Raw genomic sequence first — 57,671 nt, 5'->3', positions numbered from 1 at the left:
AAAGCAATATCTTGAGGGACAAATCCTACAATTCTGCGAAGCTGTTTTCGATTTTTTCCGTATGTCCATTCACCTAAACGTATACTGCCTGAATTTGCTTTTGAAATTGTTGCTAAAATACGGAGCAGAGAGGACTTTCCCGCGCCATTTTCTCCAACCAAACCGATGATTTCGCCGGATTCTACCTGGAAGGATACATTTTCAAGCACCTTCTTTTTTCCGAATGATTTAGATACTTTTTCAATTTCCAGCTGCATTGCCAAAAACTCCTTTCACATACCAGACGATGAGACAAATTGGTGCAATAAATGTCCAGCCGCTCCATATCTCTTCATAAACAATCTGTCTTAACGGGTTTGCATATGCAACCCAAGGGAAATGTTTATAAACCCCATCCATGGGTAATATAATTCCGCTGATGATTATCGTTACTAAAATAATCAAAACAGCAGTTATATAATAGGGGAGCAGCTTTTTAAAAGCTAATCCTGTCAAAAAAACAAGCATACAAACCGTTACACGAAAACTGACTAGATAAACTAATTGCGATATACTAAAGCCTTCGTCATATAAAATATGGAAAATGCCCCATGTCAGCATATCTAATACAAATAACCCCATACTGTAAAGAAGGAGGTTGGACAGCAAATAGGTTGGAAAAGAAAAACGATTAAATATGAAACGGATGCGGGTTGTTGCATTTTTTTCTTTTATCAGCCAATCAAATAAAAAGAAGGTAGATAAAAGTGAAAAAACGGACCATAAGCCCCATGGGTTTTGGAATAAAGAAAACCCTTCATCGGTTTCAGTGTCTTCTCCAAGCAAAGTGAAATTAGTGAAAATCAGATTCTCACTTTCTTCAATAGAATAAATTTCATTCATTATTTCATCAAAAGAGAGAATGGATGAACTGTTTAAAGCCTCCCCTAAATCCATAATGGTATATGCTGTTTTGGCTTTTCCGCTATCCTCTTGAACAAAGGAAGCAATCATTTCTACAACCGGTGTATAACCCATAGATAAATCTGTCTGGTAACTTGTAATCAGCCGGTTGCGCTGACCAGCCTGAATAGCATCTTCATATCCTTCTTCAATAATAAATGCACTATCCAGCTCATGCGTCGCTACCATTTGTCTTGCTTCTGTTTCATTCTCTATGTCTACTACACGAATGAGATCGGAGGAATCGAGCTTTTCTCTTAACTGCATTGCCATCTCTGTTTCTTCCTCCAGTATAACTCCAACTGGAATCGAGCTTTGGTTTTGAATAAGCTCTGTACCAGAAAGAAGCAGCCAGGTGAAAAGGATAGGTGAGATTGCCCAAAATAATATAGATACAAGCTGCTTTTTCAAATGCAGCCAACGTGTCGTCAGAATATCCATCATATGCTTCTGCGCTCCTTCCAGCTTAAAAGTCCCAGCAGTATAAATAATAAAACTCCAATTAGCAGAAGGCTGGAAGTATATTCGGCATAATGTCTCCCGTTAAGTACAATTTCCTGAAGCCAGTAAAGACTGTTATAAGCATAAGAGTAGGGAAGATAATCCTGAACTCCTAATGGAAAGTATAGCGTCGGAATCAGTGCGCCGCTAAATATTATCAAAATGGATGTAAATAATATCTGTGTGAGCAGTCTTAATTTTAAAGAAGAAATAAGCACTTCAAAAATGGCCAAACAGATAATAAACCCAACTTGATACAAAATAATAAGTATGAAAGAGCGAACAATATTTTCTTGATTCAGCTCTATATTTAAAAAAGAAAGTAATGCCCAAAAGGACAGACAGGCTAACATAAGGGAGAGTACGAGCGTAACCATTATCTTAGCGAGCATTTGCCTGAGCTGTGTAGCTCCATACAAACGAATACGCTGACTAATCAATGCCGGATTTTCTTTTGTGAAAAAATAATATAACGAAAAGAGCCAGAGACTGCTGATAATAAACCAGCCTCCCAAGCTAAAATAAGCAACAGGGGAGGAACTTGCCTGATTGGACAAGGTTCGTTCCCTTATGACCTGGTCTCTGCCGACAGTATACATTAAAAACTCTTGGAACTGCTCGAAAACAAAGTCATTTCTTTCTTCATCGTCCATTTCAAATTGTTTTGCATAATAATTGATTGCCAGAATATTAGCTTGCGAGGAACGAATGTGACGGACAACGCTCTGCAGCGTTTCATTCATCATGTAGCTTTCCAGCAGCTGTTTTTTATTGCCGACGATGGGAACTTCCACAGAGTATCCTTGATATAAATCCTGAATAAAGCCTTCCGGAAAAGCGATATATGTACTTAAATTGTTTAATTCAATCTGTTCAATAGCTTCTTCCTCGGATAATTGATTGACTTCTAAAAAATCAATAAAGCCTGAGGACTGTTCTAATAATTGCACCATCATTTCTGTTTCTGTTGAATTATCTAAATCAACTAAACCTAATTGGATGGCTTCATTTTCATCCTGGGAAAAAAAACTGACAACAATCACCATCATAAGCCCCGCCAACGCAAGCGGAAATATGAAAAGAAGAGGAAGTGAATACCACTTCCTCTTAAGCTGCCGTATATGATTTTTGATAAAAAGCCCAGTTTGCTTTAGAAAAATCATGATCATGCACACTCTTTTCTTTCTAATTCAGTCTTTCAAATGCTGGCTTAGAGGCCAAACTGCATTAACCATTGTTCAAGCTGACTGCTGAAGTCACCTTCGAAGTATTGCTGCAGTTCTTCGGCAGACATGGCGCCGAGGTCAACGACATTTGATGTATCAACACCTTCTACCGCATCGATAACTGCACCTTCAGAATTAATGTCCATGGAAACATTTTCAACATATCCAGGGAAATCTAATGCAATATTATTGTTTGAGCTCATTTGGTCGCCATCGTAGGTAGAGTCACCAGTCCAGCCAAGATTTATTGTTTCATTTTCTACTGTGAATTGCAGTTGACGGTCAAAATCACGAGTAGACCCATCTAACGATTCATCGCCAGTATACGTACCAGCGAATTCAACTGGCATGTAGCCATCGTCAAATGAAAAGCTAAAGTTAGCATTATCTGTTACAGAGTCTCCAGTTCCTTGGAAATCTCCATTGAACGCCATCGTTACATCTTCAGATCCATCGCCCATTGTTAATGTATGGTCAAAATAAATCTGATCATCATTAAATAATTGGCCGCCGGATAAATTGAAAGTAACAGGATCTTCGTTTTCAGGTGCTAGACTGATAGAGAAGTCGCGTTGGACAACTTTATCATCAGATACCCAAAGTGTAGATTGGACGCCATCAGGGAATTGGAAGTTTTCTACTGCTTCAATGCCTTGATCCATGGCGCTGTCAAATTCTCCTAATACTTCATCAATCTGCTGTTGGAAGACTTCGGGGTCTTCTAATGGAGTGCTTCCAGCTCTTTCAAGCTGATTGCTTAAAATTTCCTGAAACTGTTCGTCACCTTTCATTTTTTCTAAAACAGAAGTGATTAGAGATTTAAATTGATCTTCAGAAAGATTCATCGTGATTTTCTCAGCGCTGATTGAATCACCATTTACTTCTACGTCTTCATTTTCACTTTCAAATGCATCGTCTGGAAGCTCATCATAAATGAACATGACATATTCATCCTGAAGGTATTCTTTCTCTTCATCTGTTAATAGCTGACCATCATTTTCAAACATCAGCTCTTCAATTCCTAGTTGCTCATTGCCTGTGAATGTGTAAGGATCTATTTCAGCCAATACACTGCCGATATCCTCATCAGAAATCTTAAGTACTTCTTCCAGGAAAGGAAGTTCTGCATACACATCAGAGCCTTCTACATAACCTGCCAGCCCATCGAAGTTCATGCCAGCAACATTTACGGATAATTCCGTAGAAGCCTGATTGTTTTCCATATCTGTCTCTGAATGGAATGCAAGCTCAGCGTTTGAAAGCATCGCTGCAATTTGCGGGTCTATATAGCCTTGATTTTCAAGTCCTTCCAGGTTTAAACCGAGGCTCACGTTTTGGGAAACAGGATTTTCCATGGATTGTTCATACCAATTATATTCATCCTCATATCGTGTTTCCATAAAATCTTGCAGTTGTTCAATTGAATTTTTCTCAGCTTGGAAATAGGTTGCTTTAGGTGTAGATGTTGTTAGGAAAAATGCAGCTGCACCACCGCCGGCGAGGACGATTACAGCAATAATAATAGCAATAATTCCTTTTGAAATTCCTTTTTTCTTTGGTTGTTCCTCATTATTTTCTACCAAAGTTCATGCTCCTTTCTTGAAACTATATTTGCGCAATTTGCACAATTTAGAATGGTCAATAAAAGCTCAGCGTATGTAGTTTTGCCAGGCTACTGTATCTTTTTCATACTATAAATTATATTCATCAGCTGAGAATTAGAATCAAAAATTTATACGATGAAAAATGACCCTAACCTGTTATAACATTAAAGAAATAAGTAGTCAATCGGTTTCAAGCCTTGGTTCTTAAGACTAAATATCGACTGAGCTTGATTTCCTATTCCCTAAATAGGATAAAAATAAACAGGCTGGAAGCAGTTTTTGTCAAAACATGCTGTCTTTTATTCTACTATTTTCTACGGAACGAAACAGGAAAAGGTTTCAAAGTTTGCTAAATTTGTCGAATTATATGTTTTAAAAATCAAGTGGTGTTCTTGTTTTTTCTCGAAAAAACAAGAAAGTATATAAAAAATGCTGAATATATCCGCTCCAATGGGTTTCATTGAGGGAGTAATCTTCAATGTTGTCAGGTTCATGCGACCGCTGCGACGGGTTATGGTGGGGTGAGTAATCGCAACCCCAGAAAAACACTACGCTTTCCATAGGCCCCGAGCTCATCTCCTTTAAAGAAGACTTGCTGATTGGCAAGCCGACAGGCGCAGACAGAAGCAAAGTCGCACTTAAGCCCTGCGGGTAGAAAAAAAGAAGTACGCTTTTTTTCTGCGGGGTCTTCCCACTGGGACTGCGATTACTCGCCCCATCAAAACCGTCACTAGAATTTGCGTTATTTCCTTGTAAAATAGCAAATAAAATATAATTCCACTTAGATGGGAGCGGATGTTGTCGACTCCTGCGTGAAAAGCAACAGGTAGACCTGAGCAGGAAGCGGTTTTCTTACCGTGCGGCTGAACGTTGCCCGCGGAAATCGACTTCCCGCAGCGGACATCTCTTTGGCAAGAACACCGATATTTTAAAGACCAAGCGGTATTATTGGTTTTTCTTAATGGATTAAAATTTTTGAAACATCCTAAAAAGCATGCCGGCTTCTCATTCAGAGAGCGGCATGCTTTTTAGGATGACATAATAAAGATATAACTGATGTCAATTAGGATAAATCGCTTTGAATTCCATCCTCTAAGGAAGATATCATTTCCTGTTTTTTACTTTCATCTGAATGATTCCAAATCAATTCAAAAAGAACCCCGAGACCAGGAAGCATTTTTTCTTCTCCATTATTAATGGCATCCACAATGGTTGCTTCTAATTGTTCTTGATTATTATTTGATATGTTAGCGTAAATTGCTTTACGGATATTTAAATCCATTCCTGTTCACTCCTTTAATTGTGATATTAAAAGTAGTTTGACCATAAGTTGTGAATTTATGTATGATGTAGTTAGAATTTAAAATTGGATAGGATGAATAAAGTGATTACATCTGTGAAGAATGAGAAAATAAAGGGTTTAAAAAAGCTGCACCAAAGAAAATATAGAAAGCAAATGAATGCATTCTTGGTTGAAGGGGAGCATTTAATAGAAGAAGCGCTGACGAGCGATTGGGAAGTAAAGGAGCTTATTGTTTCCGAAGAGGTTGCTGTGCCGGATATGGCAAAGCATCTTCCTGTTACTGAGGTCACCAAACAGGTGTTTAAAGAACTTTCTTTTACTGCTTCGCCTCAAGGGATGATGGCTGTCGTTGAAATAAAGAAAGAAGAAGCAGTGAACGGAGAGGTAGTTGTTTTATTGGATGCCGTCCAAGACCCGGGGAATGCAGGGACAATCATACGTACTGCGGACGCTGCGGGTGCAGATGGAATTATCCTTGGCAGCGGTTGTGTCGATTTGTATAATGATAAAGTGATTCGTGCCACACAAGGGTCCATTTTCCATTTACCAATTATACATGCTGATCTGGAAGAGAAGCTGTTGCGGCTGAAAGAAGCTGATTACCGTGTTTGGGCTACAGCATTAGAAAAAGCGGAGAATTACAAAGATCTCCCAATCCCGCAAAAAATAGCGCTTATTTTTGGGAATGAAGGAGCCGGCGTAAAGGAATCCTTGTTGGAAAAAGCGGATGAACGGGTAACCATTCCCATCCTCGGAAAGGCAGAATCATTAAATGTCAGCATCGCAGCAGGCGTGTTGCTATATTATTTAAAGAATTAACCTTGCAATGCAGCGATAATTTTTCTATAATAACTGTAATACATCATAAAGTAAATGATACGTTCTTTTGTTATGAAAAGAACAAACAACTAAACGCAATGAAAGAGCAAGTAACTGCCTGTATAAATGATTTAGGGAGGAGATGCCTTGACTGGAAGCATTTCTATCATGTCGGCAATTACGTTTCACTCTGGAGCGGACACTTGGACCATACCAAAATGTAAAGGTGATTCGGACGCCATCCGTTATGAGGCAAGAGTTGGATTGGATAGGTTTATCCAGTCAACAAGGGTGGTACCGCGACCATATAGCTTCGTCCCTTTTTGGGAGACGGGGCTTTTTTATGTTTAAAAAAGTCCATCAAACACAGGAAATGATTAAAAGGAGGTATTTCGGACGATGAAAGAAGAATTGCAGGCGATAGAGCAGGAGGCTCTCGCAGCTATTGAAAAGGCAGAAAACAGCCAGGCTGTACAGGAGATGAAAGTGAAATACTTAGGAAAAAAAGGTTCTCTGACGACCGTTCTTCGCGGTATGGGAAAGTTATCAAAGGAAGAACGCCCGGTTATCGGCGAGCTTGCTAATAATGTTCGGGAATCCATTACAGAGGCATTGGAAGCTAAAACAGAAAAATTAGAAAGAGAAGCTTTAAATGAGCAGCTGGAAACAGAAACCATCGATGTGACACTGCCTGGAAATCCGGTTCATGTCGGCGGCAGACATTTATTAACAAGCATTATGGAAGAAATTGAGGATTTGTTTATCGGCATGGGCTATGAAGTGAAAGAAGGGCCCGAGGTAGAAACAGATTATTACAATTTTGAGAAATTAAATTTACCGAAAAACCATCCGGCGCGGGATATGCAGGACACCTTCTTTATTACAAATGAATTGCTTTTGCGTACACAGACCTCACCTGTGCAGGCACGTACGATGGAAGCATATCAAGGAAAGCGCCCAATCAAGATGATTTGCCCGGGCAAGGTGTATCGCCGGGATACTGATGATGCGACACATTCTCATCAATTCAGACAAATCGAAGGGTTAGTAGTAGATAAAAATATTACCTTGAGTGATTTAAAAGGTACATTAGATGTGTTTGCGAAAAAAATGTTCGGGAAAGACCGCGAAATCCGTTTGCGTCCATCTTTCTTCCCATTTACAGAGCCCTCTGTTGAAATGGATGTATCCTGTAAGGTTTGTAATGGAAAAGGGTGCTCGGTTTGTAAGCATACCGGCTGGATTGAAATCCTGGGCGGCGGAATGGTCCATCCACGTGTATTGGAAATGAGCGGTTATGATTCCACTGTTTACAGCGGGTTTGCATTCGGAATGGGACAGGAGCGCATTGCGATGTTGAAATATGGTGTGAACGATATTCGTCATTTTTACACCAATGATGTCCGTTTCTTATCACAATATCATCAAGCGTAAGAGAAGAAGGAGGAGAGTACATGCTTGTTTCATATAATTGGTTACGAAACTATGTCAATTTAGATCATGTAACACCAGAAGAATTAGCAGAAAAAATAACACGATCCGGGATTGAAGTAGAGGGAGTGGAATATCTGGCCCCTGCTGTAGAAAATATTGTCGTGGGATATGTGAAATCCTGTGAGAAGCATCCGGATGCAGATAAATTAAATCTTTGTCAAGTAGACGTCGGGGAAGAATCCCTGCAAATCGTCTGCGGGGCGCCGAATGTTGGAGAGGGTCAGAAGGTTGCTGTTGCAAAACCTGGGACTAAGCTTCCAAATGGGATGAAAATCAAAAAAGTTAAGCTGCGCGGAGTGGAATCAAATGGGATGATTTGTTCCCTGCAGGAGCTCGGATTGGATGAAAAATACATTCCTACCGACGTCGCAGAAGGGATTTTTGTTTTTCCAGAAGATGCAGAGGTTGGTACACCTGTACAGGAGCTGTTAAATCTAGATGATGCGGTGTTAGATTTAGATGTTTTAGCGAACCGTCCAGATGCATTAAGCATGCTTGGTGTAGCGTATGATGTAGCAGCTGTTTTAGATCAGCCAATCCATTTACCAGATGAAAACCTGAATGCAGATGAATCTATCCAGGCTGAGGATTATATTGATGTGAAAATTGATTCCATTGAAAATAACCCATATTACGGAGCATTTGTTATAAGAGATGTGGAAATTAAGCCGGCGCCACTATGGATGCGGAATTATTTAATGGCATCTGGTATCCGTCCGATCAACAATGTTGTAGATATTACTAACTTTGTATTATTAGAGTACGGACAGCCGTTACACGCGTTTGACTATGACCGGTTTGGCTCCAAAGAGGTCGTTATCCGACAAGGAAAAGAAAACGAGACAATGATTACCTTAGATGATCAGGAACGTCAATTAAATGAGAAGAATCTTGTTATTACGAATGGCAAAGAGCCGGTTGCTTTAGCCGGGGTCATGGGTGGCGCAGATTCTGAGGTGACCGATGAAACCACGAATATCCTGCTGGAGGCTGCTTATTTTGATGCCGCTTCTGTTCGCCATACGGTCAAACAGACCGGCCTGCGCAGTGAATCCAGCACGCGTTTTGAAAAAGGGGTTGACCCAAATCGCGTGAAACGCGCCGGTATCCGGGCATGCAGTCTGCTTCAAAAATATGCTGGCGGAAAAGTAGCAGCTGGTGTTGTAGAAGTAGATGAATTGGATAAATCGGAGAAGTCTGTGACCATTACAACTTCGAAAGTGAACCAGCGATTAGGAATGGAGTTAGATGAAAAAGACGTGACCTCTGTCCTCGCACGGCTGCAATTTGAATTCAGTAAAAATGGAGAAGAAATTGTTGTTCAAGTTCCAACGCGCCGTCTGGATATATCTATTTTTGAAGATATTTTAGAAGAAGTTATTCGTATTTATGGTTATGATCATCTGCCATATACGATTCCGCAAGGCTGGGTACAGGCAGGAGGATTAACAGATGTCCAATTGCTGCAGCGGGAAATCAAAAATTACTTATCCAGCGCCGGATTGATGGAAACATTAACCTACTCCTTAACAAATAAACAGGATGCATCGCGATTCCTGACACCTGATATGGAGGAAGGGACTGCTAATACAGTCGGTTTAGCAATGCCGATGAGTGAGGAGCACAGCCATCTCCGCTTAAGTCTTATTCCAGAGATGCTTCGCGTACTCCAGCATAATGTAGCGAGAACACAAACAGATTTAGCGTATTATGAAATTGGAAAAGTATTCATTTCTGAAGAAGAGCAGATAACCAAACAGCCGATTGAGAATTTGCATGTTGCCGGCGCGTTAACTGGTTTATGGCATAATCACCCATGGCAGCAAGAGAAGAAGCCGGTTGATTTTTATGTAGCAAAAGGAATCGTGGAAGGCTTATTCGCACATTTAGAATTAGATGTTACCTTTGTACAGACTAAAATGGAAGATATGCACCCGGGACGTTGTGCAGAAATCAGATTAAATGGCAAAGGAATCGGCTATGTCGGCCAAATTCATCCGCTTGTTGCCAAAGATTTTGATGTAAAGGAAACCTATGTTTTTGAAATAAATCTGGAATCTGTATTTTCTGTACATCAAGCAACACCTTCCTTTACGGATATTCCGCGTTATCCATCTGTAACAAGAGATATCGCCTTTATCCTGGATAATGATGTTCCTGCTGGAGAGGTTCAGGCAGTGATTAAGGAAACAGGAGCTCCGTTAGTAAAAGAAGTCTCTATATTTGATGTATATCAGGGAGAGCATATGGAAGAGGGCAAAAAATCTGTAGCTTATCGTCTTCTGTATCAGGACCCAAGCCGTACGTTGAAAGATGATGAAGTGGAGACATCTTATCAGGCGGTTGTTGAAAAAGTAAATAATCAATTTGGATCGTATGTCCGTTCCTGATCAAGATATAAAAAGCCGCTGGCACAGATTTTGAAGCTGTGCCAGCGGCTTTTAGCGTAAATAGACTTGATTTATTTATCAGGATTTACCGTCAAAGAAAGCTGCCAATTAACAGGAGTCAGATTTTCCTGCTTTAAAATAGCGTTTGTTTTTGAAAAGTGACGGCACCCGAAGAAACCCCGGTGTGCAGATAAAGGGCTTGGATGTGGCGCTTTTAAAATATAATGCTTATCGGTATCGATCAACTCTATCTTCTTCTGTGCTGCTGCGCCCCATAATAAGAAGACAACCGGGTGATCCTTCTGATTTAAAGCATCAATTACTTGATTCGTGAACCGCTCCCAGCCTTGATTTTTATGAGAATGTGCTTGATGTGCCCGGACAGTCAAAACATTGTTAAGCAAGAGCACCCCTTGATCAGCCCATTCTTTCAGATAACCATGGGAGGGAATCTTGAAATCAACATCAGCTGCCAGCTCCTGATACATATTTTTTAAGGAAGGAGGCACTGGCACACCAGGCTGTACGGAAAAGCTCAGGCCATGTGCCTGATTAGGGCCGTGATAAGGATCCTGACCTAAAATGACGACCTTCACTTCCTGGAAATCTGTAAAGCGAAGAGCATTAAAAATATCGTACATATCCGGATATATCGTGTGAGAACCGTATTCTGTTTTTAGAAATTCCCGCAAGTGTTTATAGTAGTCTTTTTCAAATTCTTGCTCTAAAACTTGTCCCCAATCGTTTTTTAAAGGTATATTCATTGTAGCACCTCATTTAGTGTAAATATTTCTTTGCTTTATTTGTATTGGCAAAATGAAGCTTAGCAACATGTCCCAGCTGCTGTTCGCCATGAGCTTTTATATAATTGGCTGCTGCCTTATCCACTTTACCGGACGCACCTTTTGGTAAGGTAATGCCTGCTTCTTGGGATAATTTATCCATTGCTGTTACGAACCGGGCTCTGGCTAAAATAGAAGCAGCAGCAACATTAATTGAATGGCTTTCTGCTTTTGTAATAAAAGTAGTTTTTTCATGAAGCTTTAATGCTTCTGATTGCAGATAGCGTTTGTAAACGGCAGGCTCACAAAATTGATCAATGACGATTCCATCATAATCTGTACCATCTAATTTTTTAATTAATTTGTCAATGGCATGATGATGCAGCATTGCTTTCATCTTCCCCTGCGACCAGCCTTTAAGCTGCAGGCGATTATATTTCTCATTCTCCAGTTTAAGGATGGTATATGAAATAGGAAGCTGTATGATCTCTTGTGCAATACGGTGGATGGCGTCATCTTTTAAGTGTTTGGAGTCTTCCACACCCAGCTGCTTTAATTGAACTTGCTGCGCTTTGTCTGCAAAAACAGCCGCAACGGTTATCGGTCCAAAATAGTCGCCGGTTCCTGACTCATCGGAACCTATATGACTTTTTTGAAAAATAGCTGTGTCCACACTTGAAGAGGGCTTCGCTTTAGCTGCTTGTGTCGAAGCAGATGCATCCTTCCATTGGGTGCTCTCCTTCTCTGGCTGGCTGCCCTGAAAGAGAACCTTCCCAGAATGATATGCTGTGATGACAGCATAAGGTGTTTTTGCCCGGAAAACAGCCCCCTGCGGTGTTTTTTGTAAGTAAGTATGATAATGCTTTTTCATTTGTTTGATTTTATCAGCAGATGTTGTTAATACTTCTTGGCCCAAAGCTTCATTCCTCCAATCATCGGATACCTAAGACTATAGCAAATATAACGGGATTTTGAAATACTTCTTTTTCCGCAAAGTTCATGTTAATATATACTAGAATCAACGTTACACAGGAGGAAGTTAAAATGACAGACAATGAAAAACAGCGCGTAACAGTTGAAATATACAATCGGACATACCATGTTATCGGAACGGAATCAGAACGCCATGTTCAGCTAGTGGCTAATTTAGTTGATCAAAAAATGAATGAAATTCATGATGCCAATAAACAATTAGATACAGCCAGCTTAGCAGTATTAACGGCTGTGAATACAATGAACGATTATTTAAAACTAAAAGAGGATTATGCAACACTTTTAGGTTCATTACGAAAGAAAGAGGACTAACAAACATGATTAACTTAATTATAATTATTCTTCTATTATTTGGGATTATGATGGGATTAAAAAGAGGATTTGTTCTTCAGCTATTTCATTTAACAGGGTTTATTGTTGCTTTTATTGTAGCAGTAATGTACTATAACCCGGTTGCAGAAAGACTTTCCTTATATATTCCTTATCCAGACCTCTCAGGTGATGGAGCCTGGTCAGCGTTTTTAGAAAACCTGCCAGTCGAATCGGCATTTTATAATGCGATTTCCTTTGCGCTTATCTTTTTTGCGGTGAAATTTATTCTGCAGATTATTGCTTCTATGCTGGATTTTGTGGCGGCAATACCCATCATCAGCTTTATCAATAAAATTTTAGGAGCCGCGCTGGGGTTTGTTGAGATATATCTCATCAGCTTCATTATTTTATATATCCTGGCGTTAACGCCTGTCGGCGGAGTGCAGGAAGCAATCCAAGGTTCTTCTCTGGCAATGCGGATTATTGAACAGACACCATATTTCTCAGATCGTATTTTTGAATTATGGTTTAACTTGACAGAATCTCTGACCAAATAATATAACAGGTCATTAGCAAGTATAGAAAGCAAAACTGACTCAAACTAACATGGATAGCTTGAGTCAGTTTTATCACGGCATGAGTGTCCGTAATTCGCCCTAACTATATATGGAACAATTATTTTAATATGTATGGGCGAAAACGGTCACTTCATCTCCTGATTAACTAACCTTCCGTGGAAAAGGAAAAATCTCCACGGAAGGAAGTTTCGTTTTATGTAAATAGTGACAGAATAGGGTGAAAGAAAATGAATAAGAAAGATATCATTCGTTTGCTGGAGAATATAGCTGTTTATATGGAGCTGAAGGGAGAAAATCCATTTAAAATAAGCGCTTATCGAAAGGCTGCGCAAGCGATTGAAACGGATGACCGCAGCTTAAATGAGATAGATGACTTTACAAAGATGAAAGGGATTGGAAAAGGAACTGCAGCAGTAATTACCGAGTTTATCGAAGCTGGACATTCAGAAACCTTAGCGGAATTGGAGAAAGAAGTACCGGCCGGGCTTGTACCGTTATTAGATTTGCCAGGTTTAGGCGGGAAAAAATTATCCAAGCTCTATCAGGAGCTGGGCGTCATAGATGCGGAAACGTTAAAAGAAGCTTGTCTGTCTGGAAAGGTAGAAGAGTTACCTGGATTTGGAAAAAAATCTGTAGAGAAAATCGTTGCAGCAATCGAGGATGCGGGGAAGAGACCGGAACGGCTTCCGGTAGCAATGATGCTTCCGATTGCTGAGAAGATAGAAGCTTACCTGGAGGATATTCCGGGTATTGTCCGTTACTCTCAGGCAGGGAGCATCCGGCGTATGCGTGAAACTGTAAAGGATCTTGATTTTATCATTGCTACGGATGATGCAGGCGAGGTAAAAGAAGCTTTAATCGCACTGCCTTCTGTCAAAAATGTTATTGCAAGCGGAGATACAAAGGTTTCTATCACTTTAGAAGAAGCTTATGATATCAATGTTGATTTTCGTATGGTTTCTGACGGGGAATTTGCTTCTACTTTACATCACTTTACCGGTTCAAAGGATCATAATGTAGCTATGCGGCAATTGGCAAAGTCGCGCGGTGAAAAAATCAGTGAATATGGTGTAGAGGTGGAAGAAACAGGAGAGACGCTCCAGTTTGAAACGGAAGAAGCCTTTTTTAATCATTTTGATCTGCATTTTATTCCTCCGGAGGTTCGTGAAAATACAGGAGAAGTAGACCTGTTTACAGAGGAACAGAAATTAATCCGGCTATCCGATATTCGCGGAGATTTGCATATGCATACCACCTGGAGTGATGGAGCACAGTCTTTAGACGAAATGGCTGAAAAGGTAAAAAGTATGGGCTATTCCTATATGGCGATTACAGACCACTCTAAATACTTGCGCGTAGCAAATGGATTAAATGAAGAACGCCTTCGTAAGCAGCGTCAGGAAATTAATGCATTAAATGAAAAGTACGCTGATTTCCATATCTTTTCGGGTGTGGAAATGGATATCCTGCCAGATGGCAGCTTAGATTTTGAGGACGACTTTCTTAAAGAAATGGACTTTGTTATTGGTGCGATACATTCCAGTTTTCAACAATCGGAAGAGGAAATCATGCACAGGCTGACTAACGCCTTAGAAAATCCATATGTTTCGATTATTGCTCACCCGACAGGAAGACTAATCGGAAGAAGAGATGGATATAAAGTGAACCTGGAAAAATTGATTGAAAAAGCAAAAGAAACAAATACCGCATTAGAAATTAATGCTAATCCCAATCGCTTAGATTTATCCCACGAATGGGCTAAAAAAGCGCAGGAAGCAGGCGTAAATCTTGTCATTGATACTGATGCGCACAACTATCAGATGCTTGAGCATATGCAATATGGCGTAGCTACAGCCCGAAAAGGATGGATCAAACCGTCCACGGTAATCAACACATGGACAAAAGAAGAATTAGCCGCATTCTTTAACCAGGGGAAATAAGTGAGCCAGTGTTCTCATACGGAAACTGGCTCAAAGCATAGATTTTAATTTTTAATAAAAGAGGGGTTAAAATGAACGAACGTGTATTAAAAACGCTTGAATTTCACCGCCTTGTTGAAAAGGTTCGTGATCAAGCAGAAACCTCTATAGGAAAGGATTTAGCATCTAAGATACAACCCAAGTCGACGCTTGATGAAGTGGAGGAACTCCAAGCGCAGACAGACGAAGCCGTTCAAATTTTCCGGCTGAATAAAGTGATTCCTTTAGGTGGTATATCTGATATACGACCGAGTGTGAAACGCAGTGCAATAGGGAGCATTCTTTCGGCGGATGAGGTTTTACGCATTGGGGATACGTTATATGGAGGCAGACAGGCCAAAAGTTTTTTAGAACAGGTCGAGGATGTAGAAATACCAATTCTTCAATCTGCCGCAGCAAATATTATCGCAATCCGGGATTTAGAACAGCATATTAACAGCTGCATCGATGATCATGGCCAGATAATGGATGGTGCTTCATCAGCTTTACGTTCTATCCGCAGCTCTATACGGACATATGAAAGCAGTGTCCGCAGCAAGTTAGAAAGCTATACACGCTCTAACAGTAAAATGCTTTCCGATTCGATTATCACGATTCGGAATGATCGTTATGTTTTGCCGGTAAGACAGGAATACCGTGCTGCCATTGGCGGAATTGTCCATGATCAGTCATCATCCGGTCAGACATTATTTATGGAGCCAAAAGCGGTAGTGGATATGAATAATAAATTACAGGATTTATTTTCTAAAGAAAAACAAGAAATAGAACGGATTTTAAAGGAACTCAGCGGGCACATCGCTTCCTATGAACAAGAGCTTTTAAATAATGTCTATTGGCTTTCGGAAATTGATTTTATCAGCGCCCGGGGAAAACTTGCTCAAAAAATGCATGCGGTAAGACCTAAAATGAATATACATGGTTATATAAAGATGCAGCAGGCAAGACACCCATATATTCCAGATGATCAAGTTGTTCCAAATGATGTGGAAATGGGCCAGGACTATCAGGCAATTGTTATTACAGGACCAAATACAGGCGGAAAGACGGTTACTTTGAAAATGGTTGGGCTTTGTACATTGATGGCTCAATCGGGTTTACAGGTACCCGCACTCGATGGCTGTGAAATGCCGATATTTGATGAGGTTTTCGCTGATATAGGTGATGAACAGTCGATTGAACAAAACCTGAGTACCTTTTCCTCTCATATGACAAACATTGTGGAAATTATGAAGCATGTCACGGATCAGTCGCTGGTTTTATTTGATGAATTAGGCTCTGGTACAGATCCGCAAGAAGGAGCTGCTTTAGCAATGTCGATCCTGGATGAGGTGCTTTCTAAAAATGCAAGTGTTATTGCGACGACCCATTATCCGGAATTAAAAGCTTATGGATATAACCGGACGCAGGTGGTCAATGCTTCTGTAGAATTTAATGTAGAAACATTGCGGCCGACCTACCGGTTACTAATTGGCGTTCCAGGACGAAGCAATGCATTTGACATTTCGAAGCGGCTAGGGCTTGACGGAAATATCATTAATCAAGCGAAGCAGCTGATTGGTGTGGATTCTCATCAAGTAGAAAATATGATTGCTTCCTTAGAACAATCCCATACAGAGGCAGAGCGAGACTATGAAAAAGCGCATCAGGTACTGGAAGAGAGTGAAAAACTGCATCAAGAATTAACAAAAGCAATGAACCGATGGGAAGATAAGAAGCAAAAGATTTATGAAAAAACGGAAGAGAAGGCTGAAAAAGCGTTGCTGAAAGCGCGTCAGGAAGCAGAAGAAATTGTGCAGATGATGCGCAATATGAAAGACCAGTCTGGCATGAAGGAACATGAGTGGATTGAAGCCAGAAAGATGCTTGACGAGGCAATGCCGAATCTAAGCAGGGATAAATCAGCTGTCCAGCCTGAGAAGAAACAAGAGCAGAGCGAGCTGAAGCCGGGAGACGAGATTAAGCTGCTCACCGTAAATCAGCTCGGCGAGGTTGTTGAAAAGGTAAATGACAGGGAATATATGGTGCAGGTCGGCATTATGAAAGTAAAAGTAAAACGGTCTGATTTAGAGCTTGTCAAGAAGAAGAAAAAGAAGCAGGCTGAGCCAGTGGCCACGGTTAGAGGCAATAATCAGCATGTGAAAACAGAATTGGATTTACGCGGCGAACGTTATGAGGACGCGATGCACAAGCTGGAGAAGTATGTGGATGATGTATTGCTATCCGGTTACGCTCAAGCATCTATTATTCATGGGAAAGGGACTGGCGCCTTGCGAAAGGGTGTTCAGGAATTTGTGAAGCGGCATCCGCATATTAAAGGCTCAAGGTCAGGCGAAGCAGGAGAAGGCGGAAGCGGCGTTACAGTTATTCGCTTTGAATAAGTAATCGAATTAAATGTTTTGTAAGATCGGAAAAAGGGATGGATTTAATATTGGTAACAAATCCCTTTTTCCAAATGAAGGAGCGAGAAAAATGGAAGGCTTTTGGGAAAATATTTTAGTAATCACTGCAGCGAGGTATAGTGTATTTATTTTATCCACTCTGCTCTTTTTAGCAATTGCTGAACTGGTAACCTCCTATAAAAACTGGGAGGAAATAAAAAAAGGGAATCTGGCCGTTGCGATGGCTACCGGAGGAAAGCTATTCGGCATAGCCATGATTTTCAGATTCTCCATTGAGCATAACGATAGTTTAATGGTATCGATGGGCTGGGGGATTTTTGGTTTTGTATTATTAATAGCAGGATATTTATTTTTTGAATTTTTAACTCCATTTATGAAAGTGGATGAAGAAATCGGCAACGGCAATAAGGCTGTCGGCTTTATCTCGATGGTCATCTCTGTCGGGTTAGCCTATGTTATCGGAGCAAGCATCGTTGGTTAGGAGGGCAATGAGTGATATTTGAACGTTTAGCAAAAATATTAATGGCAGTTGGAATTATTTTTTTCATCGTAGGATTGGTTTATTTATTTCTCTAAATATTAGATAATATTTTCAAAGTTAGCAATTAACCGTTATAATAGGTATAGACTAAATTGAAGGAGGAATGATTTATGTTGGAAAAAAGGGCTTGGCATGATCGCTACCCTGAGGATTTACCTAAAACACTGGAATATGATAAGTGCGCTCTGTATCAATATTTAATTGATGCGGCGAAGCATCACGGAGAAAAGAAAGCGCTTTATTTCATGGGTAAGGAGATGACTTATAAAGAGCTGTATAAAGAGGCGAAAAAAACAGCGAATTATTTGCAATCTATCGGAATCAGAAAAGGAGACAGGGTTGCTATTTTTTTGCCAAATACTCCTCAATCGGTCATTAGCTACTATGGTATCCTGATGGCAGGAGCAATAGCTGTTCCAACAAATCCGCTTTATACGGAAAGAGAATTGATTTTTCAAATGAATGATGCGCAGGCTAGAGCAATTATTTGTTTAGATATTTTACTTCCGCGTGTAAACAGCGCCCGTTCACATACGACATTAGAGCATGTTATTGTAACCGGCATCAAGGATTATCTTCCTTTCCCTAAAAATATGATTTATCCATTTATACAGAAGCGAGAATACAATTTGGTGGTGAAGGTAGAGCCCAGCAATGATACCCATGTATGGAAAAAGATGATGGAGCACTCGGTTGCTGATTATTTAGAATCCCCTATTAATCCGGAAGAAGACCTTGCACTTTTACAATATACCGGCGGGACAACAGGCAGTCCTAAAGGAGTAATGCTGACGCATTATAATTTAAGTGCCAATGTGCAAATGTGCGAAACATGGCTTTCGCGCAGCGAAGAACAAAAAGGTCAGGATGTAGTTCTAGGTATTCTTCCATTCTTCCATGTATACGGGATGACAGCTGTGATGAACTTTGCGATAAAAAAAGCCTCCAAGATTATTCTGATACCAAAATTTGATGCGGGTGACTTATTAAAAGTAATAGATAAACAGAAACCTAATCTTTTTCCAGGCGCCCCAACGATTTATATCGGTCTGTTAAACCACCCGGAATTAGAGAAATATGATTTATCCTCTATAGATGCGTGTATTAGCGGGTCAGCCCCATTGCCAGTTGAGATTCAGGAGCGCTTTGAAAGAATTACCGGTGGAAAGCTGGTTGAAGGATATGGATTAACAGAAACTTCCCCTGTAACACATGCAAATTTTGTATATGCTGAACGTATTAACGGCAGTATCGGCGTCCCTTGGCCGGATACAGATGCTAAAATTGTTCAAATGGGTGAAGCGGGATTAGAAGAAGTTCCGGTTGGAGAAATCGGCGAAATCGCTGTAAAAGGACCGCAAGTAATGAAAGGGTATTGGAATAATGAAGAAGAGACGGCGAGTACCCTGAAAGATGGCTGGCTTTTGACCGGCGATTTAGGATATGTTGATGAATCCGGGTTTTTCTATGTCGTGGACAGAAAGAAGGATATGATTATTGCAGGCGGTTTTAACATTTATCCAAGAGAAATCGAAGAGGTTTTGTATGAGCATGAAGCTATCCAGGAAGCGGTAGCAGCAGGTATACCGGATCCATACAGAGGAGAGACAGTAAAGGCTTATATTGTGTTGAAAGAGGGAGCGGCTCTTACGGAAGAAGAGTTAAATGAATATGCAAGAAAACATCTCGCAAGCTACAAAGTCCCGAGAATTTATGAATTCCGTGATGAATTGCCAAAAACAGCAGTCGGGAAAATCTTAAGAAGAAAACTGATTGACGAAGAGAAACAGAAACAAGAAGCAGCATCTGTTTGAGCCTCGTGCTCTTTTTTTCTTTTCCAAAGCAGCTTGACAGGTAATTTAATTAAGCAGAGAATCGGAATGTATTTATATTGAAAACGTTTTAAATAAAACAGCTTTTCATTGACATTAAACTTCAAGAATTGTATATTAAAAATATGAATGACCATTCACTCATTTTTAATTATGTAATCAAGGAGTAAATCATGAATAATCAAAAACCAAAATATCATCAAATTATTGAAGCTGCTGTAAAAGTGATTGCCGAAAATGGATACCATGGGTCACAGGTTTCCAAAATAGCAAAGGAAGCGAATGTTGCTGACGGTACCATTTATTTATACTTTAAGAACAAAGAACATATTCTTGTTTCTTTATTCGAAGTGAAAATGGGAGAATTTATCAATCAAATAGCAAAAGCAATCGAAGAAAATGATTCTGCTTCTAATCAGCTGTATACCTTAATAAAAATGCATTTCACGCAGCTGTCTTCAGATTATTATTTAGCTATTGTGACCCAACTGGAGTTAAGACAATCAAATATTTCTTTAAGACTGCAGATTAATCAAGTTTTGAAGCCTTACTTAACCGTGATTGACGGTATTATTCAAAAAGGAATGGAGCAGCAGCATTTTAGAGAGGATTTGAATATTCCTCTGGTCAGGCAAATGATTTTCGGTACACTTGATGAGATTGTTACGAATTGGGTGATGAAGGAACAGAAATATCATCTTGTTGACATGGCGCCTGAGATTCATAGAATGCTCGTCAGTGCTTTAACTTCAAAATAAACAGATAATGAAATATAAAAAAGAGGTGATTGATTTGTCCGTTTTGGAATTAAAAGTAGAGGAGAAGGTTGCTTATTTAACAATCAAAAGCCCTCCTGCTAATGCATTATCTTCTAAGCTGATCGCAAAATTAGATGAACTGTTAACACAGATTGAACAAGAAGGGGAAGCCAAAGTGGTTGTCCTGCAGGGAGAAGGCAAGTTTTTCTCAGCTGGGGCAGATATTAAAGAATTTACCGCTCTTCAAGAGGCATCAGAGTATGAAACTTTAGCTAAGAACGGCCAGAACATTTTTAACAGGATAGAGCATTTTCCGCTTCCTGTTATTGCATCCATACATGGCGCTGCATTAGGCGGAGGATTAGAGCTCGCAATGGCTTGTCATATAAGGTATGCAACGGCTGATGCCAGAATAGGGCTTCCAGAGATGAATTTAGGCATTATTCCTGGTTTTGCCGGTACACAGCGTTTGCCGCGATATATAGGTAATGCCAGAGCATATGAGATGATTTTAACCGGAGAACCGATTTCCGGAAGGCAGGCGGAAGAATGGGGGCTTGTTAACCGGATTGTGGAAGAAGATGAGCTGGAAAATGAAGTTCGTCAATTAGCCGGAAAAATTGCTGCTAAAAGCAAGCCTGGAATCAATCGGATTATGCAATTGATTCCTTATGCAAATACAAGCCAATTTGCAGAAGGAGCTGACAGGGAAGCGGGCTTGTTTGGTGAAATTTTCGGGTCATATGATGCGAAAGAAGGTGTAAGCGCTTTTAAAGAAAAAAGAGCAGCAAACTTTCAGGATAAATAGATTTTCTGGCGGTTCCCAAATTACTCGAATGATAAGAGGATGAAGTATTATTGACTGCTTTTTAAACATACATTCTAGTTTGTGACAAGGAGGAAAAAGAATATGAATATTTATGTATTATTGAAAAAAACGTTTGATACAGAGGAAAAAATTGCTGTTCAAAATGGGAAAATTGAAGATGATGGTGCAGAATTCATCATTAATCCTTATGATGAATATGCAGTAGAGGAAGCGATTGTACAAAGAGATAAGCATGGCGGAGAGGTCACAGTGGTTACCATTGGTGACGAAGACTCTGAGAAGCAGCTTCGGACAGCTCTTGCTATGGGAGCGGACAAAGCAGTTCTAATTAATACAGAAGAAGATTTGGAAGAAGGAGACCAGTTTACAACTGCCAAAATTTTAGAAGCATTTTTTGAAGACAAGGAAGCTGATTTGATTTTGGCAGGGAATGTTGCTATTGATGAAGCAAGCGGTCAGGTCGGTCCGAGACTTGCCGAGCTTTTGGGAATATCCTGCGTTACAACGATAACGAGCCTGTCTATCGATGGGGATACTGCTTCGATAGAAAAAGACGTTGAAGGAGATGTTGAAATCATCGAAACCAGCCTTCCTGTACTAGTTACTTGTCAACAAGGCTTAAATGACCCGCGTTACCCTTCACTGCCGGGAATTATGAAAGCGAAGAAAAAACCGCTTGAAGAATTAGAAATCGATGATCTGGACCTAGATGAGGATGACGTAGAAGCAAAAACGAAAACAATCGATATTTATCTTCCGCCTGAAAAAGAAGCAGGTAAAGTGTTAGAGGGAGAGGTAGCGGATCAGGTGAAGGAATTGGTATCTTTATTGAAAAATGACAAAAAGGTACTTTAAGAGAAAGTTTGTATGATAATGCAGCTGATAGTGAAAGGGGATAATAATAATGAGCGATAAATTACTAGTGATTGGTGAAGTAAGAGATAATGATATAAGAAATGTTTCCTTTGAGGCAATTGCAGCGGCGAAGCAAATTGATGCGGATGCTGAAATTGTGGGTGTTTTATTCAGTGATAGTGATTTAACCAGTGCAGGTGAAGAACTAATTGCTTATGGGGCGGATAGTGTTGTTACAGTCACGCACGACAATTTGAAAACGTATACATCAGAAGGGTATGGACAGGCGGTTTTAGAAATTATCGATGAATTATCTCCAAAAGGAATTGTCATGGGGCATACCTCTATTGGAAAAGACCTGACACCAAAGGTTGCAAGCAGGCTGTCAGCAGGACTTATCTCTGACGTAGTAGACATTGAAAAAAATGGCGATGACAATGTATTTATTCGTCCTATCTATTCTGGAAAAGCATTTGAAAAGAAGACATTTGCAGATGATTTTATATTTGTAACGATTCGCCCGAATAATATAGCTGCTCTTGAAAAAGATGCTTCAAGATCTGGCGAAGTAAATACCAAGGATATAGATATTAAAGATTTACGTACCATTGTGAAGGATGTTGTCCGAAAAACCTCGGAGGGGGTTGACCTCTCAGAAGCAAATGTTATTGTAGCAGGCGGAAGAGGAGTGAAAAGTGCAGAGGGATTTAAACCGCTTTACGAGCTTGCAGATGTACTGGGAGGTGCTGTAGGTGCATCCAGAGGTGCCTGTGATGCTGACTATTGTGATTATGCGCTGCAAATTGGGCAGACCGGAAAAGTGGTAACTCCTGATTTATATATTGCGGTAGGTATTTCCGGTGCAATTCAGCATTTAGCCGGAATGTCTAATTCCAAAGTAATTGTTGCTATAAATAAAGATGCTGAATCAAATATCTTTAATATTGCTGACTATGGAATTGTTGGTGATTTATTTGAAGTCATCCCGCTGCTTATTGAAGAAATTAAAAAAGTAAAGGCATAAAGGAAATAAAAGGTCTGTGAGAAATGCTGAGACACAGGCCTTTTGAAAGTAATTTTAATCAATTCAAGCAAACTATTAGGAAGTATACTTATACGATGATATACTCATACTAAGCTTATGATAAGCTGCATGATGTTTTAAGGAGGTAAAAATAATGGCAATTAAACATGTAACGGATCAAAACTTTACAGACGAGACATCAAAAGGTCTTGTACTTGCAGACTTTTGGGCTCCATGGTGTGGACCTTGTAAAATGATTGCTCCTGTTTTAGAAGAAATTGATGGAGAAATGGAAGAAAAAGTACAGATCGTCAAATTAGATGTGGATGAAAACCAGGAAACAGCTGGGAAATTTGGTGTAATGAGTATACCGACACTTCTTTTATTCAAAGATGGAGAAGTGGTAGACCAGGTTATTGGTTTCCAACCTAAAGAGGCATTAACAGATTTAATTAATAAACATGCCTGATAAAGTCACGTTTTCGTTCTGTGGTGATACCTTATCACAGAACGGATTCTTTGATTTCTATTAGAAAAAAGAGAATCCCTTTGTCATCAAGCAGATGAAAAGGGATTTTCTGATGTATAAAGGGCTGGTTATAGATGAAAGAAGCAATTGAAAAAAAGTTGGCTATTCTTCCAATGCAGCCTGGCTGTTATTTAATGAAGGATAAGCATGGGACAATTATTTATGTAGGAAAATCTAAAAAGTTAAGAAATCGCGTTCGTTCTTATTTTCGCGGGGCGAATGACAGGAAAACGCAGCGTTTAGTCCAGGATATTGCAGATTTTGAATATATGGTTACGTCATCAGAGATTGAAGCACTTATTTTAGAAATGAATTTAATAAAAAAATATGATCCTAAATATAATGTAATGCTGAAGGATGATAAATCGTATCCTTATTTGAAGATTACATCTGAGCGGCACCCGAGGTTAATTGTCACAAGACAGTTAAAAAAAGATAAAGGAAAATATTTTGGTCCTTATCCTAACGTGATTGCGGCAAGGGAAACCAAAAAGCTTTTAGACCGAATCTATCCGCTCAGGAAATGTAATAATCCTCCCGGCAGACCGTGTCTTTATTATCATATGGGGCAATGCTTAGCCTGTGGTAAAAATCCGCCTTCTAAAGAAACGTATCAGCAAATTGTTCAAGAGATAACCTCCTTTTTACATGGTGGGTTTAAGGATATTCGCAACCGTTTGACAAGAGAAATGACAGAAGCAAGTGAAGTGCTGAATTTTGAAAGAGCAAAAGAACTTCGAGACACTATCCAATACATCGATGCAACGATGGAACAGCAAAAAATGGCTGCTAATGATTTAGTGAACAGGGATGTTTTTGGTTACAGCTATGATAAAGGCTGGATGTGTGTACAGGTTTTCTTTATCCGGCAAGGAAAGCTGATAGAACGCGATGTCAGTATATTCCCATTTTATGATAATGCGGAAGAAGCAATCGTCAGTTTTATTGCACGATTTTATTTGCAGGAAAACCATCTGAAGCCAAAGCAGGTATTAGTTCCGATAGGCATTGATGATGAGATATTGGAAAAATTACTTGAAGTCAATGTCCATACACCGCTTCGTGGCAGAAAAAAAGAAATGGTAGAATTAGCTGAAAAAAATGCAAAAATCGCTTTGAACGAGAAATTTCAATTAATTGAGCAGGATGAGGAAAGAACCTACCAAGCAATGGAGGATTTAGGAGATTACTTAAATATAGAGACACCTCGCCGGATTGAAGCGTTTGATAATTCGAATATTCAAGGAACAGATCCTGTATCGGCAATGATTGTTTTTGAGGATGGAAAACCGAATAAAAAAGAATATCGCAAATATAAAATCAAAGATGTCAAGGGACCAGATGATTATGAAACCATGCGGGAAGTAATACGCAGACGTTATACAAGAGTACTTCGCGAGGAGCTTCCTTTACCTGATTTAATTATTGTTGACGGGGGAAAAGGCCAGATGACATCAGCATCAGATGTGCTGGAAAATGAACTTGGTTTAAGTATTCCGCTTGCTGGACTTGCTAAGGATGACCGGCATAAAACCAGCGAATTATTATATGGGGAACCTCCAGAGGTCATTCCGTTAAAACGCCAATCGCAGGCCTTTTATTTAGTGCAGCGGATACAGGATGAGGTGCACCGCTTTGCCATTACCTTCCACAGGCAATTAAGAGGAAAAGGATTGTTTCAATCCGAGCTTGACCGTATCCCGGGGGTTGGAGAGAAGCGGCGCAAGCTTTTATTGACGCATTTTAAATCAGTAGAAGAAATTAAAAATGCCTCTTTAGAAGATATGCGTAAAATTGGCATACCCAAAAATATAGCTACAGAGGTTATCGGACATTTAAAGAAGCAGGAAGCAGAACAAAACGATCGTGAAATCGAATAAGTTTCGCGATCGTTTTGTTCAGTTTTAAAGATTATTAATCCTGTATATAAACCGTAAATTCAACTTGTTTCAGGCGACGGTGAACAGATTCAAGGCATTCACAATCTACGTCTTCCAGCTGCTGCAGCGCCTCTGCTATTATTCCGGCTTCTAAACGGAAATCGGTCTCCATATTTGATTTTAATTTCGCAACAATTGTATCGGATAGAAGGTAAAAGGTTTTTACGTTCTTTTTATCTTTTACTAAATCCAGGGTCCCTAAACCCATTTTTTCAAAAAATAAACTTAAATCTTCCAGACTGCTGAACTCAAATTTCCGTGCCAGATTTCTGCCTAAAAAATAAAGAAGTGTATCTTTTTCTTCCCCAAAAAGCTCCGGCAGACCAATATAGCGTAAAATATCATATCCCGCGCCGTCACTATATAATTGCTCTAACTCAGTTACATCTAATTTTTGATTGCTGCCATACTTTGACACTATTTTCATCCTTTCCTTCACGTCTCGCTCGTGTTACATGTCTATGGTTATTATGTATTGTTGTCTGTTGATTAGCAAGTATAGGAACTAGATAATTTAACTTTACTTGCGTGTTCATACAGGTCTCAGCCTGAGCAGGAAAAGGGGACTCCTTCACCGCCTGTCGTCCGGTCATTCGGTTATTTTTCCTGTCAGCTATATTTCGAGATTTTTGAACACTGCCATTAAATTAATAGATTATCCAAGAGATTAACATCATCTGGAACCGCAAACGAAGTTAAATATCTCTATTATAATAACATTCTCTGCGACTTTTCTAAATCTTTTTCTTGGTTTTCGTATGGTTTTGTTTCATTTTGATGTAAAAACGGCGATTATCTTATAGAATGATGCAATAATATAATTCAATTTCTCATGTAATAGACTCAACTATAGCACCTAAGAATAAGCATATATATCTTGTTGTTTCAGGATTATCAAGTTCTTCTTTATTGTGCTTGCTTTTTAGTTAAATCTGCTTTTTTGAACTAATGATAGTGCATAGCTCCGCTCCGTCCCCATGGAAAACAAAACAGTCCGCCGCAGCGGTATTTTACACTCCACCTTCTATTCTTTGTCAAGGGTGTTTTCGAAGGAACGGCCAACTCCTGTTTCTATGGAAATGAAGTTTCTTTTTAAGGTGCGAAAGTTGAGTAATAGAGATTTTAATAAATACTTTTCATTTTCTTAAAGAAGCCGGTCGGGAATTCTTGACGCTTTACAATGTAAGAAGTACAATAATAGATGTTATTGGCTGTACTATAAAAATAAATATTTACAATTTTGTAAAGCGCTTTATTTTTATAGTATACATATTATAGGGATTACGTTTCAAAAGGGGGGTAAACATGGCAGAACAACGTGAGTTCTTCTTTAGAAGACTACATTCGCTGCTGGGAGTTGTGCCGATTGGTATTTTCCTAGTACAACATTTATTTATCAATCATCTTGCTGTGTATGGAGAAGAAGTATTTAATACAGCAGCTGGTATTATGCACGAATTACCATTTGTATTGCTGCTGGAGACATTAGTAATCTATCTACCAATTTTGTTCCATGCGATTCTGGGTGTTTATATTGTTTTTACATCTAGATACAGTACACGACGTTATGGATTCTTCCGTAACTGGATGTTCGCACTACAGCGGGTTACTGGAATTATCCTTGTTATCTTCATTGCATGGCACGTATTTGAAACACGCGTTCAGCTTGCTTTAGGAAATGTGGATATCAACTATAGCTTGATGGAAGGCATCCTTTCCAGCACGCCGATGTTTTGGTTCTATGTGGTAGGGGTTCTTTCGGCTGTATTCCACTTCGCAAATGGATTGTGGAGCTTCATGGTAACATGGGGTATTACACAAACACCGAAATCACAGCGCATTTCTACGTATGTGTGTCTGATTGTATTTTTAGCAGTCGGCTATCTAGGTATAAGATCATTACTTGCATTCGCATATGGTGTATAAATAGTAATGGAATGAAAGAAGGAGTGAGCTAACGAATGAGTAAAAAAGTTGCTGTAGTCGGCGGCGGTCTGGCCGGTTTGATGGCTACGATCAAAGCCGCTGAAGCAGGAGTAAATGTAGATTTATTTTCTATCGTACCTGTAAAACGTTCTCACTCTGTATGTGCACAGGGCGGTATCAATGGAGCTGTTAATACAAAGGGAGAAGGGGATTCTCCAGATTTGCATTTTGATGATACAGTTTACGGCGGAGACTTTCTCGCCAATCAGCCGCAGGTAAAAGCAATGTGTGATGCTGCACCAGGTATTATACATATGTTTGACCGTATGGGAGTCATGTTTAACCGTACGCCGGAAGGGCTATTAGATTTCCGACGTTTTGGCGGTACGCAGATGCACCGTACAGCATATGCAGGGGCAACGACAGGACAACAATTATTATATGCATTAGATGAGCAGGTTCGCCGTTATGAGGTGGAAGGACTGGTCACTAAATTTGAAGGCTGGGAATTCCTTGAAGCGGTTATTGATGAAAACGGTGTAGGAAAAGGAATTGTGGCTCAAGATGTGAAAACACATGAAATTAGAGCATTTCGTTCAGATGCAACCATCTTTGCAACTGGAGGACCTGGTATCATTTTCGGGAAATCAACAAATTCCATGATCAATACAGGCTCTGCAGCAAGTAAGCTTTATTTGCAAGGTGCAAAATATGCAAATGGAGAATTTATCCAAATCCATCCGACTGCTATTCCGGGAGATGATAAACTAAGATTAATGAGTGAATCAGCTCGTGGGGAAGGCGGACGAGTTTGGACGTATAAAGATGGAGAACCTTGGTACTTCCTTGAAGAAAAATATCCGGCATATGGTAACCTTGTTCCTCGTGATATCGCAACACGTGAAATTTTTGATGTTTGCGTAAACCAAAAACTTGGTATCAATGGGGAAAACATGGTTTACCTTGATTTATCGCATAAAGATCCAAAAGAGCTTGATGTAAAACTCGGCGGAATTATTGAGATTTATGAGAAATTTGTCGGTGAAGATCCTCGTAAAGTGCCGATGAAAATCTTCCCTGCAGTTCACTATTCCATGGGTGGATTATGGGTTGATGAGAAGCAAATGACAAGCATTCCTGGAATTTTTGCTGCTGGTGAATGTGATTATTCACAGCATGGCGGAAATCGCCTGGGTGCGAATTCCCTGTTATCCGCAATCTATGGCGGTATGGTGGCAGGTCCAAATGCTATTGAATATATTGATGGGCTGGAGGAGCATGTGGAAGAGCTTCCGGATGAACTCTATCAATCTCGTGAAGAAGCAGAACAAAGCGATTTTGAAAAGCTGATGAATATGCAGGGAACAGAAAATGCATATCAAATCCATAAAGAGCTTGGAGACTGGATGACAGATAACGTAACAGTGGTACGTGAAAATGAAAAGCTGTTAAAAACGGATGAGAAAATCGTCGAATTGATGGAGCGCTGGGAAAATATCAATATTAATGATACGACCCGCTGGAGCAACCAAGGAGTTATGTTCACCCGTCAATTAAAGCATATGCTTCAATTAGCACGAGTGATTACCATTGGTGCATATAACCGGAACGAAAGCCGCGGAGCACATTATAAACCGGAGTTTCCGGAAAGAAATGATGAGGAATGGTTAAAAACAACTGTTGCTGAATACAATGCGGAAAAGAATGAGCCTGTATTTAGTTATGAAGATGTAGATATTTCCTTGATTCCCCCTCGGAAACGAGATTATACAACAAAACATTAGAAAGGAGTAAACGAAATGGCTGAACAAAGTAAAGTTACCTTTATTATAACTAGACAAGACGGTCCGGACGCTGCTCCTTATGAGGAAACGTTTGAGATACCTTATAGACAGAATATGAATGTTATTTCTGCTTTAATGGAAATCCGAAAAAATCCTGTAAACAGCAAAGGAGAGCAAACCACACCAGTCATGTGGGACATGAACTGCTTAGAGGAGGTTTGCGGCGCTTGTTCAATGGTTATTAATGGAACAGCAAGGCAGTCCTGTGCGGCATTGGTTGATCAGCTGGAGCAGCCTATCCGTTTAGAGCCGATGGCCACATTCGATGTTGTCCGTGACCTTATCGTCGACCGTGATCGCATGTTTGAAGCTTTAAAACAAGTAAAAGCATGGATTCCAATCGACGGTACGCATGATTTAGGTCCTGGACCGCGCATGCCGGAGAATAAACGCCAATGGGCATATGAGCTGTCTAAATGTATGACATGCGGTGTTTGTCTGGAAGCTTGTCCGAACGTAAATGACAGTTCCAATTTCATTGGTCCTGCTGCTATTTCCCAAGCACGTTTATTTAACGCGCATCCAACTGGTGAAATGAATGCCAGTGACCGTTTAAACGGTTTAATGGAAGACGGCGGAATTGACGGCTGCGGAAATTCTCAAAACTGTGTACAAGTTTGTCCAAAAGGAATTCCTCTGACAACTTCTATCGCAGCAATGAACCGCGCGACCAATATCCAAGCATTTAAAAACTTCTTTGGAAGCGACACAGCACTTTAATAGGTGATGGATAACAAGCGAAAAACCCTAACCACTAATCCGGTCAGGGTTTTTCTTCAACTGAAAATGAAAACGTTTTAATTAAAAGATAGAGATTGATATAAAATTGTACAAGAGAGAGGAAAAAGTTGTATGCCCCGTATTCCTTATATTGAAGATTTTTCGGCATGGGAGAAAGATTTTTCTTTCTATATCCCTATATCTGTCCGATTTTCTGAAACAGATATGTATGGTCATGTGAATAATGTTTCCCCATTTATTTATTTTGAAGAAGCGCGTATTGCCTATTTAAACAGTATCGGTTTTTTATCAAAGGATATGCGTCAAAAAGACGGAATTATTGTTGCTGATTTGCAATGTAATTATCTGAAGGAGCTCTATTTTGGCGATGATATTCGTGTTTATGTAAAAACAGCATCTGTCGGCAATACTTCTTTTGATATTCACTATAAGGTGATGAGAGAAGAGGAGGCCATCCTGACAGCTCGAGGAAGGCTAGTTTATATTGATACAGAAAAGAAAGCCCCAAAAAAGCTGTCTGATGCATTAAAGCAGAAGCTGCTGGAGACATGATCTATATTAATCGCGTTCAAACTAGATGGACACGAAGAGAATGAATAGCCAGGCTGAACGTCTAAATAGAAAAAGCTGGATGGATGATAGTTTTTTATCGTCCATCCAGCTTGCGCATTATTTAGCTCTTCTGTTTTCGCTGCTTTCAAAGAGCTTTCTTAGTTTTTAATTCCTTTCTTCTAGTTAGTAGCTAATTTTTTCTAAATGAATTTAAACTACTACTGAAGCAAGAACTTTTTGAATATCATAAATATTAGTGTCTTTCTTAAATGTTTTAGAAACAAGCGGATTGACTCCGCCTGAAATCCATATTTTAAGTTCCGCATCCATATCAAAATGTCCGGCAGTCTCCACGCTGAAATGGGAGATGCTTTTATACAGTATGGAATGATATTCTGTTTTCTTGCCGGTTAAACCTTGTTTGTCAACCAAAATCAGACGTTTATTGGTGAAAATAAATAAATCACGAATAACTTTAAAAGCTGCGCTTACTTCTTCCCCTTCAATAAATAATTGCTCGTATTCTTTCATGATTTCCTTTTCATCTACGTTTGAAGCATTTCCCATTAAACCATCTAAAATTCCCATCATTTCGTCCCCCAGTTTTATAGTTTATTTATTATACTTTTGTTTCTTCATAGCCATATCTGTAATGTATGTAAAATATTTCTCTAATTCTTTCATTTCATCCGGGCCCATTGCCTCCCATCGATCAATCTCGTGGAATCTCGAACACTCCACCCTATATTCTTTAATCAAACGACTGATTTCCGAGATTGGATTGAATTCATTTTCTAAATTTCTATTATCTGTCCTGCCTAGCAGGTAGTCCACACTTACTTCGAAATAGTCAGCTAATTTAACTACTAAATTATAATCTGGTGTTCTTGTTCCTTTTTCATAAGCAGTATATGCAGGGCGAGTGACACCAATAATAATTGATATTTCTTGTTGGGTATTTTTCTTTTCATTCCTTAATGCTGCTAATCTTTGATTAAGCATTTATTTTTATCCTCCCTATAACTATATTTTACAGTAACAATGTGTTACTTGAAATGGAATGTAACAAATAGCGACTATTCATATAAAAATCTATAATCAATTGTAACCTTAATAAGGGAGACGTGAAAAACTAAAAAAGTCAAAATACATTTCTTGAAAGCCTGTAGCAGCAAATTTAGATGTTGGATAGGAATAGAAAAGAAATGGTTTAATAAATAGGTGAGATATTCTCTGGAGCTAAAGAAAAATGAAAAAGAAATGCAGAATAAGGAAAGGATATTCCTATTCATATGTAATTTAATTAATTTAAGAAAATTTTTTAGTTATAAAAAAGATAAATACTATCTATTACTATTTGATTATATATGGTAAAATTTACTTATTACATATACAGGGGTGATCAATATGTCAAAAGAAAGAAAGCGTGTTTTGAAAAAATGGCAGTTTTTTCTAATCGCGATAATCGCAGCCGCAGCAATTTTAAGCGGTTGCGGGGATGAAGGAGAGGCAGCAGAAGAACCGGATCAAGATGAAATGAATAATGAGGAGGAGACTAAAGAAGCAGAGGAAGAAGCTGCCGAGGAGGAAGAGTCTGAAGAAGCAGAAGAACTTGCTGAAGCGGAGGAGCTTGAAGAAACGGAAGAAATAGAGGAAGAAACGGTTGAAGCGGAGGAGCCTGAAGAAGCAGAGGAGAATCCGGCTGAAGTGGAGGAATCCGAAGAGGCAGAAGAGGATCTGGCTGAAGTGATAGAACCGGAAGAAGTTGAAGAAGAACTTGTTGAAGAGGAAGCATCTGGAGAAAGCTTCTCTCAACAAAATGCAGTGAGCGCAGCTGGCGATTATTTAAATTTTACAGCTTTTTCAGAAAGCGGTTTGATAGAACAACTGGAATTTGAAGGATTTACAAATGAAGAAGCTGTTTATGCAGTCAATCAATTGGATGCAGATTGGCAAGAACAAGCAGTTTTATCGGCAGAGGATTATATAGCATTTACTAGCTTTTCAGAAAGCGGCTTGGTAGAACAGCTGGAATTTGAAGGATTCAGCAATGAACATGCGGTGAATGCAGTCAGTCAATTAGATGTAAATTGGCAGGAGCAAGCAGTATTAACAGCAGAAGATTATTTGTCTTATTCCAGTTTTTCCAAAAGCGGCTTGAATGATCAGCTCGTGTTTGAAGGGTTCAGCAATGAGCATGCTACGTATGCTGCAGAGCAAGTAGGCTTTTAAAAAGATAAATAGTATAAAAGTCACCCTGAAAATAGGGTGGCTTTTTCTTATATAAAATCTGAAGGGGCAGATTTATTATGCGGCGAGCATTTGATTGTTAAACCTTTCATTACTTTTAAAAATAAAAAGTCTGAGCTCTTTTTTCAAAGCTCAGACTAAAAAGCACCTTCATATAGCCTTAGTTTATACCTGTAAGGAATGACGATAAAGTATACGATTGTATGGTGAGTCCTGCCTTAGCATCTCACCACTGAATGCATGTATTGATTTGAGTTCAAAACAAAAATAGAATAAAAAAGAAAATAAATGTATTTTGATCTCGAACGACATGCTGGTGTATCATTTTTTCTTTTTTGTGTGTTTACAGTTTTAATTCGCCCATGCGAAGCAATTCAACAACAGCCTGTGAACGGCCTTTTACCCCCAGTTTTTGCATCGCGTTTGAAATGTGGTTCCTCACAGTTTTTTCTGAGATGAATAGCTCTTGGGCAATCTCTTTTGTTGTTTTATCTTGTACCAATAGTTCAAACACTTCTTTCTCGCGTTTGGTCAGCAGCTGCTTCGGTTTATACCCATTATCCTTCAAATGTTACCCCCTCCTTGCTTTATAGAACTGCATCATGAAGGGAAATTATTTAGTCGATATAGCTTATGAAGGCTGAAACAAAAGAGTGCGTACATTTTTAAAGGTATTTGCCTTGGACGGCTTTAAAAAAGTTTTCAAGAAGCGATTTTTAGTTTACTATGTAATACAAGCAGCAAGAAAATGACTTCATAACCATTGCTATTTAATTAGTGTTAAAATACCAGGAGCAATTCTTACTTTTAGGGGGTATCAATGTGGAAAAAAATAAAGAATTGGAAAAGAATAAAGATGTAGAAGCAGTGAATAAAATGGAAAAACAATTAAGGTATATTTCTGGCATGATTAAACAAAATGGCAGGAAAATATTACATCATTATCCGATTACTTCGCCGCAGTTTATTGCCTTGCAGTGGCTGCTGGAAGAAGGAGATTTGACCGTTGGCGAATTGTCGAACCGTATTAGCCATGCATTTAGTACGACGACAGACTTAGTTGACCGTTTAGAGAAAAATGAATTAGTAGAGCGTGTCCGCGATACAAATGACCGGCGCGTGGTGCGCATCCATCTTCTGGAAAAAGGGAAGCATATTATTGAAGAAGTAATCCAAAAACGTCAGGAATATTTGCAGGATGTTTTATCTTCATTTTCAGATGAGCAGAAAGAAACGTTGAATGATTTGTTAGGCTTTTTGCATGATGAAATGAAGCAAGTTAATGAGAAGTAGCAATAGCAAAAAGGGAGAGAGCGCTTTGGAACAGCCAATTGGTGTAATAGATTCAGGAGTGGGCGGGTTAACGGTTGTTCATGAACTAATGAGACAGCTGCCTAAAGAGCCGCTTATTTACTTAGGAGATACAGAAAGATGCCCATACGGACCGAGAACGAAAGAAGAGGTAAAACAATTCACATGGGAAATGGTCCGTTTTTTACTTAAAAAAAATATAAAAATGCTTGTGATTGCTTGTAATACGGCAACCGCATTTACAATAGAAGAGTTACAAGAAAAATTGGATATTCCGGTTATTGGCGTTATCAAGCCTGGCGCGAGGGCTGCAATCAAATCTACGGAGAATAATTATATCGGTGTAATTGGAACAGAAGGAACGGTGCAGAGCGGTGCATATAGTTATGCACTACGTCAAATCAAGTCTGATATTGAGGTTATTTCTTTAGCTTGCCCTGCTTTTGTTCCGATGGTGGAAAAAGGGATCCTGGACGGGCCGGAAGCAAAACAAGTAGTGGAAACAACCCTGGTGCCTATTTTAGAGCATGATCAAATGGATACATTGATTTTAGGCTGTACGCATTATCCACTATTAAAGGATACTATTCAAGCGGTGGCAGGAGAGAAAATTACTGTTATTTCTTCCAGTGAAGAAACGGCAAGAGAGACGAGTACAACATTAGATATTCATCAAATTGCGAATGGCGATGACCCGATGCCGCCCCATGAATTTTATGCGACAGGAGATTTGAATATTTTTATCGAAATCACACAGAAGATTTTTAAAGATAGTAATTTTGGTGTGCTGACAATTAAACATGCAGATTTGCGTCATGTTTAATCTCAGTAGCTTTAACTCCTATGCAGATGAGAGTGAATCTTTGCATAGGAGTTTTTTCTCACAGCTGCATATTAACCTGACAACATTGCTGCGATTATTCGCTCCATCGTAAAGAGCCATGCGTCGAAACCTCCACTGATTAAAGTTTCAGTTTATGTGGTCTTTTTTCAGATATAAAATGAAACTTCCTTTATAAACTATCTAAATCATGGTCTATTTCTCGGGGTGGGCTCGTATGATTAATAGTACAAACCATCTTGGGAGGTAGTTGCATGAGTAAAATGATAATCCGATTAATCGTGGCTTTTGGAATATTAGTCTTGTTGGCAGGATGTTTTAAAGGAGAACAGTCATCAAAAGAGGTGGATCCTCCGCAAAATGCAGAAGCAGTAAATGGGGAAGAAACAGCAGATGATGAAGCAGCAAACGAGGAAGATGCTGCAGCTCCTCCTGAGGAAGCAGAAGATACGGTTTCTAGAGAGTTGTATTTAATTGATTCAAACGGGATGGTTGCCTCACAAATGATTGAGCTTCCAATTCCTGAAACAAATCAAGTGGCGCAGCAAGTTATTGAATATATGGTTAAAGGCGGTCCAATCACTCCAATGCTGCCAAACGGCTTCCAAGCTGTGCTTCCGGAGGATACAGAGGTCCTTGGCATTGATCTTCAAGAAGACGGTACAATTGTCGTAGATTTATCCGGAGAATTTTCCGATTATGAAGCAGCATCTGAGCTTCCTATTTTAGAAGCTGTTACACACACGCTGACACAATTTGAGAATGTTAATAAGGTCAAGCTTCGGGTGGATGGAGTCGATTTAAAGGAAATGCCAGTAAATGGTACACCGATCAATAATGGCTATACACGGGCAAAGGGAATCAATTTGACCAATAATGATACATTAGACTATTTTAACAGTAGTCCAGTTACCATGTTTTATCCGGTAGAACAGGAAAATAACCGTTATTATGTTCCTGTTACACAATATGTCGAGATGGATGATGAAAATGATTTAACAGGCGTTGTGAATGAACTGGTAGACGGTCCAGGCTATCAAAATCATGTTGTGAATGTTTTTAGCCCGGAAGCAGCCTTGACAGCAGATCCGGTTATAGAGGAAGGAGTTGTCCATCTGACATTTAATGAAGGTATCCTGATGGATTCCGAGCAAAATATTATCTCAGATGAAGTGATGGAGACTATGGTCAGAACGTTAACGCAGCGGCCAAACATCGATGCGGTAAATGTTCAGGTTGAAAATGTGGATGAAGTATTTAATGAAAATGGAGAGCCTTATTCTGCACCGGTGTCAGCAGATATATATACACCAAGTGAAGAATTATAAAAGGATTGCAATGTGCGATGAAGCATCTGGAGAGCAGTTTACCTGTTCTTGAGGTGCTTTTTTCTTTGAACGGATAATTTGAAGATACATACTTCTTTTAACAGCATTCTCATGTTTCTTTTTTCGAAAATATGATAAGCTATGTAATGTGAAATAAGGAGGAAAATAGATGGAAAGACAGGATAATCGAAAACCAAATGAATTGCGGCCGATAAAAATAACACCGGGCTATATTACACATCCGGAGGGGTCTGTATTAATTGAAATGGGCCAGACAAAGGTTATTTGTAATGCGAGTATTGAAGATAGAGTGCCGCCATTTATGAGAGGCCAGGGAAAAGGATGGATTACAGCGGAATATGCAATGCTGCCGCGTGCAACAGAGCAGCGTAATATTCGTGAATCTTCTAAAGGAAAAGTGAGCGGCAGAACGATGGAGATTCAACGTTTGATTGGACGAGCACTACGTTCAGTTGTAGACCTTTCCAAAATCGGGGAACGGACCATCTGGATTGATTGTGATGTTATTCAAGCGGATGGCGGAACTAGAACAGCTTCCATTACAGGTGCTTATGTCGCTATGGCAATTGCACTTCATCAGCTTGTTGAAAAGAAAGTGCTGAAGGAGCTTCCTTTAACTGATTTCTTAGCGGCAATTTCAGTTGGTGTATTGCCTGAGGGATGTGAGGTACTTGATCTGAATTATCAGGAAGACAGTACAGCGGATGTCGATATGAATATTGTGATGACTGGTAAAGGGGAATTTGTAGAACTGCAGGGAACTGGAGAAGAAGCTACATTTAGTCCAAAGCAATTACAAGCGATGCTCGGTTTAGGTGAGCAAGGTATTCAGGAATTGATCAGCCAGCAGAAAGAAACGCTTGGCTCTATTGCAGATTTGGTTAACCAAGACTGATTTCATTGGGGGAGATACCATGAAGAAGATTATTATTGCAACAAAAAATAAAGGAAAAGTAAAAGAATTTAGAGATTTCTTTGCTCCTCATCATATTGAGGTAGTTTCCCTGCTTGATTTAGACGAGGACATTCCAGATATTGAGGAGACAGGGGAGAGCTTTGTAGAAAATGCAGCTATCAAAGCGGAGCAAATTTCTAATCGTTTCCAAAAGACAGTGCTGGCTGATGATTCAGGGCTGGTTATTGACAGTTTAGAAGGAAGACCCGGAGTGTATTCCGCCCGTTATGCCGGCGAACCGACAGATGATCAAGCGAATATTGATAAGGTTCTGGAGGAAATGAAGGAAATTCCTGAAGGCGAACGCGGAGCCCGCTTTGTCTGTGTCTTAGCAATTGCTCAGCCTGGTCAGGAGCCGTTGTTTGTAACTGGGTATTGTGAAGGTCATATTCAAACGGAACAGAGTGGAGAAAATGGTTTCGGCTACGATCCTATTTTTGTACCGGAGGGTTATGAAAAAACAATGGCAGAGCTGGATCCGGCTGAAAAAAATCAAATCAGCCATCGGAAAATAGCGATGAATCAATTGGAACAAAATATACATTTGCTCTAAGGAATAAAGAGGAGGAGTATAATGACAAGCGTACTGATTACAAGTGACAGTCACGGGTTGACGAAAGAACTGGAAGAAATGACGGAAAAGCATGCTGCAGATTTATACATCCATTGCGGTGATTCGGAGCTGGATTTTGATGCGGCAGAGTTGAGCGCTTTTTATAAAGTTGGAGGAAATTGTGATTTTGATTCGCTTTATCCAGAACAAGAAATGTTAGATTTAAATGGTCTTCGTTTCTTTGTAACGCATGGTCATCTTCACCAAGTGAAAGGAAGCTTGACCAACCTATCCTATGCAGCAGAAGAGTATGCTGCAAATGTCGTATGCTTTGGTCATACCCATATTGCCGGTGCTCAAAAAATGGGGAATCAATTATTTATCAATCCAGGGAGTATTCGTATGCCTAGAAATCGTGTGGAAAAAACATACGCTGTTTTAAGCTGGGAAAATACAGATGAAGTGCAGGTAGACTTCTACACTTTAAAAGATGGAAAAATAGAAGATATGAGCTATCGTACTTCTTTGTAAAACGAAACTTCATACATTGATAATGTTATGGACGACTCTCCGTGATAAATAAGATAAAAGCAGTTCATATTTTTCTGAAAAGAGAATGTGAACTGCTTTTATTGCTTTCACTAGAGAATTTTCAAGCTGTTTTTCCCTTGTGTACCGAGGGTTTTCGTCATTTTTATGAAGCCGAGAAATAAAAATTAAAAATCTGTTGACAAAAACTTCTATCCCACATATAATATTACTTGTCCGTTAAAAACGGTGCACATCATTTCATACATAAAACACGGTAATTGCGGGTGTAGTTTAATGGTAAAACCTCAGCCTTCCAAGCTGATGACGAGGGTTCGATTCCCTTCACCCGCTCCATCATGTCCCAGTAGCTCAGCAGGATAGAGCAACAGCCTTCTAAGCTGTGGGTCGCAGGTTCGAATCCTGCCTGGGACGTAAACAGTTTAAAAAGCTCAAAACCTCAATTAATAAGGTTTTGAGCTTTTTTGGTTTCTAGAAAAAGATAATTGGCTCTATATTAAAAACTGGGCTTGCAGGGATATGAATAAATTCAGTTAAGAAAGAAACTAGCTGACGTTATTTTTCGGGTGCAGCAGCTTACATCTATATCACGAATGATTTATAATGCATAGATTTTGATGAAGTGCCTAAAATGAATTTAACTATCTTTTGCAAATTAATATAGACCCGCTGCTTTTTTAAGGGTAACATGATAATGAGACAGGAAGGTTAAACCTGCTGCAGATATAATCTGAAAAAAATAGTTTAAATAGTGCAGGATAGGGTATAACAGATTTGAAGAAAATTTTTGGAAACCCAGAATAGAGGTGAACAAATGAAAGATAGTGCTAAAGTGATATTATTTCCGAATACGAAAAAACAATTGGAAGAAGAAGGTTTGCATGCATTAAAGGAAAAAAGGTACAAAGAGGCATTAGATAAATTAAACAGTCTGATTGCATATCATGAAGGAAGCCATGAAATATACATTGGTAAATTAATGTGTTTGATGGAATTAGGAAAGTATAAGGATGCAGAGCAGCTCAGTGAAGAACTGCTGGCCAGAAAAGACGCACATTATTATCATTACTTCCATATTTATTTAACCATTCTTTTTCAAACAAGCCAGTATCAGCATTTGATGGATTTGTTAGAAATAGAATTTGAGCATAATATGATTCCTGACATGCTTCAAGAGCCTTTTCAGCAGTTATATGAAATGAGCGGCAATATGAAGATTGGGATCGATGAAGATAATGCCGTCAGTTTTATGAAAGAACTTAAGGAAGCTGTAAGGGATGATGATTATCTGAAGCAATGGAATATCATTGATAACCTTCGGCGGATACAGGCAAATCCGGAGGAAGAAAATATCAGACTGCTTGAAAATCCTCAAGTGCATCCTGTTATTAAAACTGCTTTATTAGAATGGTTCAAAGAAACAGGCGTAGAAAGATCTGTCTACATACATAAATTTGAGGCAATGATGGTTACTCAGCCGACGGAATTGATCCAGATATCTGAAGAGAAAAGCTATATAGCTATAACGGAAGAATTAGAAAAAAGAGCAGAAGCCAATCCATCTCTATTAAATTTGATTGAGCAGCTTGTATATCGATACTTTTACGTGACTTATCCATTTACACCGAAAGAGAGTGATATGTTTTCTTTTGCAGAAGCCGTCTATATTCTTGGAAATGACTATTTACAGCTGGATTTGCAGCTGGACGAATTGAATGAAACTGCCCAATCATGGATAGAGTCTATAAAAATTTGTAACTCGCTTTATTTAAGTATCATTGAAGAGTAGGTAGTAAAATGCTTGAAACACAAAAGATATGTGTTATAATGAGGTGGTTGTAAATCAGGAAAAATGATTGATCAAATGAATAATGAAATGCAATGATAGATTTGATTTTGGAGGGAATAATAATGACAACAAAATGGGAAAAACAAGAAGGTAATAAAGGAGTATTAACGTTTGAAGTATCTGTTGAAGACTTTGATCAAGCGTTAGACCAAGCGTTCAAAAAGGTATCGAAGGATGTTCAGATTCCTGGTTTCCGTAAAGGGAAAATTCCACGCAGTATTTTTGAAAAACGCTTTGGCGTAGAATCTCTATATCAGGACGCAGTAGATATTGTACTTCCTAGTGCTTATTCTAAAGCAGTTGATGAAGCTGAGATTTTCCCAATTGCACAGCCTTCTATCGACATTGATCAGATTGAAAAAGGACAACCGCTTGTTTTCACTGCGGAAGTAGAAGTGAAACCAGAGGTGAAACTTGGTGAATATAAAGGTTTAGAAGTGGAAGAAAAATCTGTAGAAGTAACTGATGAAGATGTAGAACAGGAAATCGAAAATCTTCGTGAACGCCAAGCAGAATTAGTTGTAAAAGAAGATAGCGAAATCGAAGACGGCGATACTGCTGTTATCGATTTTGAAGGATTCAAAGATGGCGTTGCTTTTGAAGGCGGACAAGGTGAAAATCATTCACTGGAAATTGGTTCCGGACAATTTATCCCTGGCTTTGAAGAACAATTGATTGGTAAAAAAGCTGGTGATGAAACAGAAGTAGAAATCACTTTCCCTGAAGAGTACCATGCGGAAGATTTAGCTGGTCAGGACGCAGTCTTTAAAGTGAAAATTCATGAAGTAAAAGCAAAAGAATTACCAGAACTGGATGATGAATTTGCAAAAGATGTTGATGAAGAAGTAGAAACACTTGATGAATTGAAAGCAAAAAAACGTGAAGAACTGGAAACAAACAAAAAACAACAAGCTGAAAATGAACAGCGTGAAGAATTACTTCAACAAGCTTCAGATAATATCGAGGTAGAGATTCCAGAAGCAATGGTAGACACAGAAGTAAATCAGATGGTTCGCGAATTTGAACAACAGCTTCAAATGCAAGGCATGACATTAGAAATGTACAGCCAATTCTCAGGACAAGATGAGAATGCTTTGAAAGAACAAATGCGTGAAGATGCTGAAAAGCGTGTAAAAACTAACTTGACGTTAGAAGCAATTGCTGAAGCTGAAAATCTTGAAGCTACAGAAGAGGATATCGATGCAGAGCTTGAAAAAATGGGCTCTATGTACGGAGTTGAGAAAGAACAGCTTCTACAAATGCTTGGCGGTTCCACAGAAACATTAGAAAATGATTTAAAAATGCGTGCTGCAATTGAATTCTTAGCTGAAAACAGCAAAACAAAATAATTTTTATAAACAAGTGAAAAAAGAGGATAAATAAGACAAGGTGCGCCGAGAGACGTGCCTTGTCTTTCCTGTTAATTAGGACAGTGTCGAATAAACGAAGATTTTGTCAAAAGCGGTATTTGTTCCAGGATATAAAGTATACTATACAGATGGAATTGCAAATAGTTGACATTTAAAAGAATTGATTCATACTGTATAGACACACTTATCATAGGATTATCTTTAGAAAATATAAAAAGTATATTGTTTTGTATTTCTATTTGTATCTGATATGATGAATTATAAAGCTGACTGCTAATCCGATACGGCACATGTAGGAGTGAATGAATATGTTGAATTTAGAAGCCGGGATGGGACAATCAAATTGCTCTTTTTGTGGGAAGAACGAAAAAGAAGTTCAGAAATTAGTAGCTGGCCCTGGCGTTTATATATGTAACGAATGTGTTAGGAAAGTCTCAGAGATTGTTGAGGAAGGCGGCGAAAAGTAATGTTTAAATTTAATGAAGAAAAAGGACAATTAAAATGTTCTTTTTGTGGCAAAGGCCAAGAACAAGTACGAAAGCTGGTAGCTGGTCCCGGTGTTTATATATGTGATGAATGTATTGAATTATGCACAGAAATCGTTGAGGAAGAGCTTGGCACCGAGGAAGGCATGGAAATGAATGAGATTCCAAAGCCAAAAGAAATCTGTGATACACTTGATGATTACGTAATTGGTCAAGATAAAGCCAAAAGAAATCTTTCTGTAGCAGTATATAACCATTACAAACGTGTTAATTCCGGCATGCATAATGGGGATGTAGAAATCTCTAAAAGTAATATTGCCATGATTGGGCCTACAGGAAGCGGTAAAACACTCTTAGCTCAAACATTAGCAAGAATTATTAATGTACCATTTGCAATGGCTGATGCAACATCATTAACAGAAGCAGGATATGTAGGAGAGGATGTAGAAAATATTCTTCTCAAACTGATCCAAGCTGCTGATTATGATGTAGAAAAAGCAGAAAAAGGAATCATTTATATTGATGAGATTGACAAAGTAGCAAGAAAATCTGAAAATCCATCGATTACAAGAGATGTTTCCGGAGAAGGCGTACAGCAGGCGCTTCTAAAAATCTTAGAAGGAACAGTAGCAAGCGTACCTCCTCAAGGTGGAAGGAAGCATCCGCATCAAGAATTTATCCAAATCGATACAACCAATATTTTATTTATTGTCGGCGGTGCATTTGACGGTATTGATCAAGTAATCAAGCGTCGTATAGGTAAAAAAGTAATTGGTTTTGGTGCAAATGAAGAGCAGGAAGAATTGGATACAGCACAATTGCTGTCTAAAGTTCTTCCGGAAGATTTATTACGCTATGGTTTAATCCCAGAATTTATTGGACGTATTCCGGTAATTGGCAGTCTTACTCCGCTGGATGAAGATGCCCTGATTGAAATTTTGACTAAACCAAAGAATGCACTTGTTAAACAGTATCAAAAGCTGTTTGAAATTGATAATGTCGAGCTTGAATTTGAACAGGATGCGCTTATCGAAATTGCTAAGAAAGCTATTGAACGGAAGACTGGTGCACGCGGACTTCGTTCTATCATAGAAGGAATCATTGTAGATGTTATGTTCGACCTTCCTTCTAGAGAAGACGTAGAAAAATGCATCATTACAAAGGACACTGTTATCCAGGAAGATGGAAGTCCAAAACTTGTTTTCCAGGACGGTACCGTTCAAGAAGGAAATGAGAAGTTACCAAAGGAAAGTGCATAAGCATAAACGGGTGAGGAATGCAGATTCTGGTCAGAATCTGCATTCTTCCTCTTTTCTGCTGGTATAGGACGTGCTTTCAGTAAAATCTTCTTTTATCACGATGCCCGATTGGCGAAACTCCTGATGAATAAATGTTTCGTTTTATAAAATGACTATAATAATCATAGATACCTGAATACTTGTTTATAATAAAAGAAGGTATGATGGTGTTTACATTTTGTTGATTTTTTTTTACACTTAGAAAGAGCCTTACAGAGAAAATACATAAAAAATGAAAATAGGGGGTGAATGTATGACAGCAAACTATTTAAAAATGCCGCTGCTGCCTCTGCGGGGGTTGATTGTGTTTCCGTCGATGGTATTACACCTTGATGTAGGAAGGGATAAGTCTATTGCTTCTTTGGAACAAGCTATGTTAGCTGATCAATACATATTTTTAGCTTCACAGAAAAAAATGAATTCAGATGATCCGAGTTCTGCTGACATCTACAATATTGGAACCGTTGCAAAAATTAAACAGATTACGAAGCTGCCGAATGGAACACAACGAGTACTTGTAGAAGGGTTCTATCGGGCGGAGGTTATTCGTTATCTGGAAGAAGAAGAAAACTTTATTGTAGAGGCAGAAGAAAAAGAGGAGATTGTTGGAGACAGCTATGAAACTGAAGCTTTAATGCGTACGCTGCTTGAACAATTCCAACAGTACATAAAGGTTTCACGTAAATTAACGGATGAAACATTTGAAACCGTTGGCGATATTGATCATCCGGGCCGCTTAGCGGATATGATTACCTCACATCTTTCTTTAAAGCTGGATGACAAGCAGGAGATATTAGAATGCTTTGATGTCACGGAAAGAATACATAAGCTTCTGGATATTATTGCGGATGAGCGGAAGATTTTATCCATTGAAAAGAAAATCGGTCAAAAGATTAAAACTTCCATGGAAAAAACTCAGAAAGAATATTATTTAAGAGAGCAATTAAAGGTGATACAAAAAGAATTGGGAGACCGTGACGGCAGAACTGGCGAATTGGAACAGCTCAGAACAAAAATTGAACAGTCTGATATGCCTGAAAGAATTACCACCGTTGCGATGAAGGAATTAGGACGTTACGAAAAGGTCCCGCAGTCATCTGCTGAAAGCTCTGTCATCCGAAATTATATTGAGTGGCTTGTTGCGCTTCCATGGCAAACCAAAACAGAAGATAATATTCAAATGAAGAAAGCTGAAAAAGTGTTAAATGCAGATCACTATGGATTAGAAAAGGTGAAGGAACGCATTTTAGAATACTTAGCTGTTCAAAAGCTTACTAATACGATAAAGGGGCCGATTTTATGTCTGGTCGGACCGCCTGGAGTCGGGAAGACTTCTCTAGCGAAGTCGATTGCCAACGCAATCGACCGGAATTTTGTCCGTATTTCTTTAGGCGGCATTCGGGATGAAGCGGAAATTCGCGGACATCGCCGAACTTATATCGGCGCCATGCCGGGAAGAATTATGCAAGGAATGCGGCGGGCTGAAACGGTTAATCCGGTATTTTTATTAGATGAAATTGAGAAAATGTCCAATGATTTTCGGGGCGATCCTTCTTCAGCTATGCTGGAGGTACTGGATCCAGAACAAAATCATAACTTTAGTGATCATTACATTGAAGAGACCTATGATTTATCTAATGTATTGTTTATTGCTACTGCAAATAACATCAACAGTATTCCAGAGCCGTTATTGGATCGGATGGAATTAATCTCTATCCCGGGGTATACAGAGGTTGAAAAGCTGCATATCGCGAAACGTCACCTTATACCAAAACAAATTAAAGAAAATGGACTGACTAAAAGTAAAATACAAATTCGTGAGTCTTCTATCATGAAATTAATCCGCACATATACGAGGGAGGCAGGCGTCCGCGGTTTAGAAAGACAAATTGCGACGCTTTGCCGGAAAGCGGCTAAAGAGCTTGTCTCTGATGAAAGCAAGGACAGGATTATTATAACCGATCGCATTGTAGAAGAATATCTGGGCAAGCCGGCATACCGATATGGATTGATTGAAGAGGAAAATCAGGTTGGAGCGGCAACAGGGCTTGCATATACAACAGCTGGCGGAGATATTTTATCGATAGAGGTAACGCATTATCCGGGGAAAGGGAGCCTAAAGCTGACTGGTAAACTTGGCGGCGTTATGCAGGAATCGGCGCAAGCTGCGTTTAGCTATGTGCGTTCTCGTACAGAACAGTTGAATATAGAACCCGATTTTTATGAAAAATACGATATTCATATCCATGTTCCTGCCGGTGCAACACCTAAAGATGGTCCGTCAGCCGGAATTACCATTGCAACAGCCCTCGTATCTTCCTTGACAGGGCGTCCTATCAAAAGAGAAGTAGGAATGACCGGTGAAATTACACTTCGCGGGCGTGTCTTGCCTATTGGCGGATTAAAAGAAAAAGCATTAAGTGCACATCGCGCCGGATTGACGACGATTATTCTTCCGGAAGATAATGAAAAAGATATAGAAGACATTCCAGAAAGTGTCCGTGAGGGGCTTCAGTTTATCCCGGTGAAGCATTTAGATGAAGTATTAGAAATCGCGTTGGTAAAGGAGGATGAACCAAATGAAAGTTAATCAAGCAGAAATTGTAATCAGTGCTGTCAGTGAGAAGCAATATCCGCAGGAGCAATATCCTGAGTTTGCGCTGGCTGGCCGTTCAAATGTCGGAAAATCTTCCTTAATCAACAAGCTGATTAACCGGAAAAACTTGGCAAGGACTTCTTCCAAGCCGGGAAAAACACAAACTTTAAATTTCTATCTGATAAATGAATCTCTTTATTTTGTCGATGTTCCGGGTTATGGATATGCACAGGTATCTAAGAAAGAACGGGCAAAATGGGGCGGCATGATGGAAGAGTATTTTAAAAACAGAGAACCGCTCCGGGCTGTTATTTTAATTACTGATTTACGCCATGAACCGACGACTGATGATGTTCAGATGTATGATTATTTGAAGTTTTTTGAGCTTCCGGTCATCGTAATCGGGACAAAGCTGGATAAAATCCCAAAAACAAAGAAGGACAAGCATATTAAGCGATCTAAGAAGGTTTTAGAAATAGATCCAGATGATATTTTTATTCCTTTTTCCGCAGAAACCGGCGAAGGCAAGGATGCGGTTTGGGGAGCGATAAAATCTTTTATCGCGGAGGAGCGTCCGTAAAACTTCCGCCTGAGTGAAGTTTTCTTATAAGAGAAGATAAAATAAGGATACAGCCAGAATTTTAATTTCTGGCTGTATCCTTATTTGCGTTTGAGCATAAACATACCTAAGAGAATAAGCAGAATCGGCCAAAATCGTTCTAAGAGCGAAACAATCGGTTCAAGCCAGCTGGTGTATATAGAAAGCTGTTCCGAAAAAAGAAATAGCAGGCCTAATAAAATAGAGAAAAGACCTAAGAAAAATCCTTTTTTTGTTTTGGTATAACGGATAATAAAGGCAAGTCCTATAATAATGAAATAAACAGACCAGTCATCGATCCAAAAAGAGTAATGTTTGACTCCATGAAGATGAATGCCGATTCCAAAAAGTAATGTACCTATAAATAAATTCTGGTATGTTTTTGTTGTATAGCTATGAATGATGATACCAATTCCAATTACAATCAGGAAAGATTGCCATGAATAAAGGTCAACAAAAAAAGGAATCCGAAGCTCCCGCAGTAAAAGAAAAATACCGATTCCGATACATAAATAAGCAAGCAGTGAATGCTTTCTTTTCATCGAAAAACCTCCCAAATGTCTCTGTTTCTGTGCTGCAAATGATGATACCTGCTGTAACAGACACCCCCTTAAAAAGCAAGTACATTGTCTCTTAAAGTGAGTTCCTTGCTATAATGGGTCAGTTATGTTACATTACAGTCGGAATAAGTTGTTGCAGCGGTCGTTTTTATTTAGCTGGAATGAATCATTTTATCATACATATCTTTATGTTACGTACGAATTGTTTCAGATTCTGTTCACATTTTAGCACGAAAAGCACTTCATGACATGTTATAATGATTATTAGATAATAATCATAAAAAGTTTGAATCATTTAATCATAATGGGGGTAGTACGGTGCATATTTTAAAGGTTGGTTTTAATTACAAAACAACCCCTGTAGAAATTAGGGAAAAGTTTACATTTAATGAAGAAAAATTGTCAGAAGCAATGATTGTATTGAAGGAACAGAAGAGTATTCTGGAAAATGTAATTGTTTCAACATGTAATCGGACGGAAGTATACGCAGTTGTTGATCAGCTTCATACTGGCAGATATTATATTAAACAATTTTTAGCAGATTGGTTTGGAGAAGAAAAAGAAACCTTTTCAACTTACTTGCACATTACGGAGGATGATGGTGCAATGGAGCATTTGTTTCGCGTGACGACTGGACTCGATTCCATGGTTCTTGGCGAAACACAGATTCTTGGCCAGCTGAAGCAGGCTTTTTCAAAAGGACAACTGGCAAATACAACGGGTACCATTTTTAATGAACTGTTTAAGCAGGCCATTACATTCGGGAAACGGATGCATAAAGAGACAGGTATCGGTGAACATGCTGTCTCCATCAGCTATGCAGCTGTGGAATTAGCAAAAGAAAAGTTCGGAGACTTGAGTAATAAGCATGTAGCTATTTTAGGCGCCGGTAAAATGGGCGAATTAGCAGCGAAAAACATTCAAGGTGCTGGAGTAAAGGATATCACTGTCATTAATCGCACACAGGAGAAAGCAAAAATGATGGCAGAGAAATTTGAAGCTAAGGTTGCCGGGATGGATGAACTATCTGTTGTATTAGAAGAAGCGGATATCCTGATTAGTTCTACCGGTTCAGAGTCTGTTGTTTTATCAAAAGAAGATATTGAAAAGGTACAAAGTAAACGGCAGGATAAAGAACTATTCTTAGTAGATATTGCGGTTCCCCGGGATATTGATCCGGAAATTGCTGAAGTTAATCAAGTTGCTTTATTTGATATTGATCACCTGCAGAATATTGTGGATGAACATCTGGAGTCTCGAAAAGCAGCAGCAGAACAAATTGAAATATCCTTAGAGGAAGAAATTGTCCAATTCAAGGAATGGATGAAAACATTAGGTGTTATCCCGGTTATATCTGCTCTAAGACAAAAAGCGCTATCTATCCAATCCGAAACAATGCAAAGTATTGAACGGAAAATTCCAAGCTTAACGGATCGCGAGAAAAAAGTGCTTAATAAGCATACGAAAAGTATTATAAATCAGTTACTGAAAGAGCCGATTACGCAGGCGAAAGAATTGGCAGGTGCTGAGCAGGCAGATGAGGCGTTGCAATTATTTATTGATATTTTTGGGATTGAGAATGAGGTAAGAGAAGAATTTGCGAAACAGCTGAAAAAGAATGATGCATTCACCAAATTTACGCAAGAGGAAGCCTCCTCATTCAAGGTTATTGAACGAGTAACCACTGCCTAAGCAGGATGGATTCATTCTGTTTACATCATTCACATCCAACCAGAAGGTCATTTCATTTACTTTCTGGTTGCTTTTTATTGTAGAAGAAACCTGGAAAAGTCGAGGAGGACACATCATGCGAAAAATAATTGTTGGTTCGAGAAAAAGTAATTTAGCCATGACACAAACGAAATGGGTTATTGATCAGCTGAAAAAAGCTGGTGTAGAAAATGAATTTGAGATTAAAAAGATTGTTACAAAGGGAGACCAAATCCTGGATGTAACCCTATCGAAAGTTGGTGGAAAAGGTCTGTTTGTAAAAGAAATTGAAAAAGCGATGTTTGACAAAGAAATTGATTTTGCCGTACACAGTATGAAGGATATGCCTTCTTCTCTTCCAGAAGGGCTGGAGATTTCCTCTATTCCTGACAGAGAAGACCACCGCGATGCTTATATTGCGAAAAATAATATCAAATTAGCAGACCTGAAAGAAGGCTCGATTATCGGCACAAGCAGCTTACGCAGAGGGGCACAAATTCTTGCAGCCAGACCAGATTTAGAGATTAAATGGATTCGTGGAAATGTGGAAACACGTATCCGAAAATTAAATGAGGAAGACTACGATGCCATTATCTTAGCTGTATCCGGTTTGAAGCGGGTTGGTTTAAGTGAGAATCTGATTACAGAATACCTGGATCCGGAAATCTGTGTACCTGCTGTAGGACAGGGTTCGCTTGCCATTGAAAGCCGTGAAGATGATACAGAATTAAAAGAAATCGTTCAAAGGATCCATAATGAATATACAGCCAAAACAGTATTAGCGGAACGTACTTTCCTGCATTTATTAGAGGGAGGGTGTCAAGTTCCAATCGGCGGCTATGCTTATTTAGATGGCGAAGAAATCGTCTTAACTGCTTTAGTAGGAACCCCTGACGGAAAAACAATCCTGAAAGAAGTCGTCCGCGGTAATGACTCTGTTCAAGTTGGTAAGCAGGCGGCTGAAATATTAATAAATCAGGGAGCTAAAGATATCGTTGACCGTGTCAAAGAGGAGATGGAATAATCATGGGAAAGCCGCTTCACGGGGAGCGCATATTGATTACGAGAGAAGAGACAAAAGCTGCTGAAATGGCTGACAAAGTCACGAAGCTGGGCGGTAGTCCAGTTATTGTCCCAATGATTGAAATAAATTTTCCAGAAAAACTTGAGGATACTGCTATACTGGAACGCCTCTCGGATTTCAGCTGGGTATTCATGACAAGCGCTAACGGTGTGGATGGTTTTTTTCAGCTGCTCCGTAAACAGCAGATAACGTTTCCGGAAGGATTGAAGATAGGAATCGTCGGCAAGAAAACAGAAAAGGTATTGCATCGATATGGTTATGCTGCTTCCTTTGTTCCGGAAACCTTTGATGCGCAGGCGATGGCAGAAGCGTTTATCTCTTTTTACACATCGGATAAGCCGGTGCTGCTGATACGGGGTAATTTATCAAGGCCGACGCTTCCAGAAAAGCTAAAAGAAGCCCAGATTGCTTATGAAGCATTGGAAGTGTATGAGACAACGTATTGTGTGGAATCAAAACAGAAGTTGAATCAAGAGCTTCCAACTGTTGATTATATAACGTTTACAAGCCCATCAACAGCAGAGGCGTTTGTACAATTAGCGGAATGTATACCGAATAATGCAACCTATATTTGTATCGGTAATACGACGGAAGATAAGGCAAGGGAATTAGGGATTCCTGATCTATATACGTCCATACCATATACAACAGATGCGATGTTGGATTTAATTTCAACGATTGCAAACGAAAGGAAGATAAATCATGAGTGAATTCACATTTGACAGACATCGGCGTTTGCGTTCATCCGTTTCGATGCGCGCACTCGTTCAAGAAACACACTTACGGGCAACGGATTTTATTTATCCGATATTTGTTATTGAAGGAGAAGACATCCGTAATGAGGTTTCGTCAATGCCGGGAGTTTTCCAGGTTTCTTTTGATCATTTATTGAAAGAAGTGGAGGAAGCGTATCAATTAGGAATCCGTTCGCTTATTTTATTTGGCGTGGTAGAAGAAAAGGATGAAATCGGATCCGAGGCTTTTCATGATCATGGAATTATTCAGGAAGCAACAAGAATCGTGAAACAGGCGTATCCGGAAATGCTTGTTGTTGCGGATACCTGTTTATGCGAGTATACCTCGCATGGACATTGCGGCGTGATTGAAAACGGAGATGTAGCCAACGATGCTTCTCTGGAGCTGTTAGCTAAAACAGCTGTATCTCAAGCAAAAGCAGGTGCCGATATTATTGCTCCTTCCAATATGATGGACGGATTTGTAACTGTCATCCGCCATGCTTTGGATGAAGCCGGTTTTCACCATATTCCGATTATGTCCTATGCGGTGAAATATGCTTCCGCTTATTACGGTCCTTTCCGTGATGCAGCAGACAGCACACCTCAATTTGGAGACAGGAAAACCTACCAGATGAACCCGGCTAACCGTTTGGAGGCAATTCGTGAAGCGAAATCGGATATTAAAGAAGGCGCTGATTTCTTAATTGTCAAACCGAGCCTGTCTTATATGGATATTATGCGGGAAGTGAAAGATAATTTTGACGTGCCCGTCGTTGCATACAACGTGAGCGGGGAGTATTCCATGATTAAAGCGGCTGCTTTAAATGGCTGGATTGATGAGAAAAAATTAGTAACAGAAACCCTGCTATCGATGAAACGTGCAGGCGCAGACTTAATTATTACCTATTTTGCAAAAGATGTGGCAAAATGGTTGCAAGAAGATAAATAAGGGAGGAAGAGCATGGTAAACACAAGATCAGTAGATGCATACAAAGAAGCTGTTGATTTAATGCCCGGCGGGGTAAACTCTCCGGTACGTGCATTTAAATCAGTGGGGCTTGATCCGATTTTTATGGAAAAAGGAAAGGGCTCTAAAATTACCGATATTGACGGCAATACGTATATTGATTACGTACTAAGCTGGGGACCGTTAATTTTGGGACATGCAGATGAGCGTGTGACGAAAAGTTTAAAGGAAGTTGTTGAAAAAGGGACAAGCTTTGGAGCACCTTCATTATTAGAAAATCAGCTGGCTAAGCTCGTTATTGACCGTGTTCCATCGATTGAAATGGTTCGGATGGTCAACTCTGGGACAGAAGCAACGATGAGTGCGATTCGTCTGGCGCGGGGTTATACAAACCGGGATTTGATTATTAAATTTGAAGGAAGCTATCATGGCCATGGGGATTCCCTGCTGATTAAAGCCGGCTCTGGTGTTGCAACACTTGGTCTTCCAGACAGCCCGGGGGTACCAGAAAATATCGCTAAGAATACCATTACCGTTCCTTATAATGATGTAGAGAGCTTAAAGCTTGCTTTTGAGCATTATGGTGATAAAATCGCAGCGGTGATTATGGAGCCTGTATGTGGAAATATGGGAGTCGTGCCTCCAAAAGAAGGCTTCTTACAGGCTGTACGCGATATTACCGAGCAAAATGGTTCGTTGCTTATCTTTGATGAGGTAATGTCAGGCTTCCGCGTCGGTTATTACAGTGCGCAGGGACATTTTGATGTTACGCCTGATTTAACCTGTCTGGGTAAAGTCATCGGCGGCGGTCTTCCTGTCGGCGCATACGGCGGAAAACGGGAAATTATCGAACAGATTGCACCGACTGGTCCAATTTATCAAGCCGGTACATTATCCGGTAACCCGTTAGCCATGACAGCGGGCTATGAATCGTTAGCTTCCTTGACAGAAGCGTCTTATGAAGAAATTAATAAGAAAGTAGACCGTCTTACAGAAGGGTTCCGCCAGGCGGCAGACAAATATGATATACCGCTTCATATTAATCGTGCCGGTTCCATGGTCGGTGTATTCTTCACAGATCAGGAAGTCGTTGATTTTGAAACGGCGCAATCCTCTAATTTAGACTACTTTGCGCAATATTACCGTGCGATGATTGAAGAAGGCGTATTTTTACCGCCATCTCAATTTGAAGGATTATTCTTATCTACTGCACATACAGATGAGGATATTGAAAAGACAATTGAAGCGGTGCATATTGCTTTTTCTAAGATTGAAAAATAATGATAAAGAGAAAATAAAAGAGAAATCCATGCGGGTTTCTCTTTTTTACTGACAGAATATTACTTTCTCAAATTCAAGTGGAGGTCATACAAAGATGCTGTTTCAAAATAATAAGCTAACTGTTCGTGAATTAACAAAAGAGGATAATTATTTACTGGCAAAGTGGCTTTCCGATCCGGCAGTTCTTCAATTTTACGATGGGAGAGATAATCCATTTGATTTAGAAAAAGTGAATGAAAAATTTTATCCGCTTCAAGACAATGTAGTCAGATGTATCATAGCTTTTGATAATATTGAAATCGGTTATATTCAATATTCTCTATTAAATGTAAACACGAGAAAAAAGTATGGTTATTTAAATGATAATAATGTTATTTATGGAATAGACCAATTTATAGGAGAAACGCAATACTGGGATAGAGGTATTGGCAAACTCCTGATCCAGTCTATGGTTGCTTATTTAATGAATACGAAACATGTAAATAAAGTCGTCATGGACCCCCAAGCCTGGAATAAAAGAGCGATTCGCTGTTACGAGAAAAGTGGTTTTAAGAAAATAAAATTACTTCCTTGCCATGAACTGCACGAGGGCGAGTATCGGGATTGCTGGTTAATGGAATACCCGGAAACAGAGTGATTTCTTGAAGCGCGTTTAACATAAACGATACCCCTGCTTTTCTTGTTTGCTTTAAACCAATCTTCCTCCTTAGCATATTCCAATGTTTCTTATCATATAAATGATAACGAATGATTCGCATCTGGACTGTTTGCGAGAGGAGGAATACATTTGTCAGTAGATTCTAATTCATTTGTTTTTGAACTGGAAGAATCACTGTTTTTTGAAAAAGGACAGGAAGTAGAAGAGCTCAGAGGAATTTCCATTGAACCAGAAATAACAATCGAATCATTAGATAACTATATTTCTATCCATGGCAATCTTGAACTGCAGGGAGAATATCAAAAAGTAAATGGTGAAGAAGAAGGAGAAGAGATTTTTGACTTTGATCAAATTCAGGCTAAGCGTTATGTCGAAAGTATTAGAGAGGTAAATGGACTGTATGTATTCACCCATAAATTTCCTGTAGATATATCTGTGCCGCCTCATCGGGTGAATAAAATAGAAGATGTCACGGTACAAATTGAATCCTTTGATTATGATTTATTAGGTGCAGATAGTTTAAAAATTACTGCTGCAGTTGAGATTCAAGGGATTTTACAGGATGAAGCATATCGTCCGTCAGAAGAAAATTGGGAAACAGCAGAAGCGGATCAAGAACAGGTAGGAGATACATTTTCCTTCGAAATAGAACTTCCGGAAGAAGCATTGACCCGCAATGAACAAACGATATCGGAAAATCAGCAAAAATTAGAAGAACTGCTAGCGTCAGAAGAAGAAATTAAACCGGAAGTTGAACCGATATTGGAAGAAAGCCCCCCGGAAGAAGCATTAATTCGTAATGAGCAAGCGATATCGAAGGATCAGAAAAAAATGGAAGAACTATTAACATTGGAAGAAAGCTATTCAGAAGAGGAGCCAGAAGATGACCCGGATCGATGGAAAGTAAAGTCACAGCCTCTTTCTGAATATTTCGAGTCTCTTTCGAAAGGAAAGGCTTCAGAGGATGAGTCGGAAGAAGAAGAGCAGGTGGAAGAGGTATTAGAGGCTGAGGAAGATATGGAGATGACAGGGGAGGAGCCAGGCTGGGATGTCGCTGATGAATCCGAGGTGATTGATTATATAGAAGATACCTTCTATCCAGATACACCCAGGGAGGAAGAAATACTGGTGGCTGAAGAACCGAAAAAAGAGGAGGAACGAACAGAAAGCGAATCGTTACTATCTCAGATTTTCCGCGAAGCAGACGAGGATCATTATGCCAAAATGCGTCTGTGCATTGTTCAGGAGAATGATACGATCGATACCATAGCAGAACGGTTTGCAATCAGCCCGCTGCAATTAATCAAGCATAATCAATTAGAAGAAGAATTAGAAGTAAATGAAGGACAGCTGCTTTATATTCCGTCTAAACAATAAATAAAGACTCTGCACAAATAATGAATAAGATTATTTGTGCCGGAGTTTTACATAATCTATGTTTTTAATTATTTTATGCAGGTTAATATTCAGATGTAATGCAGATTTGATATACACGAGCAATTTCAAGTTTACAAATAAGGGGTGACATGTGGTGAATATATGGAAGAAGGTCCTGGAAGCATATCATATCTATCCCGTCAGTATTGAAAAACAGACAGAGCGTGTTGTAAAAGTATTTGACGGTATGCAGGAATATGCTTTGAAGCGCAGTTTTTTAACAGAACAGACGATGGAGAATTGGCAGCATGTCTACCGTATTGCTCGTGAAAAAAATGTGACAGAGATTTTACCTGTGTATTTAACCCGGGACAATGCATTTTTTCATAAGGAGGAAAATTTTTACTATTATTTAACACCTTGGATTGACTCTCCGGAGGTCACAGATTCCGCGTATAACATTGAGCGAACATTGCAGACACTTGCACAAATTCATAAAAAGACAAGGCAGACCAGCCGTATTAAATCTGATCGTCTCAAAGAATCCTTTCAAGGGTTTTCAAGCTTTTGTAAACAATCCTTAGATCAGCTCCATGCCCGTGTCACCGATTATGAAAGCAGAAAATATATGTCGCCGTTTGAGCTGCTTTATTGCACGCATTATAAAGGGGTTTGCCATGCTGTAGGGCTGCTGCAAGATAAACTGTATCAAATCTATGGAGAGGAAGAAACGGAGATTTTATGGTCTTCCAGCTTATGTCATCAGCGAGTCGACGATACGCATTCAAAGGGGGGCTATTTAATTAATTGGGAATCAGGAGGATTCGAGCATCCGGCACGTGATTTATCACATTATTTCCGGGGCTTGACAGGAGCTTATAACCAGCCTGAGGAAACAATACAGCAGGCATTTACGGTCTATCAAAAAACAAATCATCTGACTGTAAAGGAAATGCATCTTGTTTCTGTCTATTTGTTAAATCCCTCATTCTATTTAAGTGTACTTAAGAATTATACAGACCGCCGCACAAAGAAATCGATGGTTAATCAGGTCAAAGAGCTGCAGCAGCAATTCCGCCGTTTAGAATTTGGGATGAATTGGGTGGAGTTTATTCAAGAAACATATGAGTCCAAAGAAGAACAGCCAGACTAAATCCATTGCATGTAAAAAGAAAGGGCAAGGCCAATTAGTACAGCTAGTATTAAAATATCAAATGCTGTTGGTATTAAAAGCGTTCGGATAATCTGAAAGACCAGAATAGGTGTGACGCAGGCTTCTACAACGAAAATACATTTTCTGGCCCAAAGCGGTATACGATAACGATAATAACGGGACATTTATTTCCCTCCTTTTTTGAATGAAGTGTGACTTCAGGAATGATATATAATATGTTATGTATAAATGCTCGAAAAGTGTGTCAATAATATAGATACACTTTTTAATGAACTGGGAACAAGCCTATTTATCGGTAAATATATGAAAATCTAGTTGACGTTCTTAAGCGGAAACGATAAAATAAATGTTACTAAGAAAACATACGAATACGTGGAAGAGAAGTAGTAAAGAGTAAACGCTCTTAGAGAGGGAAATCCTGTGCTGAAAATTTCCCGAGAAGGTTGTTCTTGAAGTCGTCTCTGATGTAGAATCTCTGAAAAATGAAGTAGGAGGTTCCGGTTGTCAGCCGATATCCATGACCTTGAGTGTGCTTTAATGAAGCTGCAGCAGCTTTTATTGATCAGCAAACAAAGGTGGTACCACGGAAATATACCTTTTCGTCCTTTATGTATAAGGATGAAAAGGTTTTTTTAGTTGAATGAATGAAGGAGGTTTTTTAACATGTCAGATAAACAAAATCAGCTTCCTCCTAAATATAATCCACAAGAAGTGGAAGCAGGAAGATATCAATTTTGGTTAGATGGGAAGTTTTTTGAAGCAAAAGATGATCCGGAGAAGGAGCCGTATTCCATTGTGATTCCGCCGCCAAATGTAACAGGACGATTGCATTTAGGGCATGCATGGGATACCACGATGCAGGATACAATCACACGTATGAAGCGTATGCAGGGCTATGATGTATTATGGCTTCCTGGAATGGATCATGCGGGGATTGCTACCCAGGCGAAGGTAGAAGCAAAATTAAAAGAATTGGGAACCAGCCGCTATGAGCTTGGACGGGAGAAATTTCTTGAAAAATCCTGGGAGTGGAAAGAGGAATATGCAAGCTTTATCCGCTCGCAGTGGGAGAAGCTTGGACTTGGATTAGACTATTCCCGGGAACGTTTCACGTTAGATGAAGGTTTGTCTGAAGCTGTTCGGGAGGTATTTGTCCGTCTTTACGAAAAAGGATTGATTTATCGCGGCGAATATATTATTAACTGGGATCCCTCCACGAAAACAGCTCTTTCTGATATTGAGGTGATTTATGAAGAGATTCCAGGGAATTTTTATCATATGCGCTACCCGATAAAGGATAGTGATGAAACAATTGAGATTGCGACAACCCGGCCGGAAACTATGCTCGGTGATACGGCGGTTGCGGTGCATCCAAAAGATGAACGCTATCAGCATTTAATCGGAAAAACGGTTATCCTGCCGATTG

Annotated in this window: 54 protein-coding genes, 2 tRNA genes, 1 pseudogene and 1 other annotated feature (2 of these 58 only partly in view); of the genes and pseudogenes, 44 read left to right on the top strand and 13 right to left on the bottom strand. The window is 39.4% G+C overall.

Annotated features, from left to right (window positions below; genetic code table 11):
• The 5 genes from MKY45_RS13450 to sspI form a co-directional block, all read right to left on the bottom strand.
• On the bottom strand, positions 1-257 hold the 5' portion of the coding sequence (locus tag MKY45_RS13450; RefSeq protein WP_193064810.1) for an ABC transporter ATP-binding protein. The gene continues 418 nt to the left of window position 1, outside the view; 257 of the gene's 675 nt are visible here — the first part of the coding sequence; its start codon is at positions 255-257; the stop codon falls past the left edge of the window.
• Positions 241-1,386, bottom strand: coding sequence for an ABC transporter permease (locus MKY45_RS13445; protein ID WP_042534476.1), 1,146 nt, complete (start codon positions 1,384-1,386; stop codon positions 241-243). Before MKY45_RS13445 ends, MKY45_RS13450 begins: the two co-directional genes overlap by 17 nt.
• Entirely contained in the window at positions 1,383-2,606 is a 1,224-nt protein-coding gene (locus MKY45_RS13440) for an ABC transporter permease (RefSeq protein ID WP_042534473.1), read from the bottom strand. The genes MKY45_RS13445 and MKY45_RS13440 overlap by 4 nt, the downstream gene beginning before the upstream one ends.
• Positions 2,607-2,653: 47 nt before the next feature.
• Positions 2,654-4,252 carry a DUF6583 family protein gene (locus MKY45_RS13435; protein ID WP_193064809.1) on the bottom strand — a complete coding sequence of 533 codons (1,599 nt, stop codon included), beginning with the start codon at positions 4,250-4,252 and terminating at the stop codon, positions 2,654-2,656.
• 1,084 nt (positions 4,253-5,336) lie between these two features.
• On the bottom strand, positions 5,337-5,555 hold the full coding sequence (gene sspI / locus MKY45_RS13430; RefSeq protein WP_042534468.1) for a small acid-soluble spore protein SspI: 219 nt from the start codon (positions 5,553-5,555) through the stop codon (positions 5,337-5,339).
• Between the two features lie 102 nt (positions 5,556-5,657).
• On the opposite strand from sspI, the gene MKY45_RS13425 reads away from it, so the two are divergent.
• From MKY45_RS13425 to pheT, 4 genes are all read left to right on the top strand, one after another.
• Positions 5,658-6,395: a TrmH family RNA methyltransferase gene (locus MKY45_RS13425; RefSeq protein WP_341173012.1), complete on the top strand. Its 738-nt coding sequence runs from the start codon at positions 5,658-5,660 to the stop codon at positions 6,393-6,395.
• Positions 6,396-6,542: 147 nt separating this feature from the next.
• Positions 6,543-6,746 carry a hypothetical protein gene (locus MKY45_RS13420; protein ID WP_341173011.1) on the top strand — a complete coding sequence of 68 codons (204 nt, stop codon included), beginning with the start codon at positions 6,543-6,545 and terminating at the stop codon, positions 6,744-6,746.
• 48 nt (positions 6,747-6,794) lie between these two features.
• Positions 6,795-7,829 (top strand): phenylalanine--tRNA ligase subunit alpha, encoded by a 1,035-nt coding sequence (pheS, locus tag MKY45_RS13415; RefSeq protein ID WP_042534461.1) that lies wholly within the window; start codon positions 6,795-6,797, stop codon positions 7,827-7,829.
• Between the two features lie 20 nt (positions 7,830-7,849).
• Complete coding sequence (gene pheT / locus MKY45_RS13410) at positions 7,850-10,279, top strand: phenylalanine--tRNA ligase subunit beta (protein WP_042534459.1); 2,430 nt, start codon at positions 7,850-7,852, stop codon at positions 10,277-10,279.
• A 71-nt stretch (positions 10,280-10,350) separates the two neighbouring features.
• Here the strand turns inward: pheT and MKY45_RS13405 are convergent, their stop codons facing one another.
• Complete coding sequence (locus MKY45_RS13405; protein ID WP_042534457.1) at positions 10,351-11,043, bottom strand: uracil-DNA glycosylase; 693 nt, start codon at positions 11,041-11,043, stop codon at positions 10,351-10,353.
• A 13-nt stretch (positions 11,044-11,056) separates the two neighbouring features.
• Positions 11,057-11,977, bottom strand: coding sequence for a ribonuclease HIII (gene rnhC, locus MKY45_RS13400; protein WP_042534455.1), 921 nt, complete (start codon positions 11,975-11,977; stop codon positions 11,057-11,059).
• Positions 11,978-12,105: 128 nt separating this feature from the next.
• On the opposite strand from rnhC, the gene zapA reads away from it, so the two are divergent.
• The 12 genes from zapA (at position 12,106) to uvrC (ending at position 25,570) form a co-directional block, all read left to right on the top strand.
• Complete coding sequence (gene zapA / locus MKY45_RS13395; protein ID WP_042534454.1) at positions 12,106-12,366, top strand: cell division protein ZapA; 261 nt, start codon at positions 12,106-12,108, stop codon at positions 12,364-12,366.
• Positions 12,367-12,371: 5 nt separating this feature from the next.
• Positions 12,372-12,923, top strand: coding sequence for a CvpA family protein (locus MKY45_RS13390; protein WP_042534452.1), 552 nt, complete (start codon positions 12,372-12,374; stop codon positions 12,921-12,923).
• A gap of 248 nt (positions 12,924-13,171) precedes the next feature.
• Positions 13,172-14,884 (top strand): DNA polymerase/3'-5' exonuclease PolX, encoded by a 1,713-nt coding sequence (gene polX, locus MKY45_RS13385; RefSeq protein WP_042534450.1) that lies wholly within the window; start codon positions 13,172-13,174, stop codon positions 14,882-14,884.
• Between the two features lie 71 nt (positions 14,885-14,955).
• Positions 14,956-17,301 carry an endonuclease MutS2 gene (locus tag MKY45_RS13380; protein ID WP_341173010.1) on the top strand — a complete coding sequence of 782 codons (2,346 nt, stop codon included), beginning with the start codon at positions 14,956-14,958 and terminating at the stop codon, positions 17,299-17,301.
• A gap of 91 nt (positions 17,302-17,392) precedes the next feature.
• Positions 17,393-17,803 (top strand): DUF350 domain-containing protein, encoded by a 411-nt coding sequence (locus MKY45_RS13375; protein ID WP_042534446.1) that lies wholly within the window; start codon positions 17,393-17,395, stop codon positions 17,801-17,803.
• A gap of 170 nt (positions 17,804-17,973) precedes the next feature.
• Complete coding sequence (locus MKY45_RS13370; RefSeq protein WP_193062349.1) at positions 17,974-19,677, top strand: long-chain-fatty-acid--CoA ligase; 1,704 nt, start codon at positions 17,974-17,976, stop codon at positions 19,675-19,677.
• Positions 19,678-19,868: 191 nt separating this feature from the next.
• Entirely contained in the window at positions 19,869-20,453 is a 585-nt protein-coding gene (locus MKY45_RS13365) for a TetR/AcrR family transcriptional regulator (protein ID WP_341173009.1), read from the top strand.
• 34 nt (positions 20,454-20,487) lie between these two features.
• On the top strand, positions 20,488-21,261 hold the full coding sequence (locus MKY45_RS13360; protein ID WP_193062347.1) for an enoyl-CoA hydratase: 774 nt from the start codon (positions 20,488-20,490) through the stop codon (positions 21,259-21,261).
• Between the two features lie 102 nt (positions 21,262-21,363).
• Positions 21,364-22,137 (top strand): electron transfer flavoprotein subunit beta/FixA family protein, encoded by a 774-nt coding sequence (locus MKY45_RS13355; RefSeq protein WP_042534438.1) that lies wholly within the window; start codon positions 21,364-21,366, stop codon positions 22,135-22,137.
• Between the two features lie 49 nt (positions 22,138-22,186).
• A complete protein-coding gene (locus MKY45_RS13350) occupies positions 22,187-23,161 on the top strand; it encodes an electron transfer flavoprotein subunit alpha/FixB family protein (protein ID WP_042534436.1) in 975 nt (324 codons plus the stop codon).
• Between the two features lie 154 nt (positions 23,162-23,315).
• Complete coding sequence (gene trxA / locus MKY45_RS13345; RefSeq protein ID WP_042534434.1) at positions 23,316-23,630, top strand: thioredoxin; 315 nt, start codon at positions 23,316-23,318, stop codon at positions 23,628-23,630.
• A 134-nt stretch (positions 23,631-23,764) separates the two neighbouring features.
• Complete coding sequence (gene uvrC, locus MKY45_RS13340; RefSeq protein WP_193062343.1) at positions 23,765-25,570, top strand: excinuclease ABC subunit UvrC; 1,806 nt, start codon at positions 23,765-23,767, stop codon at positions 25,568-25,570.
• Between the two features lie 34 nt (positions 25,571-25,604).
• On the opposite strand, the gene MKY45_RS13335 is transcribed toward uvrC, so the two are convergent.
• Positions 25,605-26,048: a DUF2507 domain-containing protein gene (locus MKY45_RS13335; protein ID WP_244882405.1), complete on the bottom strand. Its 444-nt coding sequence runs from the start codon at positions 26,046-26,048 to the stop codon at positions 25,605-25,607.
• A gap of 887 nt (positions 26,049-26,935) precedes the next feature.
• Between MKY45_RS13335 and MKY45_RS13330 the strand changes: the two genes are divergently transcribed.
• The 4 genes from MKY45_RS13330 (at position 26,936) to MKY45_RS13315 (ending at position 30,693) form a co-directional block, all read left to right on the top strand.
• Positions 26,936-27,556, top strand: coding sequence for a succinate dehydrogenase cytochrome b558 subunit (locus MKY45_RS13330; RefSeq protein WP_042534431.1), 621 nt, complete (start codon positions 26,936-26,938; stop codon positions 27,554-27,556).
• A 35-nt stretch (positions 27,557-27,591) separates the two neighbouring features.
• Complete coding sequence (sdhA, locus tag MKY45_RS13325; protein ID WP_042534430.1) at positions 27,592-29,340, top strand: succinate dehydrogenase flavoprotein subunit; 1,749 nt, start codon at positions 27,592-27,594, stop codon at positions 29,338-29,340.
• Between the two features lie 15 nt (positions 29,341-29,355).
• On the top strand, positions 29,356-30,120 hold the full coding sequence (sdhB, locus tag MKY45_RS13320) for a succinate dehydrogenase iron-sulfur subunit (RefSeq protein ID WP_042534429.1): 765 nt from the start codon (positions 29,356-29,358) through the stop codon (positions 30,118-30,120).
• Between the two features lie 132 nt (positions 30,121-30,252).
• Entirely contained in the window at positions 30,253-30,693 is a 441-nt protein-coding gene (locus tag MKY45_RS13315) for an acyl-CoA thioesterase (RefSeq protein WP_042534428.1), read from the top strand.
• Between the two features lie 210 nt (positions 30,694-30,903).
• On the opposite strand, the gene MKY45_RS13310 is transcribed toward MKY45_RS13315, so the two are convergent.
• Positions 30,904-31,281, bottom strand: a complete 378-nt coding sequence (locus tag MKY45_RS13310; RefSeq protein ID WP_193062402.1) for a PH domain-containing protein — start codon at positions 31,279-31,281, stop codon at positions 30,904-30,906.
• A 24-nt stretch (positions 31,282-31,305) separates the two neighbouring features.
• Entirely contained in the window at positions 31,306-31,695 is a 390-nt protein-coding gene (locus MKY45_RS13305; protein WP_193062341.1) for a helix-turn-helix domain-containing protein, read from the bottom strand.
• Positions 31,696-32,100: 405 nt separating this feature from the next.
• Here MKY45_RS13305 and MKY45_RS13300 point away from each other — a divergent pair, with 405 nt between their 5' ends.
• Complete coding sequence (locus MKY45_RS13300) at positions 32,101-32,925, top strand: Ltp family lipoprotein (RefSeq protein WP_341173008.1); 825 nt, start codon at positions 32,101-32,103, stop codon at positions 32,923-32,925.
• Between the two features lie 361 nt (positions 32,926-33,286).
• Here MKY45_RS13300 and MKY45_RS13295 read toward each other — a convergent pair whose 3' ends face one another.
• A complete protein-coding gene (locus MKY45_RS13295; protein ID WP_040981732.1) occupies positions 33,287-33,511 on the bottom strand; it encodes a helix-turn-helix domain-containing protein in 225 nt (74 codons plus the stop codon).
• A gap of 308 nt (positions 33,512-33,819) precedes the next feature.
• Between MKY45_RS13295 and MKY45_RS13290 the strand changes: the two genes are divergently transcribed.
• From MKY45_RS13290 to yihA, 14 genes and pseudogenes are all read left to right on the top strand, one after another.
• Positions 33,820-34,236: a MarR family winged helix-turn-helix transcriptional regulator gene (locus MKY45_RS13290; RefSeq protein WP_175297093.1), complete on the top strand. Its 417-nt coding sequence runs from the start codon at positions 33,820-33,822 to the stop codon at positions 34,234-34,236.
• A gap of 25 nt (positions 34,237-34,261) precedes the next feature.
• Entirely contained in the window at positions 34,262-35,077 is an 816-nt protein-coding gene (racE, locus tag MKY45_RS13285; RefSeq protein ID WP_042534426.1) for a glutamate racemase, read from the top strand.
• Positions 35,078-35,349: 272 nt separating this feature from the next.
• Positions 35,350-36,423: a GerMN domain-containing protein gene (locus tag MKY45_RS13280; RefSeq protein WP_042534425.1), complete on the top strand. Its 1,074-nt coding sequence runs from the start codon at positions 35,350-35,352 to the stop codon at positions 36,421-36,423.
• Positions 36,424-36,592: 169 nt separating this feature from the next.
• A complete protein-coding gene (gene rph / locus MKY45_RS13275) occupies positions 36,593-37,339 on the top strand; it encodes a ribonuclease PH (RefSeq protein ID WP_042534424.1) in 747 nt (248 codons plus the stop codon).
• 19 nt (positions 37,340-37,358) lie between these two features.
• On the top strand, positions 37,359-37,952 hold the full coding sequence (locus MKY45_RS13270) for an XTP/dITP diphosphatase (protein ID WP_042534423.1): 594 nt from the start codon (positions 37,359-37,361) through the stop codon (positions 37,950-37,952).
• A 21-nt stretch (positions 37,953-37,973) separates the two neighbouring features.
• On the top strand, positions 37,974-38,483 hold the full coding sequence (locus tag MKY45_RS13265; protein ID WP_042534422.1) for a metallophosphoesterase: 510 nt from the start codon (positions 37,974-37,976) through the stop codon (positions 38,481-38,483).
• Positions 38,484-38,763: 280 nt separating this feature from the next.
• Positions 38,764-38,837 (top strand) — tRNA-Gly (locus tag MKY45_RS13260).
• A gap of 4 nt (positions 38,838-38,841) precedes the next feature.
• A tRNA-Arg gene (locus MKY45_RS13255) sits at positions 38,842-38,915 on the top strand.
• 400 nt (positions 38,916-39,315) lie between these two features.
• Positions 39,316-40,290 (top strand): tetratricopeptide repeat protein, encoded by a 975-nt coding sequence (locus tag MKY45_RS13250; RefSeq protein WP_042534421.1) that lies wholly within the window; start codon positions 39,316-39,318, stop codon positions 40,288-40,290.
• Positions 40,291-40,412: 122 nt separating this feature from the next.
• Positions 40,413-41,699, top strand: coding sequence for a trigger factor (tig, locus tag MKY45_RS13245; protein WP_042534420.1), 1,287 nt, complete (start codon positions 40,413-40,415; stop codon positions 41,697-41,699).
• A gap of 329 nt (positions 41,700-42,028) precedes the next feature.
• Positions 42,029-42,172, top strand: a pseudogene (locus MKY45_RS13240) (ClpX C4-type zinc finger protein); the annotation flags it as partial.
• 14 nt (positions 42,173-42,186) lie between these two features.
• Positions 42,187-43,464 (top strand): ATP-dependent protease ATP-binding subunit ClpX, encoded by a 1,278-nt coding sequence (gene clpX / locus MKY45_RS13235; protein ID WP_042534419.1) that lies wholly within the window; start codon positions 42,187-42,189, stop codon positions 43,462-43,464.
• A 292-nt stretch (positions 43,465-43,756) separates the two neighbouring features.
• A complete protein-coding gene (gene lon / locus MKY45_RS13230; protein WP_042534418.1) occupies positions 43,757-46,093 on the top strand; it encodes an endopeptidase La in 2,337 nt (778 codons plus the stop codon).
• Positions 46,083-46,679: a ribosome biogenesis GTP-binding protein YihA/YsxC gene (gene yihA / locus MKY45_RS13225; RefSeq protein ID WP_042534417.1), complete on the top strand. Its 597-nt coding sequence runs from the start codon at positions 46,083-46,085 to the stop codon at positions 46,677-46,679. Before lon ends, yihA begins: the two co-directional genes overlap by 11 nt.
• 80 nt (positions 46,680-46,759) lie before the next feature.
• Here the strand turns inward: yihA and MKY45_RS13220 are convergent, their stop codons facing one another.
• Positions 46,760-47,239 (bottom strand): LiaF transmembrane domain-containing protein, encoded by a 480-nt coding sequence (locus tag MKY45_RS13220; RefSeq protein WP_332093734.1) that lies wholly within the window; start codon positions 47,237-47,239, stop codon positions 46,760-46,762.
• Positions 47,240-47,575: 336 nt separating this feature from the next.
• On the opposite strand from MKY45_RS13220, the gene hemA reads away from it, so the two are divergent.
• From hemA to ysxE, 8 genes are all read left to right on the top strand, one after another.
• Entirely contained in the window at positions 47,576-48,949 is a 1,374-nt protein-coding gene (hemA, locus tag MKY45_RS13215; RefSeq protein ID WP_042534415.1) for a glutamyl-tRNA reductase, read from the top strand.
• A 115-nt stretch (positions 48,950-49,064) separates the two neighbouring features.
• On the top strand, positions 49,065-49,991 hold the full coding sequence (hemC, locus tag MKY45_RS13210; RefSeq protein WP_042534414.1) for a hydroxymethylbilane synthase: 927 nt from the start codon (positions 49,065-49,067) through the stop codon (positions 49,989-49,991).
• Between the two features lie 2 nt (positions 49,992-49,993).
• Entirely contained in the window at positions 49,994-50,761 is a 768-nt protein-coding gene (locus tag MKY45_RS13205) for a uroporphyrinogen-III synthase (RefSeq protein ID WP_341173007.1), read from the top strand.
• On the top strand, positions 50,754-51,737 hold the full coding sequence (gene hemB / locus MKY45_RS13200) for a porphobilinogen synthase (protein ID WP_042534412.1): 984 nt from the start codon (positions 50,754-50,756) through the stop codon (positions 51,735-51,737). The genes MKY45_RS13205 and hemB overlap by 8 nt, the downstream gene beginning before the upstream one ends.
• Positions 51,738-51,749: 12 nt before the next feature.
• Positions 51,750-53,036, top strand: coding sequence for a glutamate-1-semialdehyde 2,1-aminomutase (gene hemL / locus MKY45_RS13195; RefSeq protein ID WP_332093733.1), 1,287 nt, complete (start codon positions 51,750-51,752; stop codon positions 53,034-53,036).
• A 94-nt stretch (positions 53,037-53,130) separates the two neighbouring features.
• Complete coding sequence (locus tag MKY45_RS13190) at positions 53,131-53,673, top strand: GNAT family N-acetyltransferase (protein ID WP_341173006.1); 543 nt, start codon at positions 53,131-53,133, stop codon at positions 53,671-53,673.
• A gap of 150 nt (positions 53,674-53,823) precedes the next feature.
• A complete protein-coding gene (spoVID, locus tag MKY45_RS13185) occupies positions 53,824-55,071 on the top strand; it encodes a stage VI sporulation protein D (RefSeq protein WP_042534409.1) in 1,248 nt (415 codons plus the stop codon).
• 154 nt (positions 55,072-55,225) lie between these two features.
• Positions 55,226-56,224, top strand: coding sequence for a spore coat protein YsxE (ysxE, locus tag MKY45_RS13180; protein WP_042534407.1), 999 nt, complete (start codon positions 55,226-55,228; stop codon positions 56,222-56,224).
• On the opposite strand, the gene MKY45_RS13175 is transcribed toward ysxE, so the two are convergent.
• A complete protein-coding gene (locus tag MKY45_RS13175; protein WP_042534406.1) occupies positions 56,221-56,409 on the bottom strand; it encodes a hypothetical protein in 189 nt (62 codons plus the stop codon). The two genes, ysxE and MKY45_RS13175, sit on opposite strands and share 4 nt — an antisense overlap.
• A gap of 200 nt (positions 56,410-56,609) precedes the next feature.
• Positions 56,610-56,855 (top strand) — a binding site (T-box leader).
• A gap of 53 nt (positions 56,856-56,908) precedes the next feature.
• Between MKY45_RS13175 and MKY45_RS13170 the strand changes: the two genes are divergently transcribed.
• Positions 56,909-57,671, top strand: partial view of a valine--tRNA ligase gene (locus MKY45_RS13170; RefSeq protein WP_341173005.1) — the beginning only. Its footprint extends 1,883 nt past the window's final position; the window shows 763 of its 2,646 coding nt (coding positions 1-763); its start codon is at positions 56,909-56,911; its stop codon lies off the right edge, out of view.

This window comes from Oceanobacillus sp. FSL K6-0251, assembly GCF_038004725.1.
GTDB classification, from domain to species: domain Bacteria; phylum Bacillota; class Bacilli; order Bacillales; family Amphibacillaceae; genus Oceanobacillus; species Oceanobacillus oncorhynchi.
The sequence above is the reverse complement of the archived record's forward strand: the minus strand, read 5'-3'. Positions and strand labels throughout refer to the sequence as shown.

Bases quoted from the DNA above. Each gene is read 5' to 3' on its own strand.
- MKY45_RS13445 (WP_042534476.1), bottom strand. From the start codon at position 1,386: ATGATGGATATTCTGACGACACGTTGGCTGCATTTGAAAAAGCAGCTT.
- MKY45_RS13440 (WP_042534473.1), bottom strand. From the start codon at position 2,606: ATGATTTTTCTAAAGCAAACTGGGCTTTTTATCAAAAATCATATACGG.
- sspI (WP_042534468.1), bottom strand. From the start codon at position 5,555: ATGGATTTAAATATCCGTAAAGCAATTTACGCTAACATATCAAATAAT.
- pheS (WP_042534461.1), top strand. From the start codon at position 6,795: ATGAAAGAAGAATTGCAGGCGATAGAGCAGGAGGCTCTCGCAGCTATT.
- pheT (WP_042534459.1), top strand. From the start codon at position 7,850: ATGCTTGTTTCATATAATTGGTTACGAAACTATGTCAATTTAGATCAT.
- MKY45_RS13405 (WP_042534457.1), bottom strand. From the start codon at position 11,043: ATGAATATACCTTTAAAAAACGATTGGGGACAAGTTTTAGAGCAAGAA.
- zapA (WP_042534454.1), top strand. From the start codon at position 12,106: ATGACAGACAATGAAAAACAGCGCGTAACAGTTGAAATATACAATCGG.
- MKY45_RS13390 (WP_042534452.1), top strand. From the start codon at position 12,372: ATGATTAACTTAATTATAATTATTCTTCTATTATTTGGGATTATGATG.
- polX (WP_042534450.1), top strand. From the start codon at position 13,172: ATGAATAAGAAAGATATCATTCGTTTGCTGGAGAATATAGCTGTTTAT.
- MKY45_RS13380 (WP_341173010.1), top strand. From the start codon at position 14,956: ATGAACGAACGTGTATTAAAAACGCTTGAATTTCACCGCCTTGTTGAA.
- MKY45_RS13375 (WP_042534446.1), top strand. From the start codon at position 17,393: ATGGAAGGCTTTTGGGAAAATATTTTAGTAATCACTGCAGCGAGGTAT.
- MKY45_RS13370 (WP_193062349.1), top strand. From the start codon at position 17,974: ATGTTGGAAAAAAGGGCTTGGCATGATCGCTACCCTGAGGATTTACCT.
- MKY45_RS13365 (WP_341173009.1), top strand. From the start codon at position 19,869: ATGAATAATCAAAAACCAAAATATCATCAAATTATTGAAGCTGCTGTA.
- MKY45_RS13355 (WP_042534438.1), top strand. From the start codon at position 21,364: ATGAATATTTATGTATTATTGAAAAAAACGTTTGATACAGAGGAAAAA.
- MKY45_RS13350 (WP_042534436.1), top strand. From the start codon at position 22,187: ATGAGCGATAAATTACTAGTGATTGGTGAAGTAAGAGATAATGATATA.
- trxA (WP_042534434.1), top strand. From the start codon at position 23,316: ATGGCAATTAAACATGTAACGGATCAAAACTTTACAGACGAGACATCA.
- uvrC (WP_193062343.1), top strand. From the start codon at position 23,765: ATGAAAGAAGCAATTGAAAAAAAGTTGGCTATTCTTCCAATGCAGCCT.
- MKY45_RS13330 (WP_042534431.1), top strand. From the start codon at position 26,936: ATGGCAGAACAACGTGAGTTCTTCTTTAGAAGACTACATTCGCTGCTG.
- sdhA (WP_042534430.1), top strand. From the start codon at position 27,592: ATGAGTAAAAAAGTTGCTGTAGTCGGCGGCGGTCTGGCCGGTTTGATG.
- sdhB (WP_042534429.1), top strand. From the start codon at position 29,356: ATGGCTGAACAAAGTAAAGTTACCTTTATTATAACTAGACAAGACGGT.
- MKY45_RS13315 (WP_042534428.1), top strand. From the start codon at position 30,253: ATGCCCCGTATTCCTTATATTGAAGATTTTTCGGCATGGGAGAAAGAT.
- MKY45_RS13310 (WP_193062402.1), bottom strand. From the start codon at position 31,281: ATGGGAATTTTAGATGGTTTAATGGGAAATGCTTCAAACGTAGATGAA.
- MKY45_RS13305 (WP_193062341.1), bottom strand. From the start codon at position 31,695: ATGCTTAATCAAAGATTAGCAGCATTAAGGAATGAAAAGAAAAATACC.
- MKY45_RS13300 (WP_341173008.1), top strand. From the start codon at position 32,101: ATGTCAAAAGAAAGAAAGCGTGTTTTGAAAAAATGGCAGTTTTTTCTA.
- MKY45_RS13290 (WP_175297093.1), top strand. From the start codon at position 33,820: ATGGAAAAACAATTAAGGTATATTTCTGGCATGATTAAACAAAATGGC.
- MKY45_RS13280 (WP_042534425.1), top strand. From the start codon at position 35,350: ATGAGTAAAATGATAATCCGATTAATCGTGGCTTTTGGAATATTAGTC.
- rph (WP_042534424.1), top strand. From the start codon at position 36,593: ATGGAAAGACAGGATAATCGAAAACCAAATGAATTGCGGCCGATAAAA.
- MKY45_RS13270 (WP_042534423.1), top strand. From the start codon at position 37,359: ATGAAGAAGATTATTATTGCAACAAAAAATAAAGGAAAAGTAAAAGAA.
- MKY45_RS13265 (WP_042534422.1), top strand. From the start codon at position 37,974: ATGACAAGCGTACTGATTACAAGTGACAGTCACGGGTTGACGAAAGAA.
- MKY45_RS13250 (WP_042534421.1), top strand. From the start codon at position 39,316: ATGAAAGATAGTGCTAAAGTGATATTATTTCCGAATACGAAAAAACAA.
- tig (WP_042534420.1), top strand. From the start codon at position 40,413: ATGACAACAAAATGGGAAAAACAAGAAGGTAATAAAGGAGTATTAACG.
- clpX (WP_042534419.1), top strand. From the start codon at position 42,187: ATGTTTAAATTTAATGAAGAAAAAGGACAATTAAAATGTTCTTTTTGT.
- lon (WP_042534418.1), top strand. From the start codon at position 43,757: ATGACAGCAAACTATTTAAAAATGCCGCTGCTGCCTCTGCGGGGGTTG.
- yihA (WP_042534417.1), top strand. From the start codon at position 46,083: ATGAAAGTTAATCAAGCAGAAATTGTAATCAGTGCTGTCAGTGAGAAG.
- MKY45_RS13220 (WP_332093734.1), bottom strand. From the start codon at position 47,239: ATGAAAAGAAAGCATTCACTGCTTGCTTATTTATGTATCGGAATCGGT.
- hemC (WP_042534414.1), top strand. From the start codon at position 49,065: ATGCGAAAAATAATTGTTGGTTCGAGAAAAAGTAATTTAGCCATGACA.
- MKY45_RS13205 (WP_341173007.1), top strand. From the start codon at position 49,994: ATGGGAAAGCCGCTTCACGGGGAGCGCATATTGATTACGAGAGAAGAG.
- hemB (WP_042534412.1), top strand. From the start codon at position 50,754: ATGAGTGAATTCACATTTGACAGACATCGGCGTTTGCGTTCATCCGTT.
- hemL (WP_332093733.1), top strand. From the start codon at position 51,750: ATGGTAAACACAAGATCAGTAGATGCATACAAAGAAGCTGTTGATTTA.
- MKY45_RS13190 (WP_341173006.1), top strand. From the start codon at position 53,131: ATGCTGTTTCAAAATAATAAGCTAACTGTTCGTGAATTAACAAAAGAG.
- MKY45_RS13175 (WP_042534406.1), bottom strand. From the start codon at position 56,409: ATGTCCCGTTATTATCGTTATCGTATACCGCTTTGGGCCAGAAAATGT.